The organism is Providencia sp. PROV201 (genome assembly GCF_028479545.1).
GTDB classification, from domain to species: Bacteria; Pseudomonadota; Gammaproteobacteria; order Enterobacterales; family Enterobacteriaceae; genus Providencia; species Providencia huaxiensis.
Map to the genome: position 1 here is coordinate 1 of NZ_JAMPNW010000021.1, position 57,671 is coordinate 57,671.

Annotated in this window: 57 protein-coding genes and 9 pseudogenes (1 of these 66 running past the window's edge); 38 read left to right on the forward strand and 28 right to left on the reverse strand. The window is 44.2% G+C overall.

All coding sequences use genetic code 11. The features are described 5' to 3' along the window. The first annotated feature begins 103 nt into the window (after nt 1-103). The 4 genes and pseudogenes from PR809_RS15665 (at nt 104) to PR809_RS15680 (ending at nt 2,843) form a co-directional block, all read left to right on the forward strand. Entirely contained in the window at nt 104-604 is a 501-nt protein-coding gene (locus tag PR809_RS15665) for a GNAT family N-acetyltransferase (protein ID WP_000376623.1), read from the forward strand. A gap of 320 nt (nt 605-924) precedes the next feature. Beyond that, nucleotides 925-993 (forward strand): annotated as a pseudogene (locus PR809_RS15670) (EAL domain-containing protein); the annotation flags it as partial. Between the two features lie 117 nt (nt 994-1,110). Next, nucleotides 1,111-1,527 (forward strand): annotated as a pseudogene (locus tag PR809_RS15675) (IS6-like element IS6100 family transposase); the annotation flags it as partial. Between the two features lie 107 nt (nt 1,528-1,634). Further along, nucleotides 1,635-2,843, forward strand: a complete 1,209-nt coding sequence (locus PR809_RS15680) for an IS4-like element ISVsa5 family transposase (protein WP_001339197.1) — start codon at nt 1,635-1,637, stop codon at nt 2,841-2,843. Between the two features lie 30 nt (nt 2,844-2,873). On the opposite strand, the pseudogene PR809_RS15685 reads toward PR809_RS15680, so the two are convergent. Next, a pseudogene (locus PR809_RS15685) lies at nt 2,874-3,269 on the reverse strand (helix-turn-helix domain-containing protein); the annotation flags it as partial. Between the two features lie 87 nt (nt 3,270-3,356). Here PR809_RS15685 and tetC point away from each other — a divergent pair. Next, a complete protein-coding gene (gene tetC, locus PR809_RS15690; protein ID WP_000428546.1) occupies nt 3,357-3,950 on the forward strand; it encodes a tetracyline resistance-associated transcriptional repressor TetC in 594 nt (197 codons plus the stop codon). 112 nt (nt 3,951-4,062) lie between these two features. Here tetC and tet(B) read toward each other — a convergent pair whose 3' ends face one another. Further along, entirely contained in the window at nt 4,063-5,268 is a 1,206-nt protein-coding gene (gene tet(B), locus PR809_RS15695; RefSeq protein ID WP_001089072.1) for a tetracycline efflux MFS transporter Tet(B), read from the reverse strand. Between the two features lie 81 nt (nt 5,269-5,349). Here tet(B) and tetR(B) point away from each other — a divergent pair, with 81 nt between their 5' ends. Continuing rightward, nucleotides 5,350-5,973 (forward strand): tetracycline resistance transcriptional repressor TetR(B), encoded by a 624-nt coding sequence (tetR(B), locus tag PR809_RS15700; RefSeq protein WP_000088605.1) that lies wholly within the window; start codon nt 5,350-5,352, stop codon nt 5,971-5,973. Here tetR(B) and PR809_RS15705 read toward each other — a convergent pair. Next, the gene (locus PR809_RS15705; protein ID WP_001284954.1) at nt 5,951-6,637 is read right to left on the reverse strand and encodes an ArsR/SmtB family transcription factor; all 687 of its coding nucleotides are present in this window, start codon (nt 6,635-6,637) and stop codon (nt 5,951-5,953) included. The two genes, tetR(B) and PR809_RS15705, sit on opposite strands and share 23 nt — an antisense overlap. 7 nt (nt 6,638-6,644) lie before the next feature. Beyond that, a pseudogene (locus PR809_RS15710) lies at nt 6,645-6,728 on the reverse strand (amino acid-binding protein); the annotation flags it as partial. Nucleotides 6,729-6,771: 43 nt separating this feature from the next. On the opposite strand from PR809_RS15710, the gene PR809_RS20130 reads away from it, so the two are divergent. The 10 genes from PR809_RS20130 to PR809_RS15755 all read left to right on the forward strand — a co-directional run bounded on the left by PR809_RS20130 (nt 6,772) and on the right by PR809_RS15755 (nt 15,788). Then, nucleotides 6,772-6,888 (forward strand): hypothetical protein, encoded by a 117-nt coding sequence (locus PR809_RS20130; RefSeq protein WP_241256120.1) that lies wholly within the window; start codon nt 6,772-6,774, stop codon nt 6,886-6,888. Between the two features lie 37 nt (nt 6,889-6,925). Continuing rightward, complete coding sequence (locus tag PR809_RS15715; RefSeq protein WP_024008859.1) at nt 6,926-8,152, forward strand: MFS transporter; 1,227 nt, start codon at nt 6,926-6,928, stop codon at nt 8,150-8,152. Nucleotides 8,153-8,507: 355 nt separating this feature from the next. Then, nucleotides 8,508-9,995, forward strand: coding sequence for a SulP family inorganic anion transporter (locus tag PR809_RS15720; protein WP_024008860.1), 1,488 nt, complete (start codon nt 8,508-8,510; stop codon nt 9,993-9,995). 10 nt (nt 9,996-10,005) lie between these two features. Continuing rightward, on the forward strand, nt 10,006-10,857 hold the full coding sequence (locus PR809_RS15725; RefSeq protein WP_024008861.1) for a universal stress protein: 852 nt from the start codon (nt 10,006-10,008) through the stop codon (nt 10,855-10,857). 583 nt (nt 10,858-11,440) lie between these two features. Continuing rightward, complete coding sequence (umuC, locus tag PR809_RS15730) at nt 11,441-12,508, forward strand: translesion error-prone DNA polymerase V subunit UmuC (RefSeq protein WP_159227769.1); 1,068 nt, start codon at nt 11,441-11,443, stop codon at nt 12,506-12,508. A 351-nt stretch (nt 12,509-12,859) separates the two neighbouring features. Further along, nucleotides 12,860-13,906 (forward strand): ParB/RepB/Spo0J family partition protein, encoded by a 1,047-nt coding sequence (locus PR809_RS15735; protein ID WP_072070749.1) that lies wholly within the window; start codon nt 12,860-12,862, stop codon nt 13,904-13,906. A gap of 2 nt (nt 13,907-13,908) precedes the next feature. Continuing rightward, nucleotides 13,909-14,253: a single-stranded DNA-binding protein gene (locus PR809_RS15740; protein WP_023159966.1), complete on the forward strand. Its 345-nt coding sequence runs from the start codon at nt 13,909-13,911 to the stop codon at nt 14,251-14,253. Then, nucleotides 14,246-14,668 (forward strand): hypothetical protein, encoded by a 423-nt coding sequence (locus PR809_RS15745; protein ID WP_048821775.1) that lies wholly within the window; start codon nt 14,246-14,248, stop codon nt 14,666-14,668. The genes PR809_RS15740 and PR809_RS15745 overlap by 8 nt, the downstream gene beginning before the upstream one ends. 9 nt (nt 14,669-14,677) lie before the next feature. Then, nucleotides 14,678-15,070 carry a hypothetical protein gene (locus PR809_RS15750; RefSeq protein ID WP_109910891.1) on the forward strand — a complete coding sequence of 131 codons (393 nt, stop codon included), beginning with the start codon at nt 14,678-14,680 and terminating at the stop codon, nt 15,068-15,070. Between the two features lie 349 nt (nt 15,071-15,419). Continuing rightward, nucleotides 15,420-15,788 carry a hypothetical protein gene (locus PR809_RS15755; protein WP_109910890.1) on the forward strand — a complete coding sequence of 123 codons (369 nt, stop codon included), beginning with the start codon at nt 15,420-15,422 and terminating at the stop codon, nt 15,786-15,788. Between the two features lie 97 nt (nt 15,789-15,885). Here the strand turns inward: PR809_RS15755 and PR809_RS15760 are convergent, their stop codons facing one another. After that, nucleotides 15,886-16,113, reverse strand: a complete 228-nt coding sequence (locus PR809_RS15760; RefSeq protein WP_096864993.1) for a plasmid partition protein ParG — start codon at nt 16,111-16,113, stop codon at nt 15,886-15,888. 108 nt (nt 16,114-16,221) lie between these two features. Continuing rightward, the gene (locus PR809_RS15765) at nt 16,222-16,845 is read right to left on the reverse strand and encodes an AAA family ATPase (RefSeq protein ID WP_109910889.1); all 624 of its coding nucleotides are present in this window, start codon (nt 16,843-16,845) and stop codon (nt 16,222-16,224) included. A gap of 269 nt (nt 16,846-17,114) precedes the next feature. Between PR809_RS15765 and PR809_RS15770 the strand changes: the two genes are divergently transcribed. The 3 genes from PR809_RS15770 to PR809_RS15780 are packed head-to-tail and all read left to right on the forward strand — an operon-like array spanning nt 17,115 to nt 18,103. Further along, nucleotides 17,115-17,360, forward strand: a complete 246-nt coding sequence (locus PR809_RS15770; protein ID WP_096864992.1) for an AbrB/MazE/SpoVT family DNA-binding domain-containing protein — start codon at nt 17,115-17,117, stop codon at nt 17,358-17,360. Next, entirely contained in the window at nt 17,360-17,692 is a 333-nt protein-coding gene (gene mazF, locus PR809_RS15775; protein WP_023159957.1) for an endoribonuclease MazF, read from the forward strand. The genes PR809_RS15770 and mazF overlap by 1 nt, the downstream gene beginning before the upstream one ends. Before the next feature lie 30 nt (nt 17,693-17,722). Continuing rightward, entirely contained in the window at nt 17,723-18,103 is a 381-nt protein-coding gene (locus PR809_RS15780) for a hypothetical protein (protein WP_096864991.1), read from the forward strand. A gap of 85 nt (nt 18,104-18,188) precedes the next feature. Here the strand turns inward: PR809_RS15780 and PR809_RS15785 are convergent, their stop codons facing one another. The 8 genes from PR809_RS15785 to PR809_RS15820 form a co-directional block, all read right to left on the reverse strand. After that, nucleotides 18,189-18,332: a Hok/Gef family protein gene (locus PR809_RS15785; protein WP_071547955.1), complete on the reverse strand. Its 144-nt coding sequence runs from the start codon at nt 18,330-18,332 to the stop codon at nt 18,189-18,191. Nucleotides 18,333-18,696: 364 nt separating this feature from the next. Continuing rightward, nucleotides 18,697-19,494, reverse strand: a complete 798-nt coding sequence (locus PR809_RS15790) for a hypothetical protein (RefSeq protein ID WP_048607643.1) — start codon at nt 19,492-19,494, stop codon at nt 18,697-18,699. A gap of 1,052 nt (nt 19,495-20,546) precedes the next feature. Beyond that, the gene (locus PR809_RS15795; RefSeq protein ID WP_166266189.1) at nt 20,547-21,746 is read right to left on the reverse strand and encodes a hypothetical protein; all 1,200 of its coding nucleotides are present in this window, start codon (nt 21,744-21,746) and stop codon (nt 20,547-20,549) included. Next, nucleotides 21,739-22,530 (reverse strand): M48 family metallopeptidase, encoded by a 792-nt coding sequence (locus PR809_RS15800; protein ID WP_144138630.1) that lies wholly within the window; start codon nt 22,528-22,530, stop codon nt 21,739-21,741. Before PR809_RS15800 ends, PR809_RS15795 begins: the two co-directional genes overlap by 8 nt. Nucleotides 22,531-22,532: 2 nt before the next feature. Further along, nucleotides 22,533-25,829: a type I restriction endonuclease subunit R gene (locus tag PR809_RS15805; protein WP_144138632.1), complete on the reverse strand. Its 3,297-nt coding sequence runs from the start codon at nt 25,827-25,829 to the stop codon at nt 22,533-22,535. An 80-nt stretch (nt 25,830-25,909) separates the two neighbouring features. Then, nucleotides 25,910-27,097 (reverse strand): restriction endonuclease subunit S, encoded by a 1,188-nt coding sequence (locus PR809_RS15810; RefSeq protein ID WP_144138634.1) that lies wholly within the window; start codon nt 27,095-27,097, stop codon nt 25,910-25,912. Next, nucleotides 27,087-28,604 carry a type I restriction-modification system subunit M gene (locus tag PR809_RS15815; protein WP_144138636.1) on the reverse strand — a complete coding sequence of 506 codons (1,518 nt, stop codon included), beginning with the start codon at nt 28,602-28,604 and terminating at the stop codon, nt 27,087-27,089. Before PR809_RS15815 ends, PR809_RS15810 begins: the two co-directional genes overlap by 11 nt. A gap of 10 nt (nt 28,605-28,614) precedes the next feature. Then, a complete protein-coding gene (locus tag PR809_RS15820; RefSeq protein ID WP_336298720.1) occupies nt 28,615-29,226 on the reverse strand; it encodes a restriction endonuclease subunit S in 612 nt (203 codons plus the stop codon). A gap of 108 nt (nt 29,227-29,334) precedes the next feature. On the opposite strand from PR809_RS15820, the gene PR809_RS15825 reads away from it, so the two are divergent. Together PR809_RS15825 and PR809_RS15830 are read left to right on the forward strand one after the other, a co-directional pair. After that, nucleotides 29,335-30,324 carry an SMODS domain-containing nucleotidyltransferase gene (locus PR809_RS15825; RefSeq protein WP_165126842.1) on the forward strand — a complete coding sequence of 330 codons (990 nt, stop codon included), beginning with the start codon at nt 29,335-29,337 and terminating at the stop codon, nt 30,322-30,324. After that, nucleotides 30,302-31,246 (forward strand): S-4TM family putative pore-forming effector, encoded by a 945-nt coding sequence (locus PR809_RS15830; protein WP_144138642.1) that lies wholly within the window; start codon nt 30,302-30,304, stop codon nt 31,244-31,246. Before PR809_RS15825 ends, PR809_RS15830 begins: the two co-directional genes overlap by 23 nt. A gap of 1 nt (nt 31,247) precedes the next feature. On the opposite strand, the gene PR809_RS15835 is transcribed toward PR809_RS15830, so the two are convergent. The 5 genes from PR809_RS15835 to PR809_RS15855 form a co-directional block, all read right to left on the reverse strand. Further along, nucleotides 31,248-32,657 carry a TnsD family Tn7-like transposition protein gene (locus PR809_RS15835; protein ID WP_165126839.1) on the reverse strand — a complete coding sequence of 470 codons (1,410 nt, stop codon included), beginning with the start codon at nt 32,655-32,657 and terminating at the stop codon, nt 31,248-31,250. Nucleotides 32,658-32,669: 12 nt separating this feature from the next. Beyond that, on the reverse strand, nt 32,670-34,130 hold the full coding sequence (locus PR809_RS15840) for an ATP-binding protein (protein ID WP_144138645.1): 1,461 nt from the start codon (nt 34,128-34,130) through the stop codon (nt 32,670-32,672). Beyond that, the gene (locus PR809_RS15845; RefSeq protein WP_210845558.1) at nt 34,127-34,291 is read right to left on the reverse strand and encodes a hypothetical protein; all 165 of its coding nucleotides are present in this window, start codon (nt 34,289-34,291) and stop codon (nt 34,127-34,129) included. Before PR809_RS15845 ends, PR809_RS15840 begins: the two co-directional genes overlap by 4 nt. 94 nt (nt 34,292-34,385) lie before the next feature. Continuing rightward, complete coding sequence (locus PR809_RS15850) at nt 34,386-36,263, reverse strand: DDE-type integrase/transposase/recombinase (RefSeq protein WP_210845556.1); 1,878 nt, start codon at nt 36,261-36,263, stop codon at nt 34,386-34,388. Then, nucleotides 36,253-37,008, reverse strand: coding sequence for a TnsA endonuclease N-terminal domain-containing protein (locus PR809_RS15855; RefSeq protein ID WP_226538019.1), 756 nt, complete (start codon nt 37,006-37,008; stop codon nt 36,253-36,255). Before PR809_RS15855 ends, PR809_RS15850 begins: the two co-directional genes overlap by 11 nt. Before the next feature lie 358 nt (nt 37,009-37,366). Between PR809_RS15855 and PR809_RS15860 the strand changes: the two genes are divergently transcribed. From PR809_RS15860 to PR809_RS15880, 5 genes are all read left to right on the forward strand, one after another. Continuing rightward, a complete protein-coding gene (locus PR809_RS15860) occupies nt 37,367-38,323 on the forward strand; it encodes a tyrosine-type recombinase/integrase (protein WP_159227768.1) in 957 nt (318 codons plus the stop codon). A 168-nt stretch (nt 38,324-38,491) separates the two neighbouring features. Further along, nucleotides 38,492-39,151 (forward strand): DUF4365 domain-containing protein, encoded by a 660-nt coding sequence (locus PR809_RS15865; RefSeq protein ID WP_125894568.1) that lies wholly within the window; start codon nt 38,492-38,494, stop codon nt 39,149-39,151. Between the two features lie 20 nt (nt 39,152-39,171). Beyond that, complete coding sequence (locus PR809_RS15870; protein WP_125894566.1) at nt 39,172-40,179, forward strand: hypothetical protein; 1,008 nt, start codon at nt 39,172-39,174, stop codon at nt 40,177-40,179. 492 nt (nt 40,180-40,671) lie between these two features. Next, the gene (lepB, locus tag PR809_RS15875; protein ID WP_125894564.1) at nt 40,672-41,421 is read left to right on the forward strand and encodes a signal peptidase I; all 750 of its coding nucleotides are present in this window, start codon (nt 40,672-40,674) and stop codon (nt 41,419-41,421) included. 309 nt (nt 41,422-41,730) lie between these two features. Further along, nucleotides 41,731-42,300, forward strand: coding sequence for a DUF459 domain-containing protein (locus PR809_RS15880; RefSeq protein WP_241254140.1), 570 nt, complete (start codon nt 41,731-41,733; stop codon nt 42,298-42,300). A 290-nt stretch (nt 42,301-42,590) separates the two neighbouring features. Here PR809_RS15880 and PR809_RS15885 read toward each other — a convergent pair whose 3' ends face one another. Beyond that, the gene (locus PR809_RS15885; RefSeq protein ID WP_125894560.1) at nt 42,591-43,541 is read right to left on the reverse strand and encodes an IS5-like element ISEc68 family transposase; all 951 of its coding nucleotides are present in this window, start codon (nt 43,539-43,541) and stop codon (nt 42,591-42,593) included. A gap of 203 nt (nt 43,542-43,744) precedes the next feature. Between PR809_RS15885 and PR809_RS15890 the strand changes: the two genes are divergently transcribed. The 10 genes and pseudogenes from PR809_RS15890 to PR809_RS15935 all read left to right on the forward strand — a co-directional run bounded on the left by PR809_RS15890 (nt 43,745) and on the right by PR809_RS15935 (nt 51,011). Beyond that, nucleotides 43,745-43,900 (forward strand): hypothetical protein, encoded by a 156-nt coding sequence (locus PR809_RS15890; protein WP_272524569.1) that lies wholly within the window; start codon nt 43,745-43,747, stop codon nt 43,898-43,900. Nucleotides 43,901-44,005: 105 nt separating this feature from the next. Beyond that, nucleotides 44,006-44,614 (forward strand): TetR/AcrR family transcriptional regulator, encoded by a 609-nt coding sequence (locus tag PR809_RS15895; RefSeq protein ID WP_004393990.1) that lies wholly within the window; start codon nt 44,006-44,008, stop codon nt 44,612-44,614. Next, nucleotides 44,611-45,762, forward strand: coding sequence for an efflux RND transporter periplasmic adaptor subunit (locus PR809_RS15900; protein WP_165126830.1), 1,152 nt, complete (start codon nt 44,611-44,613; stop codon nt 45,760-45,762). Before PR809_RS15895 ends, PR809_RS15900 begins: the two co-directional genes overlap by 4 nt. Further along, the gene (locus PR809_RS15905; RefSeq protein WP_089110954.1) at nt 45,759-46,964 is read left to right on the forward strand and encodes an ABC transporter permease; all 1,206 of its coding nucleotides are present in this window, start codon (nt 45,759-45,761) and stop codon (nt 46,962-46,964) included. Before PR809_RS15900 ends, PR809_RS15905 begins: the two co-directional genes overlap by 4 nt. 1 nt (nt 46,965) lies before the next feature. After that, nucleotides 46,966-47,676 (forward strand): ABC transporter ATP-binding protein, encoded by a 711-nt coding sequence (locus PR809_RS15910; RefSeq protein ID WP_014611607.1) that lies wholly within the window; start codon nt 46,966-46,968, stop codon nt 47,674-47,676. A 28-nt stretch (nt 47,677-47,704) separates the two neighbouring features. Then, entirely contained in the window at nt 47,705-47,869 is a 165-nt protein-coding gene (locus PR809_RS15915; protein WP_226981121.1) for a hypothetical protein, read from the forward strand. A gap of 228 nt (nt 47,870-48,097) precedes the next feature. Then, nucleotides 48,098-48,804: pseudogene (locus tag PR809_RS15920) on the forward strand (DEAD/DEAH box helicase family protein); the annotation flags it as partial. An 80-nt stretch (nt 48,805-48,884) separates the two neighbouring features. Further along, on the forward strand, nt 48,885-49,808 hold the full coding sequence (locus PR809_RS15925; protein ID WP_164526961.1) for an IS5-like element ISSpu20 family transposase: 924 nt from the start codon (nt 48,885-48,887) through the stop codon (nt 49,806-49,808). A 54-nt stretch (nt 49,809-49,862) separates the two neighbouring features. Next, nucleotides 49,863-49,991, forward strand: a pseudogene (locus tag PR809_RS15930) (IS5/IS1182 family transposase); the annotation flags it as partial. A gap of 45 nt (nt 49,992-50,036) precedes the next feature. Further along, nucleotides 50,037-51,011 carry an IS5-like element IS5 family transposase gene (locus PR809_RS15935; RefSeq protein ID WP_217748522.1) on the forward strand — a complete coding sequence of 325 codons (975 nt, stop codon included), beginning with the start codon at nt 50,037-50,039 and terminating at the stop codon, nt 51,009-51,011. 123 nt (nt 51,012-51,134) lie between these two features. On the opposite strand, the pseudogene PR809_RS15940 reads toward PR809_RS15935, so the two are convergent. The 3 genes and pseudogenes from PR809_RS15940 to PR809_RS15950 all read right to left on the reverse strand — a co-directional run. Further along, nucleotides 51,135-51,323, reverse strand: a pseudogene (locus PR809_RS15940) (glycerol dehydratase reactivase beta/small subunit family protein); the annotation flags it as partial. Nucleotides 51,324-51,339: 16 nt separating this feature from the next. Next, nucleotides 51,340-52,503, reverse strand: a complete 1,164-nt coding sequence (gene dhaT, locus PR809_RS15945; RefSeq protein ID WP_125894551.1) for a 1,3-propanediol dehydrogenase — start codon at nt 52,501-52,503, stop codon at nt 51,340-51,342. A 144-nt stretch (nt 52,504-52,647) separates the two neighbouring features. Then, nucleotides 52,648-52,907 (reverse strand): annotated as a pseudogene (locus PR809_RS15950) (hypothetical protein); the annotation flags it as partial. A 137-nt stretch (nt 52,908-53,044) separates the two neighbouring features. Here PR809_RS15950 and tnpA point away from each other — a divergent pair. Then, the gene (tnpA, locus tag PR809_RS15955; protein WP_125894549.1) at nt 53,045-53,365 is read left to right on the forward strand and encodes an IS66 family insertion sequence element accessory protein TnpA; all 321 of its coding nucleotides are present in this window, start codon (nt 53,045-53,047) and stop codon (nt 53,363-53,365) included. A 200-nt stretch (nt 53,366-53,565) separates the two neighbouring features. On the opposite strand, the pseudogene PR809_RS15960 reads toward tnpA, so the two are convergent. The 4 genes and pseudogenes from PR809_RS15960 to PR809_RS15975 form a co-directional block, all read right to left on the reverse strand. Beyond that, a pseudogene (locus tag PR809_RS15960) lies at nt 53,566-53,742 on the reverse strand (transposase); the annotation flags it as partial. A 22-nt stretch (nt 53,743-53,764) separates the two neighbouring features. Continuing rightward, nucleotides 53,765-54,097, reverse strand: coding sequence for a hypothetical protein (locus PR809_RS15965; RefSeq protein ID WP_125894547.1), 333 nt, complete (start codon nt 54,095-54,097; stop codon nt 53,765-53,767). Between the two features lie 191 nt (nt 54,098-54,288). Continuing rightward, complete coding sequence (locus PR809_RS15970) at nt 54,289-55,359, reverse strand: saccharopine dehydrogenase family protein (protein WP_125894545.1); 1,071 nt, start codon at nt 55,357-55,359, stop codon at nt 54,289-54,291. 245 nt (nt 55,360-55,604) lie between these two features. Continuing rightward, on the reverse strand, nt 55,605-56,357 hold the full coding sequence (locus tag PR809_RS15975) for an NAD-dependent epimerase/dehydratase family protein (protein WP_250249906.1): 753 nt from the start codon (nt 56,355-56,357) through the stop codon (nt 55,605-55,607). A gap of 192 nt (nt 56,358-56,549) precedes the next feature. On the opposite strand from PR809_RS15975, the gene PR809_RS15980 reads away from it, so the two are divergent. Beyond that, nucleotides 56,550-57,056 carry a hypothetical protein gene (locus tag PR809_RS15980; protein ID WP_014204953.1) on the forward strand — a complete coding sequence of 169 codons (507 nt, stop codon included), beginning with the start codon at nt 56,550-56,552 and terminating at the stop codon, nt 57,054-57,056. Nucleotides 57,057-57,129: 73 nt separating this feature from the next. Here the strand turns inward: PR809_RS15980 and PR809_RS15985 are convergent, their stop codons facing one another. Continuing rightward, nucleotides 57,130-57,671 carry the 3' portion of a MurR/RpiR family transcriptional regulator gene (locus PR809_RS15985; protein WP_125894543.1) on the reverse strand. 343 nt of this gene lie beyond the right edge of the window, so 542 of the gene's 885 nt are visible here — the last part of the coding sequence; the start codon falls outside the window, past its right edge — the gene reads right to left on this strand; its stop codon occupies nt 57,130-57,132.

Consider the following 57,671-nt stretch of genomic DNA (forward strand, 5'->3'; position numbering starts at 1 on the left):
GCGGACCCTGGTCAGGTTCCGCGAAGGTGGGCGCAGACATGCTGGGCTCGTCAGGATCAAACTGCACTATGAGGCGGCGGTTCATACCGCGCCAGGGGAGCGAATGGACAGCGAGGAGCCTCCGAACGTTCGGGTCGCCTGCTCGGGTGATATCGACGAGGTTGTGCGGCTGATGCACGACGCTGCGGCGTGGATGTCCGCCAAGGGAACGCCCGCCTGGGACGTCGCGCGGATCGACCGGACATTCGCGGAGACCTTCGTCCTGAGATCCGAGCTCCTAGTCGCGAGTTGCAGCGACGGCATCGTCGGCTGTTGCACCTTGTCGGCCGAGGATCCCGAGTTCTGGCCCGACGCCCTCAAGGGGGAGGCCGCATATCTGCACAAGCTCGCGGTGCGACGGACACATGCGGGCCGGGGTGTCAGCTCCGCGCTGATCGAGGCTTGCCGCCATGCCGCGCGAACGCAGGGGTGCGCCAAGCTGCGGCTCGACTGCCACCCGAACCTGCGTGGCCTATACGAGCGGCTCGGATTCACCCACGTCGACACTTTCAATCCCGGCTGGGATCCAACCTTCATCGCAGAACGCCTAGAACTCGAAATCTAACGTCCGTTCGGGCATCGAGGTCCATGTCGGGGTGGGACGGGCCCGTGGCTTCAAGATCACTTGCAGTCCGACCGCGATGTCTTGGTTGCGCGAGAGGTTGTCGATATCCTCCACTTCCATCATCAACCCTGGATAATGCCGCCGCCGTCATCGCCGCCGACGCCCGTGCCGGGCTTTTCGGGCCTGTCAGGCTTGCTCGGCCTTCAGCCTGCCTGGGCGAGATCTCCGGCGGACGGATTAACGGCGGAGCTTCGCCGCCTTTCGTGCGTGTGAAGGCCGAAGATAGTTCTCTCAAAAACATCCGTTTATGAGAGATACCAAATGTCATTTTCAGAAGACGACTGCACCAGTTGATTGGGCGTAATGGCTGTTGTGCAGCCAGCTCCTGACAGTTCAATATCAGAAGTGATCTGCACCAATCTCGACTATGCTCAATACTCGTGTGGGCTCTGTTGCAAAAATCGTGAAGCTTGAGCATGCTTGGCGGAGATTGGACGGACGGAACGATGACGGATTTCAAGTGGCGCCATTTCCAGGGTGATGTGATCCTGTGGGCGGTGCGCTGGTATTGTCGCTATCCGATCAGCTATCGCGACCTTGAGGAAATGCTGGCGGAACGCGGCATTTCGGTCGACCATACGACGATCTATCGCTGGGTCCAGTGCTACGCCCCGGAGATGGAGAAGCGGCTGCGCTGGTTCTGGCGGCGTGGCTTTGATCCGAGCTGGCGCCTGGATGAAACCTACGTCAAGGTGCGGGGCAAGTGGACCTACCTGTACCGGGCAGTCGACAAGCGGGGCGACACGATCGATTTCTACCTGTCGCCGACCCGCAGCGCCAAGGCAGCGAAGCGGTTCCTGGGCAAGGCCCTGCGAGGCCTGAAGCACTGGGAAAAGCCTGCCACGCTCAATACCGACAAAGCGCTGATGAATCCCCTAATGATTTTGGTAAAAATCATTAAGTTAAGGTGGATACACATCTTGTCATATGATCAAATGGTTTCGCGAAAAATCAATAATCAGACAACAAGATGTGCGAACTCGATATTTTACACGACTCTCTTTACCAATTCTGCCCCGAATTACACTTAAAACGACTCAACAGCTTAACGTTGGCTTGCCACGCATTACTTGACTGTAAAACTCTCACTCTTACCGAACTTGGCCGTAACCTGCCAACCAAAGCGAGAACAAAACATAACATCAAACGAATCGACCGATTGTTAGGTAATCGTCACCTCCACAAAGAGCGACTCGCTGTATACCGTTGGCATGCTAGCTTTATCTGTTCGGGCAATACGATGCCCATTGTACTTGTTGACTGGTCTGATATTCGTGAGCAAAAACGACTTATGGTATTGCGAGCTTCAGTCGCACTACACGGTCGTTCTGTTACTCTTTATGAGAAAGCGTTCCCGCTTTCAGAGCAATGTTCAAAGAAAGCTCATGACCAATTTCTAGCCGACCTTGCGAGCATTCTACCGAGTAACACCACACCGCTCATTGTCAGTGATGCTGGCTTTAAAGTGCCATGGTATAAATCCGTTGAGAAGCTGGGTTGGTACTGGTTAAGTCGAGTAAGAGGAAAAGTACAATATGCAGACCTAGGAGCGGAAAACTGGAAACCTATCAGCAACTTACATGATATGTCATCTAGTCACTCAAAGACTTTAGGCTATAAGAGGCTGACTAAAAGCAATCCAATCTCATGCCAAATTCTATTGTATAAATCTCGCTCTAAAGGCCGAAAAAATCAGCGCTCGACACGGACTCATTGTCACCACCCGTCACCTAAAATCTACTCAGCGTCGGCAAAGGAGCCATGGGTTCTAGCAACTAACTTACCTGTTGAAATTCGAACACCCAAACAACTTGTTAATATCTATTCGAAGCGAATGCAGATTGAAGAAACCTTCCGAGACTTGAAAAGTCCTGCCTACGGACTAGGCCTACGCCATAGCCGAACGAGCAGCTCAGAGCGTTTTGATATCATGCTGCTAATCGCCCTGATGCTTCAACTAACATGTTGGCTTGCGGGCGTTCATGCTCAGAAACAAGGTTGGGACAAGCACTTCCAGGCTAACACAGTCAGAAATCGAAACGTACTCTCAACAGTTCGCTTAGGCATGGAAGTTTTGCGGCATTCTGGCTACACAATAACAAGGGAAGACTTACTCGTGGCTGCAACCCTACTAGCTCAAAATTTATTCACACATGGTTACGCTTTGGGGAAATTATGAGGGGATCTCTCAGTGCATTGCCTCCAATTCCCATAATTTATTACGCCGATAATAACTTGGTGTAACCTTAAAAATGTACTTAAATCGACGTGTAAAAGATTGTTGGGAATCAAATTGATATTTTAATGCGATCTCAAGGATAGTTTTTTTCGTCAACCTCAACTCAACAGCCGCTTTCGTCAAACGACGAGCACGAATATAGCTAGCCAGTGTGACCCCTGTTACTTTTTTGAACAGCCGCTGAAAATACCACTTGGTATAACCCGCTTTATTCGCCACATCATCAAGCAGTAAAGACTGATCTAAATTATGTTCAATCCATAATAGAACATCTTTGATAACCGTTGTATGAAACTGCTTATCATCATATCTTAATTGGATGTTATTAGCTTTATTTTGATAGCGAGAATGCTGTTCAATATACATAAAATAACCTAAATGTTCTTAAGATTGTCACGACCACATCATCATGATACCATAAACATACTGACGGTATGTTATTTTAAATCTATCATGGAAAATAAAAATCATCAACAAGAAAATTTTAAGAGTACCTATCAATCACTGGTTAACTCAGCACGAATATTGTTTGTTGAAAAAGGCTATCAAGCTGTTTCAATAGATGAGATCTCGGGAAAAGCGTTGGTGACCAAAGGTGCCTTTTATCATCACTTTAAAAATAAAAAACAATTACTCAGTGCCTGTTATAAGCAGCAATTAATTATGATTGATGCCTACATCACAACAAAAACTGATTTAACAAATGGTTGGTCTGCCTTAGAAAGTATATTTGAACATTATCTTGATTATATTATTGATAATAATAAAAACCTTATCCCTATCCAAGAAGTGATGCCTATCATTGGTTGGAATGAACTTGAAAAAATTAGCCTTGAATACATTACTGGTAAGGTAAACGCCATTGTCAGCAAATTGATCCAAGAGAACCAACTTAAAGCTTATGATGATGATGTGCTTAAAAACTTACTCAATGGCTGGTTTATGCATATCGCAATACATGCGAAAAACCTAAAAGAGCTTGCCGATAAAAAAGGCCAATTTATTGCTATTTACCGCGGCTTTTTATTGAGCTTGAAAGATAAATAAAATAGATAGGTTTTATTTGAAGCTAAATCTTCTTTATCGTAAAAAATGCCCTCTTGGGTTATCAAGAGGGTCATTATATTTCGCGGAATAACATCATTTGGTGACGAAATAACTAAGCACTTGTCTCCTGTTTACTCCCCTGAGCTTGAGGGGTTAACATGAAGGTCATCGATAGCAGGATAATAATACAGTAAAACGCTAAACCAATAATCCAAATCCAGCCATCCCAAATTGGTAGTGAATGATTATAAATAACAGCAAACAGTAATGGGCCAATAACACCGGTTGCATTGGTAAGGCTCACCAATAATCCCTGTAAAGCACCTTGCTGATGACTCTTTGTTTGGATAGACATCACTCCCTGTAATGCAGGTAAAGCGATCCCACCACCAGCCAATAAAATTAAAACAGGGAAAACTAACCAACCTTCAGATATAAACGCTAAAAAGGCAAATGCACTACTATCTGCAATAAATCCGAGCAGTACTGCCGTTTTTTCGCCCCATTTAGTGGCTATTCTTCCTGCCACAAAGGCTTGGAATACTGAGTGTAAAAGACCAAGACCCGCTAATGAAAAGCCAACCATCATGCTATTCCATCCAAAACGATTTTCGGTAAATAGCACCCACACCGTTGCGGGAATTTGGCCTATCAATTGCGCTGAAAAATAAATAATCAACAAAATGGGCATCGTTTTAAATAAAGTGATGTATACCGAATTCGATTGCGTCTCAACCCCTACTTCGGTATCTGTATTATCACGTGTATTTTTGGTTTCACGGAACCAAAACATAACCACAAGGAAAGTGACAATATTTAGCAACGCAGCGATAAAAAAGGGACTATGCGGTGAAATCTCTCCTGCAAAACCACCAATAATAGGCCCCGCTATTAAACCAAGCCCAAAACTTGCCCCTAACCAACCGAACCACTTCACGCGTTGAGAAGCTGAGGTGGTATCGGCAATGACCGATGCCGCGACAGCCCCAGTAGCTCCTGTGATCCCTGAAAGCAAACGGCCTAAATACAGCATCCAAAGCGCACTTGAAAAAGCCAGCAATAAGTAATCCAGCGATGCGCCTATTAATGACAACAACAGCACTGGGCGCCGACCAAATCGGTCAGACATTTTTCCAAGCCAAGGAGCAAAGATAACCTGCATTAACGCATAAAGTGCAAGCAATACGCCAAAGTGGTTAGCGATATCTTCCGAAGCAATAAATTCACGTAATAACGTTGGCAAGACTGGCATGATAAGGCCAATCCCCATGGCATCGAGTAACGTAATTACCAATGCGATCTTTGTCGAACTATTCATTTCACTTTTCTCTATCACTGATAGGGAGTGGTAAAATAACTCTATCAATGATAGAGTGTCAACAAAAATTAGGAATTAATGATGTCTAGATTAGATAAAAGTAAAGTGATTAACAGCGCATTAGAGCTGCTTAATGAGGTCGGAATCGAAGGTTTAACAACCCGTAAACTCGCCCAGAAGCTAGGTGTAGAGCAGCCTACATTGTATTGGCATGTAAAAAATAAGCGGGCTTTGCTCGACGCCTTAGCCATTGAGATGTTAGATAGGCACCATACTCACTTTTGCCCTTTAGAAGGGGAAAGCTGGCAAGATTTTTTACGTAATAACGCTAAAAGTTTTAGATGTGCTTTACTAAGTCATCGCGATGGAGCAAAAGTACATTTAGGTACACGGCCTACAGAAAAACAGTATGAAACTCTCGAAAATCAATTAGCCTTTTTATGCCAACAAGGTTTTTCACTAGAGAATGCATTATATGCACTCAGCGCTGTGGGGCATTTTACTTTAGGTTGCGTATTGGAAGATCAAGAGCATCAAGTCGCTAAAGAAGAAAGGGAAACACCTACTACTGATAGTATGCCGCCATTATTACGACAAGCTATCGAATTATTTGATCACCAAGGTGCAGAGCCAGCCTTCTTATTCGGCCTTGAATTGATCATATGCGGATTAGAAAAACAACTTAAATGTGAAAGTGGGTCTTAAAAGCAGCATAACCTTTTTCCGTGATGGTAACTTCACGGTAACCAAGATGTCGAGTTAACCACCCTTTAGATTCATAAAGCGAAAATAATGCGGCTCCAACGTACCCACCTAAATGGAAACGGCGTTCACTCCAATCTAAACACGCACAACAGATTTTACGTGAATGTTTGGAAGGAACGTCAATTCCCATTTCATGAAAATATTGAATACCACTTAATGTGATCATTGAACCATTTTCAGTGATCCATTGCTGTTGACAAAGGGAATCATAGATCTTAACGGCAACTTCGCCAGCTAAATGATCATAGCAAGTACGTGCTTTTCGTAAATGCACTGGCGTGGAAACTTTGGCATGTACGCCATGGTTTAAGGAGATCCCCATCATACTTTCCATCAATTCAGCAATATCTTTTCCTGCTAGCCGAAAATAACGATGCTTGCCTTGAGCTACTACTGTGATTAGCTGGCAATCTAATAATTTAGATAAATGACTGCTCGCCGTTGAAGCTGATATATTCGCCACAGAACTTAGCTCAGTGGCCGTCCAAGCTCGCCCATCCATCAAAGCACTGAGTATTTTAACTCGTGAAATGTCAGACATAGCCGCCCCTATCGCGGCTATTGAGGACTCAAAGGTAACCTCTTTTCGTATTAAATTAGCCATCGCAAGTTCACTTTATTGCCCAAGGGAGCGTAACAGATGCAGCCATACTATCATTGTCCGTTATTAATATCAGTTGGTTAGCATGGTCAGCGTTAGACTTTATTCAAGCTCCTCCTAAAGATTGCAAAATTAATGTGATTGCCCCCCCACCTTCATTCCCTGTTTCTCGTTTTACTCGATCTAAAGGAAAACTAGAATTAGGGTATCGACAGGGATTGGAAAAAGGTATCTTATTTCTAGAAAACGTATGATTGTTGTTTTCCAATCAATTGATTATTGGAGTGATTTTTGAGTAGTTATTTTCGTTTTATGAGCCAAGAATGGCCGCTTTTAAGCTTTGGCTTTATTACTGTTTTTATCGGTAATATTGGCCAATCATTTTTTTTGAGTTGGTATGGCGCAGATATTCAACAATCACTTAACATTTCTGCTGAGGACTATGGTTTCATTTATGCCATTGCCACGTTGTGCAGTAGTGCCGTCATTTTTATGGTTGGCGGCCTTGTTGACCGTTGGGCTTTGCATAAAGTGGTTATTGTCGTGTCATTTTTACTTTGTGTTTCCTGTTTATTAATGGCGAACATTCAAACTGTGTGGATGTTATTTTTTGCATTTTGGGGACTGAGGCTCGCTGGACAAGGACTCTTTCCACATACCGCGCAAACAACCATGCTTCGAGTTTACACTCACCAAAGGGGGAAAGCGCTTAGCCTTTCTGCTAGCGGAGTTGCCTTCGGTGAAATGGTGCTTCCCATAATTTTAATGACGACTATCGCTTTGCTTGGTTGGAGGTGGAGTTGGTTGATGTTGGCATTGATAGTCATGATTATTTATTTACCAATGGCTTTAACTTTATTAAAAAAGTCGAATACATCTGATAAGAAAAAACCTTTGGAACCCAAAAGCACAAAAACACAAGAGCAAGGGCGTAGAGATGTCGTGAAAGATTGGCGATTTTGGTCGATTATTCCTGCCGTTTTATCCGCTCCATTTATTGTGACGGCCGTATTTATTCAACAAAATTACTTACTGGAACAAAAGGGATGGCCTGCAAGTTTATTAGCGAGTAGTTTCGTTGCATATGGTTTTTTACATTGGGCAAGTTCTATGGTCTCTGGCTCTTTGATTGATCGTTTTCAAGCTAAATCTTTATTACCATTTCTTCCATTACCTTTAATTGCCGGTTTATTAGTCTTAACGTTATTGGATAATTACTGGGCTGCACCTCTATTTATGTCCTTATTTGGTCTAGGCATTGGTAGTTCCAGTCCTGTTATTAGTGCATTATGGGTAGAGATTTATGGGACTCAGCATATTGGAGCAATCCGCTCTATGGTGACCTCAATGATGATCTTTTCTACAGCAGCTGCCCCATGGATATTTGGGATATTTATTGAAAAAGGCTGGACAGCTTCCACTCTATTTGGTTTGTTTAGCGGCCTAACTATGATCGGATTATTACTTCTTATACCTGCTTATCAGTCCTTTAAAGATAAACAGTGTCATAGTGACTAAAAGAGTGTTAAAGATTAATTCATCTAATGATGAAGTGAAAAACCGTTTCTTTTTTGTTCTTACCATATAGACCTTTTGTGATATTCGTGTAACAATTCACACATTATTAATTTTAAAAGGATTGTAAGTTGCATATTACGCCGCCTTAGGCTACCCACCTCTTTCTTCAAAATTGTCACCATTTTGCGTGACTATTATGCCGTTTGCCGGCAGGTACCTTAGTACCATTTATTCTATTAATTTCATTAAATACAATTTCAAAGCAGCATAGTGCGTTCACTAAATTATCTTAGGCTAAATCTGCCTATAGGATCTTGTGTGCATCGATGTCGCTTTCTTTTATGATAGGATTTTCATGTTAGAAAAAATAAAACTTGAATGGTTTTCGAATGTTCGTGGCGATTTGCTCGCGGGTATTGTTGTGGCTTTAGCTCTGATCCCAGAAGCTATTGCTTTTTCTATTATTGCAGGTGTTGACCCTAAAGTTGGTCTTTACGCTTCTTTTTGTATCACTTTCATTATCTCTATTGTGGGTGGCCGCCCCGGAATGATTTCGGCTGCAACGGGTGCGATGGCGTTACTTATGGTCACTTTGGTTAAAGACCACGGTTTAGAGTATTTGTTAGCGGCAACTATGTTAACAGGGGTATTCCAAATCATAGCCGGATATTTAAAACTCGGCAGCTTAATGCGTTTTGTATCACGCTCTGTCGTGACGGGGTTTGTTAATGCATTAGCAATTCTTATCTTTATGGCTCAATTGCCCGAGTTAACCAATGTAACTTGGCATGTTTACGCGATGACAGCAGCAGGGTTAGGAATTGTTTATTTATTCCCATATGTTCCTGCTATCGGTAAAGCGATCCCATCTCCTTTGATTTGCATCATCGTTTTGACAATTGTAGCAAGCGTCTCTGGAATGGATATACGAACTGTTGGTGATATGGGGCAACTTCCCGATACGCTGCCTATTTTCTTATGGCCAGAAGTTCCACTTAATCTTGAAACTTTATTCATTATTTTACCTTATTCATTGGGCCTCGCTATGGTTGGTCTGTTGGAATCAATGATGACCGCCACGATTGTGGATGACCTTACGGATACCAAAAGTAATCGTAATCAAGAGTGTAAGGGACAAGGTATTGCTAACATTGGTGCAGGCTTAATGGGCGGTATGGCTGGTTGTGCCATGATTGGCCAGTCAATTATTAATATTAAATCTGGCGGACGTGGACGATTATCCACCTTAAGCTCCGGTATTTATCTTATCATCATGGTAGTTTTTCTAGATGAATGGCTTAAGCAAATCCCGATGGCAGCGTTAGTTGCAGTAATGATTATGGTAGCAATTGGTACCTTTTCTTGGAGTTCAATTAGAGATCTTAAAAAGCACCCATTATCAACAAATATTGTGATGATAACGACCGTTGTTGTGGTTGTGGCAACGCATAACTTAGCAATTGGTGTTTTTGTCGGGGTGTTATTAGCGACGTTATTCTTTGCCAATAAAATTGGTCGTTTTATGGTGGTAAAAACAGAGTCACCAGTAGATGCAAGCCGAACTTATCAAGTTATGGGACAAGTCTTTTTTGCATCATCAGAGCAATTTATTGAATCATTTGATTTTAAAGAGGTGGTGAATAAAGTTGTGATTGATCTCACTCATGCTCACTTTTGGGATATTACTTCAGTATCATCACTTGATAAGGTGGTGATTAAATTCCGACGCGAAGGAACAGATGTTGAAATTATTGGGATGAGTGAAGCAACAGAAACCATCGTTGATAAGTTTGGTGTGCATAATGATCCTAAAGAAGTCGAAAAGCTCATGGCAGGCCACTAAGGAGAAAGTAATGAATAACGTAATTACCTGTATTGATGGCTCAATCTATGCTGATTCCACTTGCCGTGCTGGCATTTGGGCATCGAATAAATTGAATAAAAAATTGTTGTTGTTACACGCAATTGAGAAAACACCATCAACCCAAGCCGAAGATCTTAGTGGTGCTATTGGCTTAGGCGCTCGTTCATCTTTATTAACTGAAATGGCCAGTTTAGATGAACAAAAAAGCAAATTAGCCTTGGAGTTAGGTAAAGAGATGCTGGAACATGCTTCTCAATTAGCGCAAGCACAAGGTTGTCACACAATTGAAAAAATGCAACGACATAGCGGTATCGTTGAAGCCATTTATGATCTGGAAGAAGAGGCTCGTTTAATTGTGATTGGACGCTCTGGTGAAAGCCATGGTGATAATTTCAATGTGGTGGGCTCTCACATTGAGCAAATTATTCGTCAAGTTCATACTCCTGTTGTTATTGCCAATAAAGAGTTTGCAGCCCCTAAAAGTTTTATGTTGGCTTATGATGGGCGTGAAACCGCAGATAAAGCGGTGAAAACTATTATTGAAGGAGGCTTACTTCATGGTTTGACATGTCATCTTGTCAGTGTGAAAAACAATCAACCTAAACAACAAGAAAAGTTTCAGCAAACCGAAGCTATGCTGAAAGAGAATGGATTTGAAGTATGTTCGAGTTTATTGGAAGGCAATGTATTTAATTCATTGATGGAATATAAATCGAGTCATGATGTTGAAATGCTTGTGATGGGCGCATTTTCACGCTCTAAGCTGGCACAGGTTTTCCTTGGCAGTAATACACTTAAAATGATGGAAAGTACTCAACTACCAATGGTAATTCTTCGCTAAGAAATTTTATTGGTTGTACTATTAGTCCAGCACAATTGAGTGCTGGTCTTTTTTGTCAAATTAAGTGTGATATACCTTATCCCTCCTTAATTCTGGTTCAGAAAATCTTTCCACAGAAGTTTCTGTGCGTTTATTGATGACTCAAGTATCAATGAACAACATGTAAAAATCCGAAGTGCAGTGACACTATTTGCCCCTCAATATCAAGAGTACTTGGTTAAAACGAAAAGGCTAACTCGCAACTCTTGGAATGATCCTGTAATGGCTGCTCTATAAGTTACTGGGTATCAAATGTTTGAGTCTAGTACAGTGAAAGTTGCACGCAGGGTTCTCAAGAAGACGGCTTTTAATAACAAATGTCGTCCACCCGACAAAGTGAATTGTGTTGGTGCTGAGTGAAGATTGTACATTCGATCCCTCGGTACTAAACTTAGTACATCTTAGTAATCCAATTGGTAAAAATTAGACATGTTGATGAATACTTACTATTAAAAATAGACAGCTGATTAAGCTCGGTGATTTTTTTAATATTAGATACTATCAACCTATGAAAGGTAATGGTTAATCGCTTACTTATCTATCTTTGACAGGAATTCTTAGCCAACTGTACGTACTTTATGCTGACATCAGCAACCGAGTCATGGACACACTATCTGATTTTGCCCCAAGAGTAGAAACGTATAGTATCGACGAGCAGTATCTAGATATGACCGGCATGTCTAGAAACTTTCCATTAGAAGATTACGGTCGCAAGATACAACAACGAATTTTGCAGATAGCTCATGTACCGGTCGGTGTTGGTTTTGCTCAAACTAAAACACTGGCTAAACTGGCAAACCATGCTGCTAAAACATGGACCAAAACAGGCGGTGTAGTCGATTTGAGTGCTACTTCACGCCAGAAACGGCTCATGTCCCTTGTGCCTGTTAATGAAGTATGGGGTGTGGGTAGAAAAATAAGTAACCGGCTAAATGCTATGGGGATAGTTACAGCGCTTGATTTGGCTAGGGCTGAAACAACCATGATCCGTAAAACATTCGGTGTGGTTGTAGAACGCACTGTGAGAGAGCTGAACGGTGAATCTTGCATCGAGCTTGAAGAAGTAGCAAAAACTAAAGAGCAAATCATTTGTTCACGTTCATTTGGAAAAAAAATTGAGCTCTATGAGCATATGCATCAGGCTATCTGCGAGTATTCAGAGAGAGCAGCAGAGAAACTTCGAGCTGAAAAACGAGTCTGTTCCTTTGTTTCTGTTTTTATCCAAACCAGCCATTACGCCAGCGGACCTCAATACTACAACCACCGTTCTGAACGGTTAGAATATCCAAGTGCTGATACAAGAGACATTATCAATGCAGCAGTGCGTCTGTTAAAGACCATCTGGAAATCGGGAGTTAAATATCACAAAGCTGGCATCATGCTCACTGATTTTTCTGATCCATCAGTTACTCAACTTAATTTATTTTCTGATAGTAAACCCTACAAAGGAAGTGAACAATTGATGAAAACCTTGGACCAGATAAATAATCGAGGTGTTAGCAAAATATGGTTCGCTGGAAAGGGAATGGACACAAACTGGCGCATGAAGCGAGAAATGCTTTCACCGGCATACACTACGAGAATTTCAGATCTTCCCGTAGTGAAGATTTAGAGGAAATCCACCAGCGTATTCAGCAGGATTCACCGCAATCCTACAATTGCTTCAACCAGTATACCTAAATTGAGAACGTCTTTCGTTTAGAATTATATTCATATTTCTGAACATTATTAAGATAATGAAACAATCATTATCAATTTATGATTGTTGCGATATGTCATTGATATGATTATCTTTAACACTTTTACCCTCTGGAGTTGTTCGCCTTTAACTAATTGATAGCAATGCACATAAATCGAAATGATGCCGTTTTCCTTATGTAACTAAGGAAAATAGAAAATCCTGTGTGATAGCCTTACGTCGAATAAAAATAATACCTAGTTACACAATGACAAGGCGAGGACTATGAATACTAACGCAGCAATTTCAACGAATAGCAGTCAACAAAATTCGAATATGAGCAAGGTACTTCTCAATGACCTACCCTACCCTACTCTGAAGAAAAATACTGAAGCGCACAATATCTCAACATTACGCAAAATGTCTGATGCCTTTGAGGAAAAGGTGTGTTCGCGTGGTGATATTTATCGCGTTAACGTTGAGTTACTGTACGTACAGGAAGGTTTCAATCTTCGGGAGATTGATACTGAACATGCTGGACGAATCAAGAATTCGTATGTATCAGGTGTTTATGTTCCACCTATCGTTGTGAAAGTTATAACGGTTGATAATCTGCCACGCTTACAGATTATTGATGGACACCACAGATATTGCGCTCTACGCATGGCAATGGAAGAAGGATGCACGATTAAAGGCGTATACGTCACGGAGTTCTCAGGCAGTCAGCAACTTGAGATCGTCAATATGCTGACATCTTCAGAAGGAAAACCTTTAGCTCCGTTAGAAAAAGCTGATGGTTTCCATCGTTTACTTAGTATGGGATGGGAAAAAAAGGAAATTGCACGATATACGAACACAAGTGTTGTTACGATCAACAGATTATTACGCTTGTTCCGAGCAGATTACAGAATCACTGATCTTGTCAGAAAGAACCTGATTACTTCAGATTTAGCCATAGAAATACTGCTTGAGTGTGAAGAAACTAATCAAGAGGCATATGATGTGATCATTGCAGGATTGCAGAAGGCGACTGACAGCGGCAAAAATAAAGTCACACGGAAATTTGTACCTTCAGCGAAGAAAGTACCTTTTTCAAAAAAAGAAATACATTCCGTGTTTTCACAATTAAGTGAAATCCGCACAACAATTCACGACAAAGTTGCTGATATTCAAGAAAATGATGAAACAGTGACTGTCGAAATGCCGGTAACAATTGTGACCCTGCTTAATGATGTTCTTCAGAAGTTTGCGAATGATGAATCCGCCGCATCTAATGATGATGAGAACGAACCGAGCAAAACCGAATCCAACACTGAAGCTATTCAGGCTTAACTATGGAATTACTTAACAAGGTGCAACTGATCGCACGATTAGGTTCGTCCCCGAAAGATAATCTGAAGTATTCAGAACGTAACGGTGAGGCAATGACCTACTTCTCTGTTGCAATTAACCGGCATGACTCGAAAGGAAACCCGATAACAGATTGGTTTAACATTAGTGCATACGGAAAAATAGCAGAAATAGCAGCTAATTTTGGTCAGAAAGGACAACTTGTTTACATCGAAGCAAGGCTACAACCGACTAATAATTCCTGTTCTATAATAATGAATTACCAGACAGGTGTGTTTAGAGTATTACCTAATAGTAAAAATACAAATGCAGGAGAGCAGAATGGCTAAGGCAGACCAAATTTCAAATTGTAACGTTCAAAATCCTAATTATGTGATGGCAGAAATGAAACGAGATCAAACAGTTCTAAACTATGCCCTATTTAAAGCGCGTGAGAAGCTACACGAGCTCAAACACCTAATGAATACGTCACAGTGCAGTGAAAGTGAAATTTTGCGCTATAACGGGGTTTTGGAGATGCTGGATAGCATATTTTCATCAGATGAAAAGGAACGTCAGAACTTATATCACTCTATGATCATGTCTGGTGTACAAATCATGTCCGGTAAGTTAAGTGGTGAGAATAGACAAGCCGTATTAGAAGCAACGACACCAGATCAGTTGGATGAGGTTTTAAAAGCCTCGGAAAATGAGGTATGGACTGAGTTGCAACTGCTATGTGAACAGCAGAACAACCTAAACTAAGAATCCAAAATGAAACTGACAATATCCTTGCCTTTCATTCTGATAACTACGCTGATCTCAGTGCCAGCGTTGGGTAATAGTTATTCTGCAATGGAAGGGATTGAAGGACAGCGATATTCTGATTTAGAGAAATACAAAGCCAACTGTCCAGCTTGTATGAGTGTTGTACAAAACATTAAAGATATCCGCTATCGGGCATGTGCACAATCAGTCACGGCAGATGATGTGATAATTAGGGACCCATTATATGGCTATTTGAATAGTTTGAAATTCATGTTGAATGATGATGCTTATAAACAGGTATTGACAATCATTGGTCATGAGAAGGATTGTTCTAATAGTATGAATTGGCTAGAAAAGGCTAATTCAAAGATCGAGCCACAGCTAAACAAGACATATTGACGGCTATGTGCTGCGCTTTGTACCTCTATTTTTCTGCCCTGCCAAAATGACAGCCAAAAAAAAACGCCACAATGTGGCGTTATAACCCTAGTGTTGGTACTTATTATAATCATATAACGTATGGCAAAACTAATTATACACATAAACACCCATGTGTATATGTGTTAATGTGTATTTGTGTATTTGTGTGTGATTCGTCACATATACACATATGTGTTAATGTGTGTACGCACATATAAAAATATTTTAGGCTTTATAGGTAATCAATCTAAAATCTAAGTGAAGAATTAAATCACAGGTACAATAATAAAAAGCAAAAACACTACCAGTTAAAGTAGAGGACCGGAGCATGTTTGTTTTTAATGAAGAAACGTTCCAACGGAACCCCAGTAATCCATGTCCAGATAATGAATTCAATAGTGACGTGATTGATTTTATAAAGGAAATAAGAAAGTTTTATCCTGAGTTAGAACATTGGAGCAATACCGGTGTACTGTTTGCTTGGGAAGGATATCTGCAAGATGTATACGCGGTCGGTTGGACTGAATTGGTACGCAAGAGAGAGAACGGCTTTCTCGCATACTGCTACATATCGCAGTTACGACCATGCTTTGATTTTGGTGGAACAGGGACATACAACACTGAAGTTTGGGATCTTGGAGAGCAAGAGCCGTGGAAAAAACAACTATTGCCAAAACTACCAGATTGGCTCGAATAATTGAGCATGAGGCACTTTTGTTTTGAATGTTACCTAGTGAAATTGAGATAAAAGTACAATAAAAAGGGATGAAATATCATCCCTATAAAACCACTACCTATTCATTTTCCTTTAGCCACTGATGAACATAATCTGATATTACATCTTTCATTGTGGTGTTTCGTTTGACACATGCAGCTTTGAATCGAATTTGAGTATCTTCGTCAAGATCTACATTAATGCGTTTGGTTTTTGTACTTTTATCAAGAATTTTATCTAAGTCTCTGTTTTCACCGAATTTCATTTTCTGTGAATTTGCTGATTCGTTAACTTTTTTAAGTGCCATAAAGTATCTCTTTTAATTTCAAAACACATATGCGCTTATGTGTTTTAGCGCACACGTGTAGATACACGTTCGTGTTAATGTGTTAATGTGTTAATGTGTGAATACACATTATGACTCAAAAATAGTCAAAATTTCTCTGGTTAGTATTTCTATCTCGCCTTTTGCATTTCCATCATTAGTTTCAAAAATACTCTTACCATCTAGAATAGATTTGATATAGCTCTGCCGTTGAGAAATAGCTGTTTTGAAAGAAGGCAAGCCAGTATCTTTGAGGTTGTCTTTTAATACTTGCAACATAGTTGTTTGGTCAATTTTACGAGTAATCAGAAATCTAGCTTCTACTTTACGGCTGTATGCTTGAGCTTCGAGGACCGATGTAACACTACCGGCTGCGGAAAAATCAAGAGGGCTTGGCGAGACTGGAATTATAACTAGATCACTAACCATAACTGCTGCTGATGTAATGACAGAAAGTGAACCAGCTCCATCTACAATGACAAAATCATAATCACTTAGATCTTTACGGATGCTATAAACGTCTTTCTCACTGGCGGCGGTGAAAACATCATAATCACAGTTCCCTTCTTTAGACCAGTTAGATAGGCTCATTTGAGGATCTGTATCTACAACTGCTAATAAATAACCTGCTTTCTGCATAGCAGTAGCAACATTTATGACGGTGGTTGTTTTTCCAGAGCCGCCTTTCGGATTTAAAAAAGAAATTACTTTCACTGGAAAACCTCATATGTTTGTTTGTGTTTTTTTCATTATCTAAGGAAGCCAAAAAATAATCAATGTGTATTTGTGTTAATGTGTATTTAAGCAAAAACACATTAAATTATAAGAAAAACATACCTGACCTGTGAAATCAGTTAGTTACACACGCGATAATGTGTTTATGTGTTTATGTGTTTAGTCACATTAACACAATCAACAATGTTGATACATTTAAATTAGAGTGCTACTATTAAAACTCGGACGTTGAATTGTAGAGGTGATAAATGGCTCAGGTCACAGTAAAAAAATGGGGCAATAGCCCGTCTGTACGGCTTCCTGTTGCAATCATGCAAAAAGCGGCACTTAGCGTTGATGATACGGTTGAAATAGCGGTAGAAGAAGGTCGTATCATCATTACGCCAGTTAAAGCAGTAGAATACTCATTAGAAAATTTGTTAGCCGGTATCACGCCGGAGAATATTCATGAGAAAGTAGACTTCGGAGCTCGAACAGGTAAGGAATTAATTTAATGGTATCTCGATACGTTCCTGATTCTGGCGATTTGATTTGGATTGACTTTGATCCAGTTGAAGGACATGAGCAGGGCGGTCATCGTCCAGCAGTTGTCCTCAGCCCATTTGCATACAATAATAAAGTAGGGCTCTTATTATGCGTACCATGTACAACTAAGGGCAAAGGCTATCCATTTGAATGCGAACTCTCGAACGAAAGAGACAGCTACGCATTAGCGGATCAAGTTACATGTGTTGACTGGAGAGCTCGTAAGGTTACTAAAAAGGGCAAAGTGGAGGCATCAGAACTGGCAGAGATAAAAGCTAAAGCAAAGGCGTTAATAGGTTAGATATAATAATTATAAGGGTTATGGGATAGAATGGAAAATGAAACACTACACACAGCAACAGGTAATCAAACTCCTTTAGATAATGCTATATCATCATTAAGCTCTATTTTAGATGTTATTTTCACAGTAAATGATTATGTTTTGTTTTTTATAATTTTAATAATGATTTTCGCTAAATCGAAATCAAGACTATTCAAATTGGCATTTGGTTATTCTGGTATATCAGTTGTATTTTTACTCTCTAGCTATTTTATCAGGGATGATTTACTGTTTGATATTAATAATACACCGCGATTCGGATTATTAATGATCAATATAGGCATGATTACAACAGCATTATATTTAATATACTGGCTTATCTATCTATTCAACGAAAGTGGTATGATTGATAGCAAAAAGAGTGAACCATAGCTAACCGAAAAAGGGTGCTTGTATCACCAATCCTTCGTAATCTATAAAAGAGAAAATGTGGGGGTTTCCCCCCACAAGAGCAACATTACTTATCACAAGATAGCGTAGCTTGAACCACTGTGCCTCCGCTTGTGAAATTTAGTGAACATAAGCGATCACGCATTAACAATGAGAAGCACAGAACTGTGATGCACACAGCAATCAGCCCAATCAGGGCAAATTTGCTCATTTCTCTTGACTCCTTGAGTAAAAGGAGACAGAATCAAATTGCGAAGTTTGTAGACTGCCTCGAATTAAGGGTTATACCTGATTCGGGGCTTTCGTCTTTTTGGCTCGTATCAATGCTCGAACCAAAATGATTCAAGCACCCAAAACGATATTAGCAGATTATTATTAATTGCAATACTATTTATTATTAATAATATTTGTTTGTTTTTATGATATTTCTTTAAGTATTTTAATATAAATGGCTCATACTAACTTGAATTGAATAATATCAATTATATATTTAAATATTCTATGAAATCACCATATATTAGTGGTGGGTATAATTTTATTTACACCCACATGTTATTAATACCTTTCAATAAACCTTAATAGCTACCTTTGTAGCAAGTAGAGATGAATTGTAATTCTCCGTTATTAGATATTTTTGAGTGTAGCACATCAATGCTATATTTAATCATAAAATCTGAAATCTCTTTTGTACAAAAGCTATTCTTCCATTTAGATATTCTTGATATGTTTTGTTCAAAAGCAAACGCATCAACATCTGCATTTTTAAGAGAGAGTAACTTTTTATCTGTGGTATCAAAATTTAGCATATAAGTATTAACCGGACTAGACATCGTTTGTGTAACACCAATATATTTAACATCCCACGCATTAGTTTTATTGAATGAATTGGTTATGTACTCATCTAGCCAGATGTTTATCTTATCCATTTCATCCTTAGATGTTTCCTTCTTGTCAATAAAATCATTTCTACTAAATATATATGTTTTTAAGGTTTCTCCGTTAACAACATCTCTTATAGTTAGCACATTGTTTGCCGTAGAGAAAAATATCTGTGGTTCAGACAGATCAGCACCATACCAACGAGCATTGGGTAAGTTTTCGTCAAAGAAACTTAGTCTGTTTGTTGACTCTTTTCTACACAGATATGAAAAGAGTTTACCATCTTGGCTTCTTATGTATCTAATTCTACTGATATTATTTGAAATTTCCGTCGATTGCATTATATCTATATCACGATCATATATGGTAGATAATCCTGCTTTACAAATTTCTGATAGTGAAAATGACATTTGACTTTCAGCGGAAATCGCATTTTGGATATGTGTGATACTCAATGATAAGACTGCAAATAAAATTAATTTATTGGCTTTCACATTTTTTCCTTTATTTTTACTATAAATTAGCACTTATAGAATTATAAAAATTTATAATTATAGCTACATGGTAGCTATTCAATTGATTCTGATATTACCAAAAAAAGGAAATCACTAATCAGTGTATTAAACCTACTTTCTACCCACAAATTCATAATACAAGTTACATTATGGATTTTAATCATCAATAATGTGCAATATATCACCGAGTATTGTTATATTTGCAATAATATCTATGTTTTAATGTATCGGAACAATATAGTTTGTACACTAACGCCATTTTGGAACAATAAAGTTTATACACTACTCGTATTAAGTTTGTAGATGTAGGCTAGCTCTGCTCATGGTCCCCATTGACCAGCGAATCACACTACCACAGTTCAACTGATATCATAATAAATTGAGATTGTTAGCCTAAATACATTGTTTTATGAAGGGCCGACACCTACTTTTGCTACTCTCAAAGAAAAGTCATTACAGTGGTAGCTTATAGACATTGAGTAGTTACATATGAAATACGAAACAACTTCATTACCGTTCGCGCCAAACTTTGAAAATTGGCCTGTAGGCTCGACTGAGCGCTTAGTCCATGGATATTGGCAGTTGGGTATGATGAGATTGCACACACTGTCTATGAACTGTAGTAAAGATTTTCAAGACAGATACAATCGGATTAATCACAAACTGGGTGCAGATACGGCCTATATTGATCTTCTAAAGTTAGATGAAGACCAGTATACAACTCACTTACTAAATATTATTCAAAACGATAAGCGGCCAGCTTGGATTTGGTTCATTAATTGTGGAGCGCTGCTGAATACGTCGATAGCTGGATGGCTAAGATCTATTCTTACTACTGGCAACGTGGAGCATATTCGAGTTACTTTTCTTCTTGATAGCCAAGACCAATACAATCTTATATTCCAAGATTATTCAGCACCTCTTTACAAGTCCACTACTAAACTTATGACCAATTGACGCTATATATTTGGGTTGTTTACAACTTGTAATTACATAAAAAACATCGCTTACATTATCAAAAGAGGAAATATTCAAAACTTTAAATCTCTCAAAACCTTTGATACGTATTCATTATATGCTTTCTCTCCTCCATAAGAAGAGTGTAATTCATATTTTTCAATATTTTTCCTTACTAGAATCTCACCATCTCTAACACCTATATTCTCTTGATGTGAATAAACTTTATCAATCATCTCAGATAGTTTATCTTCACAAATATTTCTTGGTGGTATATGTACATCTAAAATAGAAACTGCTTTTTTGAAGTAAACTTGAGACTGCTCAGCCACTGGACACATTTCACCAAAGTTTATATTAATTTTACAGAGTGAGCAGTTAGATTTTCGATCTTTCCAAACTTTATATATTCTCTTATGAAGATTAGCTTTAGCTAAGGAGAATGACTGTAATTTTAATTGCTCTTTCAGAAACTCAATAATTGATTCATAATCAAATTCTAAATAGAAATCCAAGTACTCTTCCAATGAAAATTTTATTTCTTCAGATCGCTTATGTTTGATAGTAGCCTGACGCTCTTTATTCGTTAGATAACCATAATCCACCAATTCTGTATAACCATTATGATAGCAAGTGCTTTTTGACTTAAAGTGATTGATAAGTAATGGTTTAACGCATGGCGCAAACTTTATTTCGGATTTGCTCAGAGGCCAACTTGTATATGCATAAAAACCATCCAATGTTTTGCAAAGAAACCTATCGACGCAGTTTCCAGACAATATATATTGTACGACCTCAAATATTTCCTTCCTGCTTACTCTTGAGTCAATAGCATGAAGAATACTTTGATGGACTTTGCAAAAATCTTCATATAGCCACTCATATTTAAAGTATGAGAACCCAGATTCTTTTATTTGCACATCAATACACTTTCGGCAGAATTTAATTTGAATAGTATTCCCACAAGATTTCACATATTTTGTTGGAGAAAATGTCTTATTAAGATTATTCACATGACTGATTGGATTAGAAAAGATCGAAACTTGGTTCTTTTCCTGCCTAAACGTCCTCTCATATAGATCGAGTTTAAGATATCGGTCAAGGAACTTAAATTCATGCTTTGCTGATAAGGGTACACTTGGCTTATCCCCCCATCCTCCAGCCATTAGAATTGAGTGAAAACACCTATGGCCACTTCTCCGTAGAACTCTATAAATAAAACTATTTAACGATTCATCAGGCATAGGACCAAAACCATGATGAAAATCACTCATTCAAATACAACTCCGCCATTCCATCGAGCTTACTTTTCACTTCTTTCCAGTTCGGCATCACGCTGGTTAACAATCGCCAGAAGCGTTCACTATGGTTGTATTCCGCAATATGGCAGAGCTCATGCAATATTACGTAATCAATGCACTCTTTGGGTGCTTTGATCAGGTGAGGGTTGAGCATCAACGTACCTTTGGCTGAGCAGCTTCCCCATTGTTTTTGCATCGGCATAATGCGAAATGATGGGATGCCCTCTACCCACGTTGCTTGTGGCAGAAGCTCAGCTAAACGTTCATGGAATATGCGCTCTGCACGAACGCCATACCAACCAGATAGCAGCGCTTTAACTAGCTTTGGCTTATCTTCGTTAAAGCGGTTGAGTGTAACTAACAACTTGCCTCGTTCCATCTTCACGTTGGAAATGGCATCTCTGTCTTCTACCACCTTTAACACATAGCGACGGCCTAGATAGAACTGCATCTCACCACTCACATAGTGTTTGGTTTGCACATATTCTAAGTGAGATCGAAACTCGACCAGTGCATTCCAAATCCATTGAGCGCGTTGCATGACCGCCTCATGGATTGCTGATTTTTCAGCATCTTGAGGCGCAGTAACAGCCACTCGGCAATCTGGATGCACTCGAATGGTGATTTTCTTTTTCTTAGCTTCACCGTTTTTATCTAAAGCAAATACCTTGCGGATCACTTCATAGGTAACAGCTTCATCACCATAGATGAAGCTGTATTCCTCGACATTGCCTTCATTATGGTTAACAGAAGTCATACTTAGTGACCTGATAAGCCAAGGCGAGTGATTTGAATAACATCCGTAATAATGGCTTGCGCTTTGTCGATACCAACATCATTAAACAGCAGTGGCAGCAGTCCTAAACGAATTTGGTTTTCAATCTCCGATGGGTTAATTGAAAACTCAGCAACGGCTTTACGCACAATACCATCAATGTCTAACGCATACTGAAAGCATTGCTCTTCACTCAGAGGCAACGTCTCTCCCAACACTTTTAAGAACAGTCCATAGTAAGCTTGAACATGGCGTTTTATTTTAGGGTCAAGCTCTGCAAAGCGATCCGTTGGTAAACCTGCCACATCACGGTCTTTAACCTGCTGCTCAAAGTCCGCGAATAGAAGATACTGTTTAACTGGGCTATCAAACATCTCCTTGGTTTTCTCGATAGCTTGCTTTAACAAGTTTGAGAAATACTCTTGGGCATACGGATCATCTGCCAAATCTTGCTCAATCATCTTGGTTACACGACCTGTGATGACATCCTTTTTGTTTTTAGCCTCATCATCGGTCATTTGCTCTGGTTTGGCATCTTTACCCATGTTACCAACCAGATAAGCGCCTTCGGGTTCTTCAATCGAGACCCCCGCAATGTGCTTGTCTAACATGGCGCGAATATTTTCCGAATACTCGTCGTAGTCCACGGTTTCTTCTGCATCTGCGCGTACTTGTTGGCGCAGTTGACTCATGGATTTCAGCGTACTCTTATATAGTTCTCGCTTATTGTCGAAGCTCTTATCTTCAAAGTACGTCGCCGATTGCAGGGCAACCTTTAGGCAGTTAGCAAACGTGGTCAGCGCACCATAAAAATCATTACGCAGCTTTAAGTTGGTATCGGTTAATTGACCATCAATGGTATCAATTTTTGGTGCCAAAGCCTGACGAAGTGCTTGTCCGTCTTGCTTGTTCTTCACATCAGAAAAAATGGCCCAAAGGTCATCATACAAACCTGGCAACTTCTTGTACTCGGTATCCATGCGGTTATACAAGCCTTTGAGATCGTCGATATCAAAGCCGCCTTGGGTACGTTCAGCCAAGTCTTGGTACTTCTCAATGGTGATGTCCAGCTCTTTGAGGATGCCACGATAATCAATCAAATAACCGAACTGCTTTTTGCTGTGCAGGCGGTTAACCCGTGCAATAGCTTGAATCAGGTTGTGCTGCTTTAACGGCTTGTCGATATAGAGCACGGTGTTTTTAGGCTCATCAAAGCCCGTTAACAGCTTATCGACCACGATCATAATGTCGGGGCCTTCATCTTTTTCAAACTCTTGAATGATGTGTTTAGTGTAAGCTTTCTCGTCTGCCCAACCTTTTTGTGCGACGTTCTCTTTCCACCAGTTTTGCACCAGATCGGTACTTTCATTATCGACGTTATCGTGTCCCTCGCGGGTATCGGGTGGCGACATCGCAACCACTGAAGTGACTTTGCCGATTTGATCGAGTAGCTTCTTATAACGGATTGCAGAGGCTTTAGAATCACACGCCAGTTGACCTTTCAAACCTTGCTGCTTGAAGTTTTGGAAGTGATCCGAAATATCGTGCGCAATTAACTCTAAACGCCCTTCGGTTTGGTAAATCTGACCTTTTTGAGCGAATTTGCGTTTTAAGTCTGCGCGTTGCTTTTCTGATAGGATATCGGTAATGCGGTCAAACCATGCATCAATGGCTTTGTCGTTGGTGCTCAGATCGGGAATACGTTCTTCATAAAGCAAAGGGGTAACGGTGCCATCTTCGACGGCTTGCTGCATGGTGTAAGAGTGAATGATTTTACCGAACTTGTTCTCGGTTTTATCGTCTTGCAGCAGTGGTGTACCTGTGAAACCGATGTAAGCGGCTTTCGGCAAGGCTTGCTGCATTCGAATGTTGTTCTCACCGTTTTGGCTACGGTGCCCCTCGTCCACTAATACGATAATGTCTGGGCTATCGTTGTAGCATTCCGGTAGGTTAATCGCTGTACCAAACTTGTTGATGATCGAGAAGATGATACGCTCATTGCCTTTACCGATTTGCTCTGCAAGGCGTTTACCTGTGGTTGCCATTGCCTCTTTTTTGTCTTTATCTGACAGTGCGCCACCAGAAGCAAAGGTACGAGCAAGCTGATCTTCTAGATCCACACGGTCGGTCACAACCACAACGCGGCATTTCGCTAACGCTTTAAGCCAAATCAGGGCTTTTGACAAAAACACCATCGTGAAAGACTTACCCGAACCTGTGGTATGCCAGATCACACCGCCGTTACGTGCGCCTTTGTCATCAAAAGAGGTGATGCGTTCCACTAAAGCTTTAATGCCAAATACTTGCTGATAACGCGCAACGATCTTGCCTGCTTTTTTATCAAACAGAGTAAATAGACGGGTTAACTCTAGTAGGCGGTCATGGCGCAACAAGGATACCAATAAGCGGTCTTGGTCTGTCACCACCAAATCACCGCCTGCAATCAGTGATAGATATTCGTCTTTGATTGCTGGCGTGCGATGGCTGAAAATCGCATTCAGTTGCGCGTCATTCAGTGGCGTGTTCTTAAGGCGTTCAAAGGTGCTTTCGGTGATTTCTTCTTCTTTCCATTTCGCCCAGAACTTCTCAGGTGTGCCGCACGTACCGTATAAGCCATCATGACCATTGATGGACAACAACAGTTGGCTGTAAGCAAACAGATGAGGGATTTCATCTACTTTTTGGTTGCGGATGTTTTGCGAAATACCTTCGGTGATGGTGGGTTTGCCATTGATGCTGCTATCAGGACGTTTGGCCTCTATCACCACCCACGGCAAGCCATTAACGAAACAGACCACATCAGGAATGCGTTTACCTGTACCACGGGCGTTATCAACTTCCATCTCTTCGGTGAAATGAAATTGGTTGTTTTCAGGCGTGTCCCAATCGATGATTTGAATGGTTGGGTTGGCTTTTTTACCCTCGACAAATTCCGTTACGCTAATGCCATAAGTTAACGCGTTATAGAGCTTTTCATTGGCCGCTTTTAGCCCTTCATTCATAGCAGGGTTAGCCAGTTCTTGTACGATTTTATCAATTGCAGCTTTCGATAAATGGCGCTCTTTACCCATGAATGAATAAGTTTTAAAGCTCAATACTTTGCGTAACACCTGCGGCAAAATTACGGTGGTTTTGTTGCCACGCATCGCCATGCATTCACTCGGCGGAATAAACTGATAACCAAGGTTGGTGAGCAAAGTTAACGCTGGGATTTTTGCACTTTGCTCTTCTTTGAAATTCGGTGCGTGATGCTTAGGTTCACTAGAAGATAATGGTTCCATACTTAGCCTATGACATTGTTCTTATTGTTAATCAGGGCTTGCTAAACAAGCCCTGTATCGGTCGTCAAAAGATGCGTTAGTTAAGCGGCTTCGGTTTCAGCAACTTTGACTCTTCTTTTTCCTGTCAACAACTGCTGCATCAACGCCTTTTTCTCTTGCTTGAAGTGTGCAAGCTTGGCTTCTAATAACTCGACTTCTTTGTCGGCAGAAGTGAGAACTGAGGCGATTTTTTGTTGTTCAGAATAACTACCCAACTTAACTTTAAAGTTTTGCAGCATTCCTACTTTGATATATGGCATTGCTCCATGTTGCTTTTCTCGGTCTACATCTCTCTTCAAGTAAAAGTTTATCCAATGGTGTAAATAAGCTACGAATACAGCTCTAAACTCACTAAGAATGTAAGTTCGTTGATAAGCTTCAAATTTGCCCTTGTAATAGTGAGTTGTACCTATGACGCCATTGCCAGCTATTAATAGTGCTTCAAAATCATAGGAATAAGAAGAACTCAAAATTGGTCGTTTTGCACAAGTGAAAAAAGGATATTTGCCGCTTGAAGAGCCATGATTTGCATCTTTCTTACCTGTTCCAATTTTGCACAATTCTGTTAACTTAACCTCTTCCCACTCCCCCTCAAACGCTTTACCCGTTTCAGGATCAATCAAACGCTTCTTACCCGTCAACAGGTGCTGCATTAAGGCTTTTTTCTGCTGCTTGCTGACATCAATCAGCTTTTCTGTGGTTGCAATCCCGCGATCCCATGTAGAAAGGATTTGGGCAATTTTGCGTTGTTCTAGGAGTGGTGGGAGCAGAACTGGAGCCTTCTCGACAACAGACTTAGTAATCTTCACCATGGAGCTACTGCTCCCAGCGGCACAGTTTTGGAAATATTGTCTTGTACGTGATGATTGAAGATAAATTTCTAAAAATACAGGTTCAATAAAAACCTCATTGGCACGAAACTTCATCATAAGGTCAGGATAAGAACAATTCGCTACCTCTCCTCGGAACATGCAAGAACGACCAACTTTATCTGGTGTATTTGAGCGACTTATTAAGAAATCACCGTGGCTAAGTTGGGACTTCAGTACCTGCTCTGTTGCTTCTACATTTTTGATATTTCTTGCATCAAGTTTATTGTCGGTTAACGCACCAAGACCAAGAACAACATATCCTGTTTCTTGTTCTACAGCATTTGGGGAATACCCGTTTTTTATTGTTGTAGAAAGCAAACTTTTAAGGTTAACTTTTTGCCACCCATTAGGCACCATAACCCAACTCCTCTAGGTAGCCTGCCATTTCTGCTTCTAGGTCAGCAAGTTCAGTTTGTAGCGCCAAACGCTCATTACGTACTGCCATCAAATCGATTTCCGCTTCTTCTTCAAACGTATCCACGTAGCGAGGAATGTTCAGGTTGTAGTCGTTCTCGCGGATCTCATCGAGGGTTGCCACATACGCGTACTTATCCACGTTGTCGCCGCTACGGTAAGTCTTCACGATCTTGTCGATGTTCTCTTGTGTCAGTACGTTCTGGTTTTTGCCTGACTTAAATTCACGCGAAGCATCGATGAACATCACATCATTGGTGTCTTTCTTCTTCTTGAAGATCAAGATCGCAGCAGGAATACCCGTACCAAAGAACAGTTTTTCAGGTAAACCGATCACTGCATCTAGCAAGTTTTCTTCAATCAATTGTTGGCGGATTTTGCCCTCACTTGATGCACGGAATAGCACACCATGTGGCACAACTACACCCATACGACCAGTCTCTGGCTTTAGGGTTTCGATCATGTGCGAGATGAAAGCGTAGTCGCCTTTGGTTTTTGGTGGCACACCACGGCGGAAACGACCAAAGTGATCGCTTTCTGCGTCTTCATGTCCCCATTTATCTAACGAGAACGGTGGGTTTGCGGTTACTACGTCAAAGTGTAGTAAGCCACCGTTGCTATCTTGCAGTTTAGGGTTACGAATGGTATCGCCCCATTCAATACGGTGGTTGTCTTCACCATGCAGGAACATGTTCATTTTTGCCAATGACCATGTAGAGCCAATGGCTTCTTGACCAAACAGGGCGTATTGCTTAGAACCGCCAAAATTCTTTTGAACTTGCTTACCACACTTCATCAATAGTGAACCTGAACCACAAGCAGGGTCACAAATGCTGTCGCCTTGTTGTGGCTCTAAGATGATAGAAAGCAGATCCGACACCTCTGGCGGGGTATAGAATTCACCTGCCGATTTTCCGCTGCCTGCGGCAAAATGTTTGATCAGGTATTCGTAGGCGTTACCAATCACATCCAGCGAACCAACACGGCTAGGGCGCAGGTTTAGGGTTGGCTTACCAAAGTCTTCCAATAGGTGGCGTAGAATGTCGTTCTTTTGCTTCTCATCACCCAGTTTATCGGTGTTGAAGCTGATGTCTTGGAACACGCCTTTTAACTTGGTGCCGTTGGCTTCTTCAATCGCGTGCAGCGCTTGGTCAATGCGAGTACCGTTACCTGCGGTATTACGTGCTTCATACAAATCCCAGAATGTTGAACCTGCGGGAATTTTGAATGATTGGCTGGCAAGCATGGCTTCAACCATATCTTTGTTGTCACCGAACTGAGTGGTGAGTTCTTCTACTTTGTCTTGGCGTACATCTGAGATGTATTTTAAGAACAGCATGGTCAAGATGAAGTCTTTGTAGATGGATGGATCTACGGTGCCACGGAAGGTATCGCACGCCGACCAGACGGCTTTGTTGATTTCATCTTGGTTGATTGGGGTATTTGGCATTGTTTATCTCTTATTTTATTTTTCCGGTTAAAACTTGATTCGCGATAGCCTGCATTTCTGCACGCCTTAGCTCGATTAATTGCTGATATATCTGCTCTTCTCTGGTCGCGCTTTGGCTAAGCGCAAGCACTCTGCGTTGCGTCTCAGGCGGGGGAATCATCACAGGTGTTTGCTCTAGAACAGTTCGTCGAATACTCACTTGTGCTGAACCTTCCGCAGACTGCTGAAAATGACGCTGTGCAGGCAACTGATTGAGTTGCCAAGCCAGAAACTCTGGCAGTAGTTTCACGTTCTGAGCGAGACGGATCTGAAAATAGTGTGGCGAACAAACGGCTGGTAGCTCAAGCTGGTCTAGCATTTCTCCAGATATCGCTGATGCAAGATTCTTGATACCTCGGGCAGCAAAAATTACGTCACCCGCTTTCAACCATTCCGGCTCTTTTCGTCCAGAGACGTTGGTCTGAACCAACTTTTCCCAGGCAATTTGGCCGTCATCAGCGAGATCACGTGTCTGGATAACATAGCCATTTCCGTTATCAACTTCCTGGATCGCTCCCCTAAAAGGATGACCCGCTCTGATTGTGGCGATTTCTTCTAACTTAACCATCATGGCAAATTGCATCACAGTGAATGATGCAACAAATAATGATTGACACCTTTCGAAAAGTCAACGTAATCTAGAAAAAAGAACGCATCATTATATTTGATGCATTAAAAATATGGAGGGAATATGCCAACAACTGTAAATTCTGCGTTTAACCAGTTTATGGCCGACAGCGTCAATCTTGATAGTAAGAAAACGATCACTGCGCGGTCTAGTCGAGATTATTTGAAAAGACAAGTAAAAGGATTAACTGATTTCTTTCCGCTATACAGCGACAAAGACGTCAATTTTGGTTCTTTTGCGAGAAGAACCAAAATTCGTCCCTTGGATGATATTGATATGATTTTCACTCTGTCAGCGAATGGATGTACTTGGGAAGAGAGCTTGGACGGCACTGTGTATATCAATACGCCGACTGAATCCCCTGAGTATAAGAACTTTCGCCATGACAGTTCATATCGACTCAATTCGCGTAAGATCATCAATCACTTTGTTAGCAAATTGGCTGATCTGAGCCAGTACGACAAGGCAGAGACACATCGCAACCAGAATGCAGCGACTCTCAAGCTCTCTAGCTATGACTGGAACTTTGATATTGTTCCGGCGTTTTTCACTTCCGAGGATGCCCAAGGAAAGACCTTCTATATCATTCCTGATGGGGCGGGAAACTGGATAAAAACAGACCCTAGACTAGATCGCCAACGCGTCTCCGACATCAATCAGCAATGTGGTGGCCATGTCCTTAACGCGATCCGAGCAATAAAGTATTGGCAACGCAGAGCTACGATGCCGTCAATGTCATCTTATCTTCTAGAGAATTTAGTGCTTAATTACTTTGAGGAAAAAGGTGAAGCAAGCCCGTTCGTCGATCTCAATGTCATTAACATTCTTCAGTACATAAAAAGCAACATTTGGTGGGACGTCAATGACCCTAAAGAAATCCAGGGAAACCTGAATACACTCTCTTGGGACGAAAAGACGAAAATTTCGCAAAAAGCGGAATCAGATTTCAATACAGCACTAGCAGCTCGAGAGTTTGAGGTCACAGGCGATCACAAAAAAGCAATTGGAGAGTGGCGTAAGGTATTTGGTAATGACTTCCCACAATATGGATAACCCTATGAGTTGTGTTGTAGCAAATCAAAAAACAATCCCTGCTGTTGAGGCAGGATTGGCATTCCGATACGCCTACGATCGTGCAAAGTTCTGGAAGGCTTGTATTTGGGCTTTAGCACTGCTACTGGCAGTTGTTCAGACTGGCGTTTCTATCTATGTTTTTTCTGGTCACAAAACACCATTTGACCCCTCATATTTGACGGCTGCGCCTCTACTGGCATTCGTTCTGATAAGCACCTTTGGCAAGTACATTGTCTCAAAATGGCAATCTCTTGGATGCACTATCCAACGTTTGCATGATCATCTAACCATGGAGGTAGGTACAAAGCCATCACTCTTAGAGCTTCCGAAAAGTCGAGTTGCTGAATTAAGTACGAATCGAGAGAGACAAGCCCCTCAAGATCGAGGGCAACTGGAGACTTGGTGGTCATCAAACTTGAGCAGTGTGCCATATCCTGTGGCTAAGTTAGTAGCGACCTACTCAACCTTTGCTTGGGAAAGTGAGCTTCGAAAACGCTACCAGTATTTGCTATGGGTTTGTTTATTCACTTGTGTCCTAGCTCCTTTTAGCGTTTCGATCTTTCTAGAACAAACCATACCGGAGTCCGTTGTCTTTGTAATTGGGCCTTTCACACCCATCATTGCGGTTGTTATCGACGAATTGCTTATGAACAAACAGAGTATGAAAATTGCCGAGCAGTTAACAAATGACAGTCATAACACATGGTTAAACCTTCTATCTGACAAGCTAAACTTCACAGAGGTGGAGCTATTCACCGAGCAGCACATGAGGTACTGGCAAAATTTCAGACAGTCAGCAACGCCAATCTTTGAATGGCTTTACAAGGCATCCAGAGAGCGCATGGAAGGGAATATGCTGGTCGATACGGATGCGCTTATAGCCGAATTCAAAAAGCAGTAGTCTATACCAACCTACTGGGCCCACAAGGTCTGGTAGGTCTGGGAAGCGAATTCTCTAACCATTCCCTGTCATTTGCATAAAGCCAGAAAAACGCCGCATTACAGTCAGCCTTAATATCACTACGTAGAGCATCAGGATATCTTTGCCTGTATCGTTGAATCTGAACTCGACAGCAACGCCTTTTCGACTCCCAATGACATTGTTTTCGCCATTCAACTAACCCAGAAACACTGGCGATCACTTGTTCAATTGAACCAATTCCGATCCGGCAAACTTGAGAGATTTTCCGTCGGTGCACACCTAATCGAGCGAGCCTGATGATTCTCTGTTTGAGCTTCTCATTTAACTGTTTTGGTCTCAAATTTAGTTTGATTCCATGCATTGTTGCCAAACGCTTTAAATAGCATCGGCTTTTACCTGTCTTTCTGTAAACCGCAGCAAGAGAGTCACCTTCTCTGAGTAGACTCAAGCAACGCTGCTCAACCGCTCCCTTCGTTGAACCTTTTGGTTGATGTAGGCTAACCTCTTCAATCGGTGCAGTGTGTTGAAACATCTTATTCGCAGAGTTAAACAACCATGCTCCGAGTAAGAGATGCCTAAACGGGTGGCAGTTTTTTCCTGCTGCTAGCAATTCTGAAATGTAGTGATAATCAGTTTGGTGACGAGGAAACAGAGACCCCTTCATGGGGTACATAGCCAAATCAGATGAAAACACCTTCATTAGTTCCTTCCTTCGAACGCTCCCATTGGGAGTGATAAACCCAAGCTCATTGAGTCGTGAGCGGTATCTCTCCTCCAAATCAAAGCCAGGTTTCGTTCTCTCTAGTTGGGCTAGAAGGCCGAAACCGAATATCGCAACCTCGATCTCCATCGCAGACGCTGCTTGAGCATCACAATGCACCACTGTCGGCAACCCTTCATTTAACCGCTGCCTTGCTTTTAACTCAGTAGACATAAGTCGTATTTGGTGCAACCAACATGCTGTTACACCGGGAACTTGATGTGCTCGATGCCAATAGGCAACACCTCGTTCATGGATGTCTAGCTCAACGCAACGTGGGCACCATTTTAAGTGTAAAGATCCGCCACAGCCAAAAGAAGGTAACTGACTATGGCGAAGGGCTTTGGCGCCATCTCCTCGGAGCAAGTTCTCTTTGAGTGCGTTCGCATGTTTAGGTAAGTAAAAGAAGAACAGAGGTGCAAGGGTTTGTCTGACCAACAGGTTATCCGCATTTTCACCGGACATTTCAGCGATTCGCGATATGCCTGCTGTCAGGAAAGGATGCAGAGACAAACGACTGGAGCCGAATACCCGTGAACTAAACGAACACGCCGGCTCGCCTGTCAATATGATGTGGCGCATCAAGCGCCCTAGAAGGAGCTCATCTGGAAAAGCCGGTGGCAGTTCCATATTCCACGAAACTTACTTGAATATCTCCAGAGGGTCATCACATAGAACGCCTGCTTTTTTCAGTATTTCAAGCGGGTTCTTCGCATCCGATGCTCTCTGGAAAAGGTCAAAGTCTTTAATCTCCTCATAAAGGTTATCCAGATTCTTTAGCTCAATTACTCGCTCAGAAAATTCAGGGTGATGTGCTTTGGTTAAATCGCCTGGAATGGTGACTAGTTTTCCTTTTGAGGTTGTCAACTGAGGCTTAGGTTTACCTGCACTTTCGTTAGCTGACGTTACAGGAGCCTTTGGTTCTGAAGACTCACTGCGCCGTTTGAGCACCGAAATTTTGCTGTCTCGTTTGATTTTATCTACTGCTGGTTTCGATAAGCGGATAACAATACTTGCGCCATATCTCAAAGCACTTGGAGTCAACACCTCATCATCACTGCCTATTAGCGCCCGTTGCGTCGCCTGATATATCCTTACCGCTAAATCCATATTGCCGACTGACAAATCAAACAATGTATCGCTTAGCTCATCAGTCAAAGGTGTGGGAACATTTGTCCATTGCAACTGCCAAAGCTCCTCGATAAACAGCTCCCATTCTTCATCATTTTTCATCAACTCGACATCAAAGTATCCACTGCTTTCTGCACGACGCGCTGCTTTGAGTGTTTTGCTTAGCAGGTTGTTGAACGGAGGGTTGGCACAGAACAGAAGGGGAATACCGAGGTTATTGACGAGATTGTGCAAAAAACCAATTAATCTATCTGCGCCTCCCGCTTTTGCTAGATTGAGGTTTTGCATCTCATCAATGACGAGAATACCCAAAAAGCTCGATTTCATCTTTGCTTCAATTTGACTGATCAAAGCTGCGATGGTGCTTGCTGGTTTCGTCTGTGGTATGCCCAGTTTTCGGTCAAGTTCTTCAAGTATCCGATAGCAAAGTCCCTTTACACTTGAGTCATCAGGACAGTCGACCTTTATCCATACAACTTGACGCAGGGGAAGCAGTTTGTTTTCGTAATATGAATGCTCCACTGTATCTGGAAAGCACCCCAGAACTTGCTCCAGCATACAGGTTTTTCCCACTCCACTTTCTCCAATCACGGTAATGCCAGAGCCTTTTGGCTTAAAGTATCCCGTGACAGGTTCTATGTCTGGACGTTCCTCTCCCGAATAATGTAGAAAGTTCATCGTGGTTGGCGACAAAGGATTCTTCGCTGAATAACCTTCCTTTATCGCCATTTCAACAGCCCGAAAAACCTCTAAGTAAACAGGCAATGGCTGTCTTAATTCTCTGAGGCGAGATACATATTCAACCCTTTCTAACGGATCCAACTGTGTCTCTTCATAGTGACAAGAGGGGTAGTAGCTCAGTTTTTCTGCCAACTCGCTATCACATAATTTAGGAGGAAGAGCCTCGATTAGAGGGTTACCACAATGCTCAGGCAGAATTGCTCTTTGATAAACGGCAGTTGCTCTATTCATTTAGACTCACCTTTCTTGCGCTTTAACAGAGAGACGACATTCTTTCTTTTTTCGTCATTGCGTTTGTCAAACTCAGGCATATCGGGGGCATGACCCATATCATCCGCCGGTTTTGCCGTTACTCGTGCCTCAAGGACAGACTGCCTGCGGCGCTCTTTCATGCCCTTTATCTTTTCAGCTTTTGATTCTAAAGGGGGCGCTTTAGCTGATTCATTTTGAGCATTTTGAGTGATTTCTTTTCGGCGTTGATGGCGCTCAACAGACTTGGCGGTAGGCTTGGCACGATGCTTTTCCAGTTTTTAAAAATAAAATATCTGCGTGATGACGCTCATCAAATGATTTTGATGCTTTACGGAGCCAACATTGGGAGAAACCCTCATCTGGCTTAAATCGAACGAAGATAAAGGAAGAGTTGTCCTGATCTATTCTTGCTTCTAAACGCCAACTACTGCCACTGCGAGCAATGACTTTCCAGTCTTCAAAATCGGGGCGATCAGACTCATAGTACATATCGTCATTTAACCTCACCCCTTTGCTTGTCATCGAAACCCAATCTGCAGGTAGGAGGCGCGCTCTAATGGTTGCCTCGTCCAGTGTACTCAAGGCATGTTGATGCTTTTGAAGATGGATATTCCAATAATTAATAGGAGTGGGTGCTAACTCTTTCTCGATGAGTAGACTGCATTGACCCGCTAAGCTCTCAAAAACTTGACTGTTGTGTTCAAGAACCGCATCAATCAACAACGCATTAACCTCATCAAGAGTTAATACCGCTTCCATTCTTGGATCTTTATCACCGCGAATATAGTGACGGCCTCGGGTTGTCCCCATCAAATCATGGATAAGCTTTTCGTTTAATATGTTAAAACGATGCTCCACTATGCCTTTGAGTTCAGCTCGATAAGGTGGAGCTATGCTCAGGTGTCCAATCAAAGGAACTGCAAGATTTTCTGCATCCTGACAAATAAATTCACCACGATCGCATAGAAGTCTCTGAGGTATGTGATGACATGGCCATTCGCTGTCCTTAATCTCAATACCATATCGAGCACAGTATTCCTTTTTAGATGTGAACGCGTTGACCAACGCCTGACGGCCAGCTCGCCAAGATGCATACTCGAGAGACACATGAATGCCGACAATCATTCGGCTTTCTTTATCAACTACACAGTAAACAGTTGGCCTACCAAGCACATGATTACGACGGAACTCAGAAACCACATGTACATCCAAAACAGTCGCATCTAGTTCAAAACAGCTGCCAGGAACAGCCGTATGATCAGTAGCTGCACCGCGAAGACCACGGCGATTACGATCAAAATCACCAGGTGATGTTTGCTTCCGAATCAACTCCTGCTGAGGAATAAGCCTTTTAATCCAATATAAAAATGCTCGATATTGAGGAACGAGCGCTACCCTACCTTCCAAATCAGCGGCAATTAGTTCCTTTGCATAGAACTCCGTTAACATCTGGTCATAAACCTTCCGGAATGTCACTTTCTTACCCTTCATTCCGAACCGCTTCATAGCCTTTAGGAATATGGTTTTATCTTTCTCGCTAGTGTTAACACTTGGCGGGGCGGCAAGGCTTGGTGTAGATAGTCTTATTGGTGCTCCGCGCTTTACTTTACCCGCGACTCGCGTTTTTCCAGCTCCTCCAGAGTTAGTATAAGCCGGTAGAAGCGCATTGTATTCCTGACCATATTTCCAGTAGAGGTTGAGAGAACGGTATAACGCCTGAACATAAACACCCTGTTTTTTGGCATGTTCAGCTACTATTCTTGAACGTGAGTCCGTAACAAGCTTCAAAAGAAACCAAGGATCCAATATCAAGCCTTTGATTTGCTCTAGGCGGTTATCACGTTTTTGCAGATGATCAGACGGTACGTTTCTATCATCAGACAATTGGTAATGCGGCTTCGGGTATTTTTCAGGGCTGATCGCCCCTTCTTCAGCCTGTCTTAGAAAAAATGGCAAATCGACAGCAGCTGGTCTTTGTAGTTTTGAGCCTTCCACAATTTGAAAGAGGACCACCGTGGCATAATCAGGATAGCAAGCCAATACTCGGTAAAGGCCATCATCAAAACCATCTATACCTGCTAATCTCCAAACGCTATTGATCTCAACCTGCATAGTTCTGCTCCGAATCACCCATATCTACCCGTGTGACTTTGATTAAGCCTGTTTCCTCAATCGAATTGTTAAGGTCAACGGTTACTAGTTTTGTGGCTAAAAGGCTCTTCAACAACATCAATGATTCGTCTGAATCGATATCTAGCGCCTCAATAAACCCCTCACAAACGTCCTCTACTAAATATGTGCCTGTACCAACTAACGACTTTGCTTTATGCATCAGTGCTCTTGGATGTATACACCCTTGCCGAATAGGAGAGGTGAACCACTGGATGTTTTTTGACTGAATCTGATTATCTTCAGACATGACATAAACATGAAAGGGGATACCGAGCAATTGCCACCAGACTCTCTCGATATCGAGCTTTTGAGCCGTTCTCTTGTTGACGAGATTAGCAGTTGGTTTAACGCTTACAGCCTCATACCATTGTTTAGCACCATCCGATCGGGTCAATAAGAAGTCTGTTGTCACCACGTTCCACTCATTTTGCTTTGAGTAAGGGATGACAGGATGGTCGACACCCAGTGCCTGAGCAATTTTGGTAGATAGATCTAAAGGAATTAGAGGGAACTGTTCTCGGATATCAATGATGGTGTCGCAAAATTCAGCGAGATAAAAAAACGAAGATTCATGTTCAGAAAGGGTGTGATGAATACGCCCAGTTTTTATGCCTTGAATCTTGGCACTGTGACCATATGAACTTACATCTTGGGCGCGAAGCCATGGCTTGTAGGCCTCTCGCACTCCCAATCCATACCTCTGTTTCAATGCTCGCTGGAAATCTGATAGCGAATCTAGTTTTCTGCGCCCAGCCAAAATGACCTCGATCCATCACATGTTTTAAAGGTCATTATAGCTTAGTGTCAAACTTTATTATTCCAAAATCGCCTTTATGTACAAACTCTCCGGCTTGTGTACAAACTTTATTGTTCCTAAACATTTAACTTTTGGATGATAAATCCTTGTGTTACTCTTTACTCGGTTAAATATACGTTTAATGTAGTAACTTTTTTTATTTTATGATTTATGGTTAATGATGCTATTTGATGCACCAGAATTCACCACAATTTTCACACCAATTTTCAGCACCAAGGAGGCACTGATGGGAGAGTTAATTTTACGTGACAACGTAACAGATATTGTTGATGTAAATAACATGACGAAAAACACCAACAATCCAGCAACCAGCTACTTGCTACGGCTCCGTTCCAAACAAAGCCAAAAGACAATGCGATCCTGCCTAGTGTCAGTGGTGAAATTGTTTCGTGCTATGGACCCGTTTACTTTCGATTGGTCCATCATAGATCGAGATGCCGTTCAATTGGTACTTCAGAAATTAATACTGGAGAAAAAGACCCCAAATAGTATCAACTTGATATTGAGTGCCATTAAAGGGGTGGCTGAAGAAGCCAGAGCATCACGAGTCATAGATAGTGATACATATCAGGATATTAGAAGCATACGCCGGATTCGAGGGAACCGTATTGGTCGAGGGCGTTCACTGAGTAGTAGTGAAATAACGCATATTTATCAGCATCTTGATAGCATAAATACCGCAGTCTCGGTACGTGATGCGGCGATTGTATCATTAATGCTTGGCTGTGGTTTGCGCCGTGCTGAAGTCACTTTGTTGAATATGGAAGATATCAATTTTGATAATTACTCCATTAAAATCATGGGTAAAGGAAACAAAGAAAGAACTAACTTCATGCCAAGTGACACGCTCCGTCGTATTCGCTTATGGATAGAAACTGTAAGAGGGGATCATACCGGTGCAGTTTTTACCCGCATACGTAAAAATGATGATGTGACTTGCGATAGAATAACAACCGATGGTTTACGGTATATTATTGATAAATTGGTGAAAGATTCAGCCTCAGATTCATTTACACCGCATGATTGCCGACGAACCTATGCCACTAAGTTGTTAGAACTAGGTGAGGACCTACTTACTGTCAGAGAAGCTATGGGGCACAGTAGTGTCGCTACTACACAGCGATATGATAAACGAGGTGTAACACGCTTAGAGGCTGCTGCACGTAATCTGCAATATTATTAGAGATATAACACAAATGAGATCACAATCGCATTTTGTAGAAACTGAAGCTATAAAGATAGTCCACAATCAGATACCCAGTAACAATTGGGTGTTACGTTCCATTGGTGAAAGAGATTACGGCTCAGATTTCATGATTGAGCTTTTTGATAATAAAGAATCAACTGGTGATTGTTTTTTGTACAATCTAAAGGAACTGTCAGTTCATTTGATAAAACTGTAAAACTAAGTTTTCCTGTTAAAACAATAAAATACGCATTATTATTTAACGTTCCTTTTTTTATATTTTACACATCCATACCATCAAATGAAACTAAATACATATGGTTACAAAAGTATGTGGAAATACACCTTAATAATAAAAATCAAAATTGGCAGCAACAAGAATCAGTGACAATCACATTCCCTGAAGAAAATGATCTATCCTCGAATATTGAAAAAGTAAATGAACTATTAACGAATCACCGCGAAACGTCACAAAGTTTAGCATTTCTAAAAGTATATGAAGAACTAGTGTTTCACGCTAGAAATGTTTTATCTGGTGAATTTGGAGTGGGTCATACTTGTGTTATTTACTGTTATAAATTAGTAAAATTAAATTGGTTAATTAATTATCTAGCATCTAATACTTGTGTGAATATCGAAAGAATTAGTATTTTCAATATGAAAGATGCATTTGAAGAAATTGCAAGTACAAATATTATTGACAATGAAAACAGGAACGTAATTACTGAACAATTAAAATTATTGAGCGAATTGAAACAAATTATTATATCAACAGAATCTAGAGAAGAACTAGGCTGTGAAAATTACGGTTTATTCCCATTTTAATTACATCAAGTGAAATAAACATGCGAAATCTAACGGTATGGACATTATCTGAAATAACAAAACTATTCGGAACCATTAATGAGCCGTTTTTCATCGAAAAGATATGCAGATTTACCGGACGTAGTGTAAATGATGTCCTCTCAAAATTATTGAACATGGGGTTGTGTGAAATAAACTATAAGGATAATAAGATATCTACGGCTAGGAATACTAATTTAAATCACCTCATTCCTCATTCATCATTTATTCCTAAATTATTAGAACTTGGTTGGATATATGAGTTATCAAACAGGGAGGAATCTCTTAAAGCCCCCAAGTGGTGGGTAAGTAATGATCAATTTCCTATGAGCAACACTAACGATTTGAATCGTAATGAAACAGTATGGGTTAATGAAGAAATTCATACAGTTATCTCCATGATACAAAACAAGATGAACCTAAGCTCAATCGCAGATAAGATACATAGAAATCAATCATCTATAACTACAATGTTAATGGATCTTGGTATTTTAGAATGCATTGACAAGCAAGAAATATTTTTGTCTGAAGTTAATGAAGTGAAACTTTCAAAGTATACATTTAATAATGCGCTTGTTCTTATTAATCATGGATGGGTTGTTACCAGCAATAATTTACATGCGCCTAATTGGTGGCTTGAAAATAACAAGGATAATGACAATGTCCATAATAACCACTGCAATGAAAGTGAAAAAATAACCGGTAGTGACAGCAGACAATTGTATATGTTTGTTAAAACTGAATTAGAGGGTATCCTAAACACTATTCATGAAAATAAGCGTATCGACGAATTGTCAGATGTCACGTATTTGGGTTATACACTGTCAGATTTAACAACCTACATCGGTATTACTTCAGTTAGGGCAGGGCAGCTCACAAGGAACAATAAAATCCACATGAGTTATTTTATGGATAAACCTTATAATATAAAGAAAATATTGATTAATTTTGGCTGGAAAGTTTCAGAGGATTTATTAGCAGCTCCTGAATGGTGGTCTAATGAAGAATAAATACACTACATTCATTCGGATCATTTTTTTAACCGTCATTTGTGTATATCCAGCATATATGTTAATTCGAAAAAGAAATATAATTGATATTTCAGTATTAATATTAACTGTTTTAATTGCATTAGTAGGCGATTTTGTTGAATCTATTCCGTTAATTGAATTATCTAAGGTATTCGCATCATTCTTTCTTCTTGCAATTTATGTATATTGCTATCGTATCTATTTTGAACACTCTAAAAATCATATTGATTCAATCAGCTTTAAAACAGTTAATAACAAGATAGGACATCTTGTTTTTTCCAGTGACACTATATGTTATTTTTTGCCTTTAAAAATAAGTAGCCACTTTAATATGTTATGGTTTTATGGATATTTGAGAGCCGTAACTATGCACCACCAAAATAGAAAGTGATACTTTTAAGACTGTTTACTAAGAAAAAAGATACCATATAACGGGTACATTGCCTTTTTAATTTCTGAAGGCTGAAGCTCATGAACTTCATAAGTACCCTTATTCTTGCACTTATCCTACGAATTCTTTACCTCATATATCGAAAACGTAAGCCTAGTTTTTATACTGTTAGCTTGGTAATAATATCAGTTATTGTGTGGTCCGTTAAATCCTACCTATTGGACTATTATATTATCCCAACATCCTCTATGGCACCGACATTGAAAGCCGGTGATCTCATTTTTGCAAAGCCGGTTGACGCGCAAAAAGAGCAATTGATGCGTGGAGATATAGTGATTTTCCGAGCTCCTGCATTCCCTTCATTCATTTATGTAAAACGCATAATCGGATTGGCTGGCGATACTATCACTTATGCCGATGATAAGTCGGTCCAGATCAACGGAAGGATGATCGGGCAGCTAAACCATCATAATGACCATACGAGTACCTATCAGGCGCTTCAGGAACGTAATACGCAACAATATGATTATGTCATTGATAACCGTAAACCATTCGTTAAGCCGATTTATACACAATGGGTAATTCCTGATGGATATGTTTTTGTTCTTGGCGATAACAGAGATCATTCATGGGATTCACGTTTTTTTGAAAATGCAGTTGGAACTCCACGCCATTTGCGAGGGCTTGTTAAAAAGGAACTTTTGATAAGCCGGTATTTAGCCACGGCTTTTACACTTGAGTTTATGAAAAGCGATTTTGATATAGGGGAGAATAGCTTAAAAGTAATTTCTGAAGCTCAAACGGCAGAGGGGAATGATGGGGATAAATAGAAGCTGTATCGCATTAATTTGCTTTTTCTTGTCCTCTTGTGGTTCTACCACAGGGGCGATCACTACACACGAGCATCTTGTGACGCAAGCCACACAAGATAAGCATGTCAGTTCTGGTGGCTTCGATAGATGTATTGGCAAGAGAGATTACTGGTCTTGAAGCAAATGAAATAAAGCAACTCTATGAGGTGAAGGGGAGTGACAACACATTAATTAAAATTGATATGGCATCTATACCATGCTCGATATTGCTTAAAAAGAACACAGGTCAAAGTAGTGAGATTTGGCTTATAACTGATATGGGTTGCAATGAATATTTATAAAGTCTCAGTAATCAGCTCCCTTTTATTTTCTTCTATGTCGTACAGCAAACCTGTTTTTATAGGAGATTCGCTTACCTATGAGATAGCTAAAGGGTACAGCACAATCCAAGCGGTTGATGCTCGATACAAAGTGGGTAGCGGATTATCCACAAAGAAGATCCTAGATTGGCAGAGATACGCAGAGCAATTCAGTTTTGAAGAATACGATACCGTTTACGTGATTCTCGGTACTAACGACCATGTTCAAATATCAGAAAAAGAAAAGTACACCTCTAAAGTTCGGCATTTTATCCAAACCATAAAAGCCAGAAACCAAAATGTGATCTGGTTACTTCCTCCAACCCTTAAAGACCCCGCCAAAAACAGACTATTAGATAACACTCGACAAGCCATAATGACGGCTTCGCAGATAGAGGGGATCACCACCGTAGATACACGAACGGTTCTTGGTGAAACATACAAGGATGTCATAGATGGGACAACAGTTCGCACGAAAGATGGAATACATATCACTCCGAACGGAGCCTTACTTACCGTGACACAGCTACTTTTTTAGTAAATTGGAATGTTGTAATGAGAAGAAAGCGTAGATTTAAGAAACGAAATCCCTATGTAACTAATATGAATATTTCATTTATATTCTATATGACTACTTTGATATTTCTTAGGGAAGCTGCGATTAAGTGGTCCGCAGCTCCCGATATGACGCCCCAAACCGTCCTTTATCGACGTCCTGTGGCTCAATTTTCCAATTTTCAGCCCAAAATCGTCTCTTCGTGGCTGATTTTGGCCCTGTTTCAGGCCAATTTCCTCATTTCAGGTAGATCTCGCCTGTGCCCGTATCAATTAGTCAACTCGAACCAGGTTCGCCAGGGTGAATAACATCGCCAGTTGACTGTCATTTTTAGCCAGCCCCTTGTACCTGGCTTTGACGAAACCAAACTGACATTTTACTATCCGAAATGGATGCTCAACCTTCGCTCGGATACTCGCTTTCAGGTATTCGTAACGGATGGCCAGCTTGTTCTTGCGCGGGTGTTGCTTCAATGCATTCACTTTGCCGGGACGCTTGGCGATAAGCCAGTCTGCGCTGACATCGCTGAGCTCATCGCGCTTTTCGGCCCCCTGATAACCAGCATCGGCTGAGATAAATTCTTCATCGCCATGCAGTAACTTGCCAACCTGATTGAGGTCGTGCTCGTTAGCCGCCGTGGTCACCAGACTGTGGGTCAGGCCACTTTTGGCGTCCACGCCAATGTGCGCTTTCATGCCGAAGTACCACTGGTTACCTTTCTTGGTCTGGTGCATGTCTTCATCACGGCTGTTGTGTTTGTTTTTGGTAGAGCTGGGGGCTTGAATGATGGTGGCATCCACCAAGGTGCCCTGGGTCATTAGAACGCCACACTCTGCTAGCCAGTGATTAACGGTACTGAAGATTTTGCGGGCCAGTTCATGCTGCTCCAGCAAATGCCGGAAATTCATGATGGTAGTGCGGTCTGGAATGGCTTTATCCAGTGACAGGCGAGCAAATTGGCGCATGGAGGCGATTTCATAGAGGGCATCTTCCATGGCCTCATCGCTCAGGTTGTACCATTGCTGCATGCAGTGAATACGCAGCATGGTTTCCAGCGGATAGGGCCTGCGACCATTACCGGCCTTGGGATACACAGGCTCGATAACGCCAAGTAATTTGTCCCAGGGAAGCAAGTCATCCATTCTGCCAAGGAAAACTTCTTTGCGGGTCTGGCGGCGTTTACTGGAAAACTCACTGTCGGCAAAAGTCAGTTGCTGGCTCATCCGGTTACTCATTCTGGGTTCAGGTTACAACACGATGATCTCACATCTCGGACTTATTCGCACCTTCCCTAATAAAGCTTGGCTATGGCTTGTATACCAAGGCAAGGATTAACAGCTTAACAGGCAGACCCATGCCTACTAACCCAGGGGGAAGCGATGCCCTGATGCGTGAGATATTAAAGATGAAAGGGGTCGATTTTGAGATGGACAACCTATCTCTGCAAAGCCTCTCAGGTGAAAGCACTCAAATACCATCATCCGTTCATTATTCATGGAATCCTAAGCAGTTTAATCGCAAGCTGGTAGTCGGCAATCGAGTACTGGGGACGTCTCAGAAAACGGAAAATAAAGCACGTTAAGCCCATTGCAGACTCTAGATATTGACGAGTACGTCGGGTTTTCTCTTGTTTTAGTTGCCTCTTGTGGTAAGATAGTAATCAATTACTATCTTGCAAGGAGTGCTCGTGGACACCCATCCAAAGCATCTGCCGGCCGATGAACGTCGTGCCGTAACTGTCGAGTCCGTCGTGGCGCTTGCCGGTTCACAAAACCCAAGCGAGATAACCACTGCGGCTATCGCTAAACACATGAACTTGACCCAGGGTGCGCTGTTTCGGCACTTCCCGAACAAGGAAGCCATTTGGCAGGCGGTCATGGAGTGGGTAGCAGAGCGCCTATTAGCCAGAATCGATCGATCCGCACAAGGAATCGAGTCGCCCTTGGCAGCCATGGAGGCGATGTTCATGAGTCACATCGAATTCGTAGCTGAGCACCCAGGCGTGCCAAGAATGATGTTTGGTGAGCTTCAGCGTGCCGAATCGACACCGGCCAAGCGCATGGTGCAAACCTTGATTCAGCGCTACGGCGAACGTTTGCATCGTCTCATCGAGAAAGGCAAGGCCAGCGGCGAGTTGTCTCCCTCGCTTGACAACGAGGCGGCGGCAACGCTGTTCATTGGCACGATCCAGGGCTTGGTCATGCAATCGCTGTTGGCGGGTGATGTGGGACGTATGCACCGCGATGCGCCGCGCGTCTTTGCAATTTATCGGCGTGGCATAAGGAGTGCGCAATGAAAAAGTTACCCTTGCAAGGCCGCACCCTGGCACTGCTTGCCGTCATCATTCCTTTGCTGGTGCTTTTTATTTATGTCGGTCTGCGATCAGGGCCGCTCGCCCCGGTTGCTGTGACGGTGGCAAGCGTGGAATCACGGGCTATCACACCGGCGCTGTTCGGCATCGGCACGGTGGAGGCGCGCTACACCTACAAGATCGGGCCGACGTTTGCCGGGCGCGTCAAACGCCTGGAGGTGCATGTAGGCGACCAGGTCAAGGCCGGACAGGTGCTCGGCGAGATGGAGCCGGTCGACCTTGATGATCGGGTGCGCTCACAGGAGTCTGTATTCAAGCGGGCGGAAGCGGCTTTGCGCGAGGCAGAAGCCCGGCAAGCCTACGCGCAAACCCAGGCGCGCCGCTATGAGCAATTGTTTGCGGTGCGCTCGACCAGCGAGGAAATCGTCACCACCAAGCGGCAGGAACTGCAGATCGCCGATGCCGCCCTATCCGCCGCTCGGGAAGATATTGCCCGGGCACGCTCCGACCGCGAAGCACTCGTCGCGCAGCGGAGCAATCTGCGCCTGATCGCGCCGGTCGACGGTGTAGTCGCCGTGCGCGATGCCAATCCCGGCACGACCATCGTCGCGGGCCAGGCCGTGGTGGAAGTGATCGACCCCAAGAGTTTGTGGATCAATGTGCGCTTCGACCAGATCAGCGCATCGGGGCTGGCTGGGGGGCTGCCGGCTCATATCGTCCTGCGTTCGCGTGGTGGCCAGACCTTGAAAGGTCGCGTGCTGCGGGTGGAACCCAAGGCCGACGCGGTAACCGAGGAAACGCTTGCCAAGGTGACATTCGATAACAAACCAGAACCTTTGCCACCAGTGGGTGAACTGGCCGAAGTCACGGTTGACTTGCCGGCGCTCCCGGCCGCTCCACTGATCCCCAACGCTGCCGTCCAGCGTGAAGGCGATAAAGTTGGTGTCTGGCAAATCGTGGATGGTGATCTGCATTTCTCCCCGGTCAAGCTCGGCACTTCCGACCTCAATGGTTACGTGCAGGTGCGCGAAGGGCTCAAGAATGGGGACCAGGTTGTGACCTATAGCGAAAAGGCACTGACGGCGCGCAGCCGCATCCATGTGGTCGAGCATATCCCGGGAGTTTCACGATGATCAGCCTGGCCGGCCGCGACATTCTCCATGCCTGGGGGAAATTCGTCTTCACCGGCATCGGTCTGGGTCTGCTGATCGGCGTCACCCTAGTCATGGCTGGGGTGTACCGAGGCATGGTGGACGACGGCAAGGCGTTGCTCGACAACAGTGGCGCTGACCTTTGGGTGGTGCAAAAGGATACTCTGGGTCCTTATGCGGAGTCGTCCAGCCTCAACGATGACGTGTATCGCGCCATTCTCGCCATGCCGGGAGTCTCACAGGCAGCGAACGCGACCTACCTGACCATGCAGGTACGCAAGGGCGAGAGTGATGTACGCACCATGGTGGTCGGCATCGCGCCCGGTGCGTTGGGGGCTACACCCGGATGGCCTCCTTATCTCGTCGCTGGACGCCAGATCACGCGCGGTCACTACGAGGCTGTGGCCGACATCGCCACCGGCTTCAAACTGGGAGATCGTCTTGCCATTCGCCGCAATCATTACACCGTCGTGGGGCTGACACGGCGCATGGTGTCGTCCAGCGGCGACCCGATGGTATTCATTCCGCTCAAAGATGCCCAGGAGGCCCAGTTCCTCAAGGACAACGATGCCATCTGGCAAAGCCGGCGTCGCACCGAAGCCAACCCGGTCTTCAATCGACCCGGTGATCCAGGTTTGCTGGATGCCGTGATTGCTTCACAGAGCAGCAACGCGTTCGTCAATACCGTGCTGGTCACTCTGAAACCTGGTCATGCGCCGGACGAGGTTGCCGAATCCATCCAGCGCTGGAAGCGTTTGACGGTCTACACCCGGGCACAGATGGAAGACATCCTCGTCGGCAAGCTGATCGCCACCTCGGCCAAGCAGATCGGCATGTTCCTTGTGATTCTGGCCATCGTTAGCGCGGCCATCGTTGCCTTCATCATCTATTCGCTGACGATGGACAAAATCCGTGAGATCGCGGTGTTGAAGCTCATCGGCACACGCAACCGAACCATCGCCGCGATGATCATGCAGCAGGCGCTCGCCCTGGGCGTGATTGGCTTCGTGGTCGGCAAGATCACAGCCACCTTTTCAGCACCGGCTTTTCCAAAATATGTCCTGCTCACGCCAATGGATTCTGTCGCCGGTTTTTTTGCTGTGCTCGTGATCTGCGTTCTAGCTAGCCTCGTCGCCATTAGCATGGCACTCAAGGTCGATCCGGCCGAAGCCATTGGAGGTTGAGATGAGTGGCAAAGGGATACACATCGAAAGTTTAAGCAAGCGGTATGGCGATGGTGACACCGCTGTCTTTGCCTTGAGAGACGTGAATATGCATGTTGCACCTGGTGAAGTGGTGGGACTGATCGGCCCTTCCGGGTCCGGCAAGAGCACGCTGCTCAAGTGTCTGGGTGCGGTGATCGAACCGACCGCCGGTCGCATGACGCTGGGCGATGAAGTGATCTACGCCGATGGCTGGAAAGTCCGCGACCTGCGCGCCTTACGGCGTGACAAGATCGGTTTCGTTTTCCAGGCGCCGTACCTGATTCCGTTTCTCGATGTCACCGACAACGTGGCGCTGCTGCCGATGCTTGCAGGCGTCGCGAATGGAGAGTCGCGCGCGAAGGCACTGGAATTGCTCACAGCGCTTGATGTGCAACACCGAGCTCGCGCAATGCCCTCGCAACTCTCCGGTGGCGAGCAGCAACGGGTCGCCATCGCGCGCGGACTGGTCAATCGTCCGCCGGTGATCCTGGCCGATGAACCTACTGCGCCGCTGGATTCCGAGCGCGCCATGGCTGTAATCCGCATCCTCAACGACATGGCCCGGAAGTTAGAGACCGCCATCATCGTCGTCACCCATGACGAAAAGATCATCCCCACATTCAAGCGCATCTACCACATCCGCGACGGCGTGACCCATGAGGAAGCTGGCGAAGGGCGGGAGTTCGAATGAGAGAACGATTGAATTACAGGAGAATTTCATGACCCACCGCAAACACAGCCACGCATTTGGAACTATCACCCTGACCGTTACGGCCTGCCTGCTTTTATGGGGTTTTCAGTTGCCAGCTTGGGCTGGTGACGCTACCCAGGTTGAGCCACTGGCGCTACGCAAGATCATGCAGGAACTCGGGCGCAACATGTAGGCTATTACCGGTGCGATTTCGCAGGAGGAATGGGTTCAGGTCGTTCAGCTCGCCCCAAAAGTTGCTGCACACCCCGAGCCAGCGCTTACTGAAAAAATGCGCATCCTTGCTTACCTCGGCGCTGATGCGACCAAGTTCAGAAACTTTGACGCGCAGACTCACGAGGCGGCGCTGGCCATGAAGCTGGCTGCTGCGAGCAGCGACGGCAAAGCGGTGATCCAATCATTTGGCGGTGCACTGTCTGAAAAAGATCGTAAAACAGCCATGGTAACCACAGGCCGCCGCTTAGCGGAGCAAATCGGCAAAGGCAACGAGCGCATCATCTTCTCCATCATCAACAAGTTTGGCACCGAGATTGAACTGCCAGAGTGTTATAACGACAGCCCTGACAGATTGTCCTAGTTGATGAAGGCCACCGCAGCCAAAACGGTGAAAACAACATTCGAATGCAACAGGCGCTGCCAAAAGCCGCTTACATTGGCTTTACGGGGACACCACTGCTGCAAGATGACAAGACCGAAAACAAATTCGGTAAAATCATTCACTCGTACACCATGCAACAGGCGGTGGAAGATAAAACCGTTACCCCCTTACTATATGAAGAGCGTGTTCCCGAGTTAAGCACCAACGACAAAGCGCTTGATGCTTGGTTCGACCGCATCACCGATAAGCTGACCGAAAAACAACGTACCGATTTGAAGAAGAAGTTCGCTCAGAAAGGTCAAATCTATCAAACCGAGGGTCGTATTGAACTTATCGCTCATGATATTTCTGACCATTTCCAAAACTTCAAACGCCAAGGTTTAAAGGGTCAGCTTGCTTGTGACTCAAAAGCGTCTGCCATCCAATACAAAAAGCTTCTTGACCAAATTGGCAAGGTGACTTCGGTTGTCGCTATGTCACCGCCAGACACCCGTGAAGGACACGATACGGTCGGCTTTGTTTCCTAAATCGATGGAACTAAATCTGTAATCAGTGATCAGATCGGCATCATTCACAGCTCCACTAATCAACCGTGCCAAAGCCTCGCTATAAGACAACCAACTGGAAACAGTACAATCAAGCCTTGATTAACCGTGGCTCATTGACCTTCTGGATTGATGAGGAAGCGATCGCTACTTGGAAAGCGACAACAGGGCCAAGCAAAAAAGGTCGGCCACTTGTGTTTAGTGATTTGGCGATCACTACCGCACTGATGGTTAAGCGTGTTTTTTCTATGCCATTGCGAGCCCTACAAGGCTTTATCAATTCGGTATTTAAACTGGCAAACGTACCATTAGTTTGCCCGCATTATACCTGTATCAGCAAACGCGCTAAGACAGTTAACATCTCCTTTAAAACTAAGACAAGGGGCGCTATTGAGCACTTAGCTATCGATGCCACAGGGCTAAAAGTCTATGGCGAAGGAGAATGGAAAGTGAAGAAGCATGGTACGGATGGCAAACGCCGAGTTTGGCGAAAACTGCATATTGCCGTTGACACTCATACTCACGAGATTATTGCGGCTGAGCTCAGTTTATCGAATGTGACAGATGCTGAAGTGCTGCCAAATTTGCTTAATCAAACCTACCGGAAAATCCATACGATTTCAGGAGATGGTGCCTATGATACGCGAGAATGTCACACGGTTATCCGCCGTAAACGGGCCTTTAGCCTTATTCCTCCACGCGATGGTGCAGCCTATTGGAAACAAGGGCATCCACGCAATTTAGCCGTGAGTTTTCAAAAGCTTTACGGCTCAAATAAAAAGTGGAAGAAACGCTATGGCTACCATCGTCGCTCAATCTCTGAAACCGCCATGCATCGGATAAAGCAGTTGCTCGGCGGCAGCTTGAGCATGAGAAATTACAATGCTCAAGTCGGGGAGGCTTACGCCATGATAAAAGCATTAAACAAACTGACTAAGCTAGGTATGCCTGAAACACAGTATTTTGTCTAATACGTGAACAGCAGGGGGGAGCTTTGTGTGTTGGCGCGATTTAGGAAACAAAGCCGAGTGAAGCAACTACTTGGTGGCAGATTGAGCCTGCGAAATTATAACGGTCAGGTAGGAGAAACTTACGCGATGATAAAGGCGTTGAACAAACTCACTGGGCTAGGGAAGGTGCGAACAAGTCCCTGATATGAGATCATGTTTGTCATCTGGAGCCATGAAAAAGGGTTCATCATGAGTCATCAGCTCACCTTCGCCGACAGTGAATTCAGCAGTAAGCGCCGTCAGACCAGAAAAGAGATTTTCTTGTCCCGCATGGAGCAGATTCTGCCATGGCAAAACATGGTGGAAGTCATCGAGCCGTTTTATCCCAAGGCTGGTAATGGCCGGCGACCTTATCCGCTGGAAACCATGCTACGCATTCACTGCATGCAGCATTGGTACAACCTGAGCGATGGCGCGATGGAAGATGCTCTGTACGAAATCGCCTCCATGCGTCTGTTTGCCCGGTTATCCCTGGATAGCGCCTTGCCGGACCGCACCACCATCATGAATTTCCGCCACCTGCTGGAGCAGCATCAACTGGCCCGCCAATTGTTCAAGACCATCAATCGCTGGCTGGCCGAAGCAGGCGTCATGATGACTCAAGGCACCTTGGTCGATGCCACCATCATTGAGGCACCCAGCTCGACCAAGAACAAAGAGCAGCAACGCGATCCGCAGATGCATCAGACCAAGAAAGGCAATCAGTGGCACTTTGGCATGAAGGCCCACATTGGTGTCGATGCCAAGAGTGGCCTGACCCACAGCCTAGTCACCACCGCGGCCAACGAGCATGACCTCAATCAGCTGGGTAATCTGCTGCATGGAGAGGAGCAATTTGTCTCAGCCGATGCCGGCTACCAAGGGGCGCCACAGCGCGAGGAGCTGGCCGAGGTGGACTGGCTGATCGCCGAGCGCCCCGGCAAGGTAAGAACCTTGAAACAGCATCCACGCAAGAACAAAACGGCCATCAACATCGAATACATGAAAGCCAGCATCCGGGCCAAGGTGGAGCACCCATTTCGCATCATCAAGCGACAGTTCGGCTTCGTGAAAGCCAGATACAAGGGGTTGCTGAAAAACGATAACCAACTGGCGATGTTATTCACGCTGGCCAACCTGTTTCGGGCGGACCAAATGATACGTCAGTGGGAGAGATCTCACTAAAAACTGGGAATAACGCCTTAAATGGCGAAGAAACGGTCTAAATAGGCTGATTCAAGGCATTTACGGGAGAAAAAACGGCTCAAACATGAAGAAATGAAATGACTGAGTCAGCCGAGAAGAATTTCCCCGCTTATTCGCACCTTCCTTAGCCGCCAGCTTGCTGAGGGCCAGCGCGCAGTCATGCTCGTCGCAACAGATTGTCCGGCAAGGGACGCCTTGCTCTTCCAGCCCCCAGCATAGTTCATCAAGCACGCGCGTATCCTGCCAGAGTGAGTGATAAAACAGATGTACGCCCGGTGATGAAAGTGACATTGCGCCCCCTTATTGATCAGAATGCCTGACGGAAGATCTCGGCAATTTCTTTCTCGTTCCCTTTACGCGGGTTGGAGAAGGCATTGCCGTCTTTCAGCGCCATTTCCGCCATATACGGGAAATCGGCTTCTTTGACGCCCAGCTCGCGCAGATGCTGCGGAATACCGATATCGGCTGACAGGCGAGCGATGGCGCGAATCGCCAGCTCGGCAGCATCCATGGTGGACAGACCGTCAGTGTTCTCACCCATAAACTCCGCGATGTCGGCAAATTTCTCCGGATTAGCGATCAGGTTATAGCGCGCCACGTGCGGCAGCAGGACGGCATTTGCTACGCCGTGCGGCATGTCGTACAGACCGCCAAGCTGATGCGCCATCGCGTGAACGTAGCCAAGGTTGGCGTTGTTGAAGGCCATACCCGCCAGCAAAGAGGCATAGGCCATATTCTCGCGAGCTTTCAGGTTGCTGCCCAGTGCTACGGCTTGGCGTAAGTTGCGGGCGATCAGACGAATTGCCTGGATAGCGGCGGCGTCGGTAACCGGGTTGGCATCTTTTGAAATATAGGCCTCAACGGCGTGGGTCAGGGCGTCCATTCCTGTTGCCGCAGTCAGTGGCGCAGGTTTGCCGAGCATCAGCAGTGGGTCATTAATGGAAACCGACGGCAGGTTGCGCCAACTGACAATCACAAACTTCACTTTGGTTTTGGTATTGGTCAGCACGCAGTGACGGGTGACTTCGCTGGCGGTACCGGCGGTGGTATTCACCGCGACGATCGGCGGCAGCGGATTGGTCAGGGTTTCAATCCCGGCATAGCTATAGAGATCGCCTTCGTGCGTCGCTGCGATGCCGATGCCTTTACCGCAGTCATGCGGGCTACCACCGCCGACGGTAACGATGATATCGCATTGCTCTTTACGAAAAACGTCCAGGCCGTCGCGCACGTTGGTGTCTTTAGGGTTTGGCTCGACGCCGTCAAACACCACCACGTCAATACCGGCTTCACGCAGATGTTCGAGGGTTTTATCAACCGCGCCGTCCTTAATGGTTCGCAGACCTTTATCAGTCACCAGCAGCGCTTTTTTACCGCCCAACAGTTTGCAGCGTTCGCCCACGACGGAAATAGCATTCGGGCCAAAAAAGTTCACATTCGGCACCAGGTAATCAAACATACGATAGCTCATAATTTACCTTCTTAGATTTAAATTATAATTCAGAGAAACAATTCAGTGCGGTTTGCGCTAATAACATGTCTTGTTCGCACCTTCCCTGGGTAACAAACCAAGATGAAACACAGTCTAACTTGGTCTAACCATAACAAAAAGGGTTTAAGTAGCATAAAATAGTATAAAATTCGCCATACTGAAACCCCTATTCAGACTACACAACTCTGATGGGATCGGGTAATCCGTCTTCTCGATGCAGGCTCGGACGATGGCGCGCAGCCACTCCTGGGGGCAGCACGCCCCAAGCGTTTGGCAGTTTCCACCAACGAGAGTATCCGTTGACGAAACAACTCCCCACGACACACCCCGTAGCTCCGTTTGCGCCATAGCACATAGCCACGCAGCGTGCGTTCCGCTTCATAATGGGCTCTGGGCTCCCTGTCGTGTTCAACAAAATCATTTGGATATATTGTAAGCGCGTCATAAACCCCGCATTCTAATCGTCTAGCCCGAATAATAAGATCAAACCTCCAACCCAAAGGAGCAAAGGAGATTTGAAATGGCCAAACGACGCACTAACCAAGAATGGCGAACCCTGTTCGAACGCTATGAATCCAGCCAGCTATCACAACGATTATTCTGTGAACGTAACGGACTGAGCCTCTCCACTTTTTACGCTAAGCGCCAACAGTTAAAGCACATCGAAAAACCGAACACGGTTGGCTTTGTTAAAGCAGAAGTCGTTGAAAAGACCACAAAGTATCAAGCCACTCACCTTGCCGTTGCCAATATGACCCTGCTCGTCCATGATGTTGAACTGAGCATCCCACAAGGCACGCCAGCGACCTATCTTGCAGAACTTATCGGTGCGCTGTCATGAAACGTATGCTCAGTGCTCCCGAAATCTATCTCTATCGCGAAAGCGTCGATTTTAGAAAGTCCATCAACGGCCTCGCTGCGATTATCTAAAATGACACCGACTTGCCCTTGGGCAGCGGCGCACTGTTCCTGTTCACCAACAAACAGTGCGATAAAGTCAAAGTGTTGTACTGGGATAAAACAGGCTTTGCTCTTTGGTACATTATCGCCAACATTTACAAGGCTGACTTGCGCACTAACAGCTTCGTGAGTATCCACATCAACAGCTAAGTGTAGTTTACGCCATGTTCTGCGTTTTTCTGCGCCATGCTTTTTCACTTTCCACTCACCCTCGCCAAAGACTTTAAGGCCAGTTGAGTCAATAGCTACATGGCGAATGTTGGCATGATGATACGGTTAGTTAGGGCAGGTACATCCCCAGAGACACCATCATGTCGTCCAGCTCTTCTTGATGCTGAACCGAGGTCTCGAGCAATTCGTGCAGTTCGTGTTCGGGTAAGGACGATCCAAAAATCATAAAGCAGCGCCACTGATTTTCCGGTTTGCTGAGCTGGGCAATGAAGTGCTCAAAACTCAATTCTCCTTCTTCGTACACCAAATAATAGGTGATGAGTGTGGTGAGGCGAGGAAGGCAAGCTTGTTGTGCGAGTGAGGAAGCCGCCAGCAATGTGGTCAAGCGCTCTCTAAGTTCAAGACGAATTTCATTGAGTGAGTAATCGATGATATCAGCCATAGCTCTTCTCCAAGCGAGGGGGTTCTTTGAACGTAGCGCAAATTGACGCGCGCGGATACGTTTAACGAAGACCGGTGATTCATTACTTAATATACACCACATTTTGCAGCGCTTCCTTTGGGCTGAATACAGGCAGAAATGCGTTCTGACGATGCGCCAAGGTTTGCCACTTGACCTGTTACGGTTGGTCTTCAACAGATGACAAGTGGTCCAGACTCGGGCAGTTGCGTGACCAGTTCTGCTCCCATTAAACGCGCTGGCGTATAACTGCCGCCGTCTGGCGCTTGTTGTAATACGAAGTCGACCACCGCAAGTGAGCCTGTGATGGTTAAGCTATAGCCGTTGGCCGTTTGTATTCGCGCAGTTTTGTGTTCCCCACGGGCATTCGTCGCTTCCCCCCACACATACGTTGGCATGGATGAGCGCGTTTGTTCATTGGGGCCTTGAACCGTTCGTGCGATGTGAGCCTTGATCACATTCTGAACCCAACGCAAGCCAAGGAATGGACGCAGGTAGTTGGCGAGTTTGGCATTGGCGATCATGGCGTGCGAGCCGGGAATAAAGACGTCGATGTTTTCAATCCCCGTGGTGTGATAAGCGGTTGAAACATCGCCCCAAGGAATGGTCATGGCGGGTTTTTCGCCATCGCCGAAATCTATGGTTCGTACCTCGTAGGCGAGCGGTACGTTGATGATGTGACCGTCACGACGAACTTTCCCTCCTTGTGCCAAGCCTTCGACGGACGTCTTTGCGGTGCCTGGAGAAAAGCTGGATCGAGAGTCAAACCCAAGGCTTAAGTGTGTGGCGTCTGGTAATGCCGCTTTCAAGGCCGCTGCCACGCAGTCGGTCGGAATGACATCAAACCCGACACCAGGACATAAAATGACGTTGGCCGCTTGGGCGTGTGAATGATGTGATTGCGCCCATTCAAACACGTCAATCTCGCCTGTGATATCCAGATAATGGGTCGAGGCGTTTAAGCATGCAGACATCATTTTATGGGCGGTGGACGAAAATGGCCCCGCACAGTTAAGAACCAATGCACAATCTTGTAGTTGTTCCACCACAAGGGCGTCGTCATCCAAGGCGAATGCTCTTGCTTCCAAGTGAAGTGCTTGTGCCAACCGCTCAGTTTTTTCTGCATCTCGCCCAGCCAAGATGGGCGTTAGGCCACGTTTGACGGCTTCGCGGGCAATGAGCTCTCCGGTATAGCCGTAGGCGCCGTAAATCATCCAGCGCTTAGTGGGTGTTTGGGTGGTCATCGAATCTTCTCCAATCGGCCTTGCTCGCTCCCGTGTGAGTTCGGGGGGAGGTTTGGGTTTGATGTTTAGGACGCTTGGCGCTCTTGCGCAATGGTTGCCAATCCTTGTTCAAAACGTGTCACGGTAAATTCGGGGAAGCGGCGCTTAAACTTGTCGGAAATAAACACGTTGTCGACGTGATAGCGAGGTAGCAGCTCAGCCGCGTCGCGCACGGTTGGGTTGAATTTCCCCGCGATCCAGAGCAGTCAAGGCTTGAGGACACGATAGTTTGGTTTGACGCCAAAGGTTTTCGCTGCCAACTGGACGAATTCTTTATACGTCAGGCGTTCATCATCGCAAGGTAGATGCCACGTTTGACCATACGCATCGGGCGTGTTGCCCAGTAGAGCCATCGCTCGGCTGGCATCTGGCGTGTAGATCAGGCTGCGTTTGACATCATCGCGAATAAATAGCTTGGCGGCTTTGCCTGCCAACAGGTTATCGATGACGGTGCTGTTGGTGATGCTTTGGGTTTTCCCCGGGCCATAAAACTCCGGCGCGCGACAAATCATGGCGTCAAGTTGGCCTTGATGCATGGCATCAAGCAAGAGGGTGGTGATCTGTGCCCGCACTTTGCCTTTGGCGCCATAAGGTTCAAACGGTGCATCTTCTCGTTGCGGGGCGGCCGTTTGTGGGTACATGTATGTGTTGTCGAAGTAGACCAACTTCGCGCCGTGTTCGATGCACGCATCAATGACGTTGCGCATCAGTACCGGCCATTGTTCCACCCACAACTGCGTATCCATGGGGAGGCCAGCGGTGAGATAGACAATTTCAGAGCCCGCTACTGCTTGCGAAGTTTGTGTGCGATCCAGCAGGTCGGCAGCCATCAGTTGGTCTGAATCATTCACTTTTTGTGGGTGGCGGCTGACCAAACGAATCTCGCTGGTAAAGTCGCGTTTCAGGCTCAGAGCTAACTCGCGGCCAATCTGACCGTTGGCGCCTAAGATGGTTTGCATACAGGATGTCCTCAATTACGCTGGGTGTGATGCTTATCTTAAGGTTAAAGTGAAGTTGAAGGTCAAGCGGTAATGTTCTAATGCCCTTGTCCCTAAAGCAAGATTAGATAAATTCCGCAGCACAAGAAGCAGTATTTTGCTTGCGAGTGCTTTATAGTCGAGTCATTGCCGACTACGAGAAAGGAGCACGGGATGTCCATCAAACATTGGCTGGTCAGTTTTACCCTGCTAGTGCTGAGCGGCTGCAGTACTCACGTTATTCCTTATACGCCAGAGCCCGGCGCATTGACGGAGTCGCCGGATGTGATCATTGAAGAGGTCATCATGGCGCAGCCAGTCAATCTTCGCCCAGAAACCATCGTCGTGACGGAAGAGTACCTGATGCTGGATGACGGTGTAGTGCGCGAAACGATCACAACATCCCACTCGACGTTTTCCGGCAGTGTGGCCGTCGGGGGCGTTGCGATTCGCGCCAAAGAGAGAAGCTTAAACGTGCATCTCTATTTCAATGCATTGCAGACGCCGATGCTGTACCGCCAAAACGAGTGGTACATCGTGCAGCTCAACAATGATTCAGGGCAGGTTGTGAAACGCTTTTACGTGCGTGATCAACGCAAAGCCGAAGTGTTGATTGATGCGATTACGATGAAAATTCAGCGGGCGCACGCCCTTGCCGAGCAAGCCGCCGACGAGTCATAAAGACCGGCAATCAAGGCTATGAGGCAGGCGCGGGACCTGCTCATGGCGTCATCATGCGGTGTGAGGGGAAGCGCTATTTAAACTCAAGCGATGAAAAGGTACCGAAGAACTTGAACAAGCTTTCCAGCTCTTCGAAGTTATCATCGTTGCGCGACTCACGCTGAATCAAAAACAGCAGCAATTCAACGAACAAAAAGCCAATGGTTCGACTGTGGAAGATCGAATCGACGTCACTCGGCAACACATATTGCGCGTCGCTGTAGATGGCGTACGGGTTGGAATAGGTGTTGGTCACCACCGTGACGTAGGCTTTTTTACTGTGAAAGTATTTGGTGATATCCAACACCACTGGGTTGAATCGGTAATACGAGAACGCCAGTAACACGTCATTTTCTTTAATACCCAGCAACGCCTTGGGCAGCTCACCTTTATCCAACGGCAGCAACACCACTTCCGAGCGATTGTATTTCAAGAGGGTGGAGAAATGGATGGCCAGCGCTCGCGATGATGCGGGCCCGACTACGTAAATGGTGCGGCGTTTGTCGGCAATCCGTTTGGCGAGCGCTTCCAACTCATCAATTTTCAATTCTGCGGCAAATTGATCGATCAGCAGAC

Excerpts from the sequence above, each read along its gene's own strand:
- PR809_RS15880 (WP_241254140.1), top strand. The coding sequence starts at position 41,731 with ATGAATATTTATAAAGTCTCAGTAATCAGCTCCCTTTTATTTTCTTCT.
- PR809_RS15825 (WP_165126842.1), top strand. The coding sequence starts at position 29,335 with ATGCCAACAACTGTAAATTCTGCGTTTAACCAGTTTATGGCCGACAGC.
- PR809_RS15860 (WP_159227768.1), top strand. The coding sequence starts at position 37,367 with ATGGGAGAGTTAATTTTACGTGACAACGTAACAGATATTGTTGATGTA.
- PR809_RS15890 (WP_272524569.1), top strand. The coding sequence starts at position 43,745 with ATGGACAACCTATCTCTGCAAAGCCTCTCAGGTGAAAGCACTCAAATA.
- PR809_RS15735 (WP_072070749.1), top strand. The coding sequence starts at position 12,860 with ATGAATACTAACGCAGCAATTTCAACGAATAGCAGTCAACAAAATTCG.
- PR809_RS15780 (WP_096864991.1), top strand. The coding sequence starts at position 17,723 with ATGGAAAATGAAACACTACACACAGCAACAGGTAATCAAACTCCTTTA.
- PR809_RS15980 (WP_014204953.1), top strand. The coding sequence starts at position 56,550 with ATGTCCATCAAACATTGGCTGGTCAGTTTTACCCTGCTAGTGCTGAGC.
- PR809_RS15885 (WP_125894560.1), bottom strand. The coding sequence starts at position 43,541 with ATGAGCCAGCAACTGACTTTTGCCGACAGTGAGTTTTCCAGTAAACGC.
- PR809_RS15910 (WP_014611607.1), top strand. The coding sequence starts at position 46,966 with ATGAGTGGCAAAGGGATACACATCGAAAGTTTAAGCAAGCGGTATGGC.
- PR809_RS15810 (WP_144138634.1), bottom strand. The coding sequence starts at position 27,097 with ATGGTGCCTAATGGGTGGCAAAAAGTTAACCTTAAAAGTTTGCTTTCT.
- PR809_RS15750 (WP_109910891.1), top strand. The coding sequence starts at position 14,678 with ATGAAACTGACAATATCCTTGCCTTTCATTCTGATAACTACGCTGATC.
- PR809_RS15760 (WP_096864993.1), bottom strand. The coding sequence starts at position 16,113 with ATGGCACTTAAAAAAGTTAACGAATCAGCAAATTCACAGAAAATGAAA.
- tetC (WP_000428546.1), top strand. The coding sequence starts at position 3,357 with ATGGAAAATAAAAATCATCAACAAGAAAATTTTAAGAGTACCTATCAA.
- tnpA (WP_125894549.1), top strand. The coding sequence starts at position 53,045 with ATGGCCAAACGACGCACTAACCAAGAATGGCGAACCCTGTTCGAACGC.
- PR809_RS15905 (WP_089110954.1), top strand. The coding sequence starts at position 45,759 with ATGATCAGCCTGGCCGGCCGCGACATTCTCCATGCCTGGGGGAAATTC.
- PR809_RS15815 (WP_144138636.1), bottom strand. The coding sequence starts at position 28,604 with ATGCCAAATACCCCAATCAACCAAGATGAAATCAACAAAGCCGTCTGG.
- PR809_RS15975 (WP_250249906.1), bottom strand. The coding sequence starts at position 56,357 with ATGCAAACCATCTTAGGCGCCAACGGTCAGATTGGCCGCGAGTTAGCT.
- PR809_RS15970 (WP_125894545.1), bottom strand. The coding sequence starts at position 55,359 with ATGACCACCCAAACACCCACTAAGCGCTGGATGATTTACGGCGCCTAC.
- PR809_RS15740 (WP_023159966.1), top strand. The coding sequence starts at position 13,909 with ATGGAATTACTTAACAAGGTGCAACTGATCGCACGATTAGGTTCGTCC.
- PR809_RS15935 (WP_217748522.1), top strand. The coding sequence starts at position 50,037 with ATGAGTCATCAGCTCACCTTCGCCGACAGTGAATTCAGCAGTAAGCGC.
- PR809_RS15725 (WP_024008861.1), top strand. The coding sequence starts at position 10,006 with ATGAATAACGTAATTACCTGTATTGATGGCTCAATCTATGCTGATTCC.
- PR809_RS15840 (WP_144138645.1), bottom strand. The coding sequence starts at position 34,130 with ATGAATAGAGCAACTGCCGTTTATCAAAGAGCAATTCTGCCTGAGCAT.
- PR809_RS15820 (WP_336298720.1), bottom strand. The coding sequence starts at position 29,226 with ATGCAATTTGCCATGATGGTTAAGTTAGAAGAAATCGCCACAATCAGA.
- PR809_RS15845 (WP_210845558.1), bottom strand. The coding sequence starts at position 34,291 with ATGAAAGAGCGCCGCAGGCAGTCTGTCCTTGAGGCACGAGTAACGGCA.
- PR809_RS15915 (WP_226981121.1), top strand. The coding sequence starts at position 47,705 with ATGACCCACCGCAAACACAGCCACGCATTTGGAACTATCACCCTGACC.
- PR809_RS15770 (WP_096864992.1), top strand. The coding sequence starts at position 17,115 with ATGGCTCAGGTCACAGTAAAAAAATGGGGCAATAGCCCGTCTGTACGG.
- PR809_RS15705 (WP_001284954.1), bottom strand. The coding sequence starts at position 6,637 with ATGGCTAATTTAATACGAAAAGAGGTTACCTTTGAGTCCTCAATAGCC.
- mazF (WP_023159957.1), top strand. The coding sequence starts at position 17,360 with ATGGTATCTCGATACGTTCCTGATTCTGGCGATTTGATTTGGATTGAC.
- PR809_RS15805 (WP_144138632.1), bottom strand. The coding sequence starts at position 25,829 with ATGGAACCATTATCTTCTAGTGAACCTAAGCATCACGCACCGAATTTC.
- PR809_RS15785 (WP_071547955.1), bottom strand. The coding sequence starts at position 18,332 with ATGAGCAAATTTGCCCTGATTGGGCTGATTGCTGTGTGCATCACAGTT.
- PR809_RS15835 (WP_165126839.1), bottom strand. The coding sequence starts at position 32,657 with ATGGAACTGCCACCGGCTTTTCCAGATGAGCTCCTTCTAGGGCGCTTG.
- PR809_RS15755 (WP_109910890.1), top strand. The coding sequence starts at position 15,420 with ATGTTTGTTTTTAATGAAGAAACGTTCCAACGGAACCCCAGTAATCCA.
- dhaT (WP_125894551.1), bottom strand. The coding sequence starts at position 52,503 with ATGAGCTATCGTATGTTTGATTACCTGGTGCCGAATGTGAACTTTTTT.
- PR809_RS15795 (WP_166266189.1), bottom strand. The coding sequence starts at position 21,746 with ATGAGTGATTTTCATCATGGTTTTGGTCCTATGCCTGATGAATCGTTA.
- PR809_RS15870 (WP_125894566.1), top strand. The coding sequence starts at position 39,172 with ATGCGAAATCTAACGGTATGGACATTATCTGAAATAACAAAACTATTC.
- PR809_RS15850 (WP_210845556.1), bottom strand. The coding sequence starts at position 36,263 with ATGCAGGTTGAGATCAATAGCGTTTGGAGATTAGCAGGTATAGATGGT.
- PR809_RS15965 (WP_125894547.1), bottom strand. The coding sequence starts at position 54,097 with ATGGCTGATATCATCGATTACTCACTCAATGAAATTCGTCTTGAACTT.
- PR809_RS15680 (WP_001339197.1), top strand. The coding sequence starts at position 1,635 with ATGTGCGAACTCGATATTTTACACGACTCTCTTTACCAATTCTGCCCC.
- PR809_RS15830 (WP_144138642.1), top strand. The coding sequence starts at position 30,302 with ATGACTTCCCACAATATGGATAACCCTATGAGTTGTGTTGTAGCAAAT.
- PR809_RS15745 (WP_048821775.1), top strand. The coding sequence starts at position 14,246 with ATGGCTAAGGCAGACCAAATTTCAAATTGTAACGTTCAAAATCCTAAT.
- lepB (WP_125894564.1), top strand. The coding sequence starts at position 40,672 with ATGAACTTCATAAGTACCCTTATTCTTGCACTTATCCTACGAATTCTT.
- PR809_RS15800 (WP_144138630.1), bottom strand. The coding sequence starts at position 22,530 with ATGACTTCTGTTAACCATAATGAAGGCAATGTCGAGGAATACAGCTTC.
- PR809_RS15665 (WP_000376623.1), top strand. The coding sequence starts at position 104 with ATGGACAGCGAGGAGCCTCCGAACGTTCGGGTCGCCTGCTCGGGTGAT.
- PR809_RS15900 (WP_165126830.1), top strand. The coding sequence starts at position 44,611 with ATGAAAAAGTTACCCTTGCAAGGCCGCACCCTGGCACTGCTTGCCGTC.
- PR809_RS15720 (WP_024008860.1), top strand. The coding sequence starts at position 8,508 with ATGTTAGAAAAAATAAAACTTGAATGGTTTTCGAATGTTCGTGGCGAT.